The 57,671-nt window shown below is 73.2% G+C and carries 46 protein-coding genes, 1 tRNA gene and 1 pseudogene (2 of these 48 running past the window's edge); 28 read left to right on the forward strand and 20 right to left on the reverse strand.

What is annotated here, in order from left to right; translation table 11 throughout:
- Both AMK27_RS28045 and AMK27_RS28050 read left to right on the forward strand, forming a co-directional pair.
- Positions 1-1,338, forward strand: the 3' portion of a protein-coding gene (locus AMK27_RS28045; RefSeq protein WP_073913754.1) for an alpha/beta fold hydrolase. The gene continues 1,425 nt to the left of window position 1, outside the view; 1,338 of the gene's 2,763 nt are visible here — the last part of the coding sequence; its start codon lies beyond the left edge, outside the window; it ends in the stop codon at positions 1,336-1,338.
- On the forward strand, positions 1,335-2,231 hold the full coding sequence (locus tag AMK27_RS28050) for an ABC transporter permease (protein WP_073913756.1): 897 nt from the start codon (positions 1,335-1,337) through the stop codon (positions 2,229-2,231). The genes AMK27_RS28045 and AMK27_RS28050 overlap by 4 nt, the downstream gene beginning before the upstream one ends.
- Positions 2,232-2,285: 54 nt before the next feature.
- On the opposite strand, the gene AMK27_RS28055 is transcribed toward AMK27_RS28050, so the two are convergent.
- Positions 2,286-3,008: a hypothetical protein gene (locus tag AMK27_RS28055; RefSeq protein WP_073913758.1), complete on the reverse strand. Its 723-nt coding sequence runs from the start codon at positions 3,006-3,008 to the stop codon at positions 2,286-2,288.
- A 216-nt stretch (positions 3,009-3,224) separates the two neighbouring features.
- On the opposite strand from AMK27_RS28055, the gene AMK27_RS28060 reads away from it, so the two are divergent.
- The 4 genes from AMK27_RS28060 (at position 3,225) to AMK27_RS28075 (ending at position 8,862) form a co-directional block, all read left to right on the forward strand.
- A complete protein-coding gene (locus AMK27_RS28060; RefSeq protein WP_073913760.1) occupies positions 3,225-4,835 on the forward strand; it encodes a vWA domain-containing protein in 1,611 nt (536 codons plus the stop codon).
- Positions 4,836-4,868: 33 nt separating this feature from the next.
- Positions 4,869-5,336, forward strand: coding sequence for an anthrone oxygenase family protein (locus tag AMK27_RS28065; protein WP_073913761.1), 468 nt, complete (start codon positions 4,869-4,871; stop codon positions 5,334-5,336).
- A gap of 400 nt (positions 5,337-5,736) precedes the next feature.
- Positions 5,737-6,618: an AfsR/SARP family transcriptional regulator gene (locus AMK27_RS28070; protein ID WP_073913763.1), complete on the forward strand. Its 882-nt coding sequence runs from the start codon at positions 5,737-5,739 to the stop codon at positions 6,616-6,618.
- A 213-nt stretch (positions 6,619-6,831) separates the two neighbouring features.
- Complete coding sequence (locus tag AMK27_RS28075; RefSeq protein WP_073913766.1) at positions 6,832-8,862, forward strand: helix-turn-helix domain-containing protein; 2,031 nt, start codon at positions 6,832-6,834, stop codon at positions 8,860-8,862.
- A 35-nt stretch (positions 8,863-8,897) separates the two neighbouring features.
- On the opposite strand, the gene AMK27_RS28080 is transcribed toward AMK27_RS28075, so the two are convergent.
- Complete coding sequence (locus tag AMK27_RS28080) at positions 8,898-10,169, reverse strand: IS701 family transposase (protein ID WP_073913769.1); 1,272 nt, start codon at positions 10,167-10,169, stop codon at positions 8,898-8,900.
- A 385-nt stretch (positions 10,170-10,554) separates the two neighbouring features.
- On the opposite strand from AMK27_RS28080, the gene crcB (AMK27_RS28085) reads away from it, so the two are divergent.
- Together crcB (AMK27_RS28085) and crcB (AMK27_RS28090) are read left to right on the forward strand one after the other, a co-directional pair.
- Entirely contained in the window at positions 10,555-10,998 is a 444-nt protein-coding gene (gene crcB, locus AMK27_RS28085; RefSeq protein WP_073913772.1) for a fluoride efflux transporter CrcB, read from the forward strand.
- Positions 10,995-11,348 (forward strand): fluoride efflux transporter CrcB, encoded by a 354-nt coding sequence (crcB, locus tag AMK27_RS28090; protein ID WP_073913775.1) that lies wholly within the window; start codon positions 10,995-10,997, stop codon positions 11,346-11,348. Before crcB (AMK27_RS28085) ends, crcB (AMK27_RS28090) begins: the two co-directional genes overlap by 4 nt.
- 9 nt (positions 11,349-11,357) lie before the next feature.
- Here the strand turns inward: crcB (AMK27_RS28090) and pucL are convergent, their stop codons facing one another.
- On the reverse strand, positions 11,358-12,275 hold the full coding sequence (gene pucL / locus AMK27_RS28095) for a factor-independent urate hydroxylase (protein WP_073913778.1): 918 nt from the start codon (positions 12,273-12,275) through the stop codon (positions 11,358-11,360).
- 455 nt (positions 12,276-12,730) lie between these two features.
- Here pucL and kdpF point away from each other — a divergent pair, with 455 nt between their 5' ends.
- The 4 genes from kdpF to AMK27_RS28115 are packed head-to-tail and all read left to right on the forward strand — an operon-like array spanning position 12,731 to position 17,287.
- Positions 12,731-12,820 (forward strand): K(+)-transporting ATPase subunit F, encoded by a 90-nt coding sequence (kdpF, locus tag AMK27_RS28100; RefSeq protein WP_033204243.1) that lies wholly within the window; start codon positions 12,731-12,733, stop codon positions 12,818-12,820.
- Positions 12,821-12,828: 8 nt separating this feature from the next.
- A complete protein-coding gene (gene kdpA, locus AMK27_RS28105) occupies positions 12,829-14,493 on the forward strand; it encodes a potassium-transporting ATPase subunit KdpA (protein ID WP_073913781.1) in 1,665 nt (554 codons plus the stop codon).
- Positions 14,490-16,607: a potassium-transporting ATPase subunit KdpB gene (gene kdpB, locus AMK27_RS28110; protein WP_073913784.1), complete on the forward strand. Its 2,118-nt coding sequence runs from the start codon at positions 14,490-14,492 to the stop codon at positions 16,605-16,607. The genes kdpA and kdpB overlap by 4 nt, the downstream gene beginning before the upstream one ends.
- A 5-nt stretch (positions 16,608-16,612) precedes the next feature.
- A complete protein-coding gene (locus AMK27_RS28115) occupies positions 16,613-17,287 on the forward strand; it encodes a potassium-transporting ATPase subunit C (RefSeq protein ID WP_073913787.1) in 675 nt (224 codons plus the stop codon).
- Here AMK27_RS28115 and AMK27_RS28120 read toward each other — a convergent pair.
- Positions 17,259-18,434, reverse strand: a complete 1,176-nt coding sequence (locus AMK27_RS28120) for a winged helix DNA-binding domain-containing protein (RefSeq protein ID WP_073913790.1) — start codon at positions 18,432-18,434, stop codon at positions 17,259-17,261. The genes AMK27_RS28115 and AMK27_RS28120 overlap by 29 nt on opposite strands.
- A 208-nt stretch (positions 18,435-18,642) precedes the next feature.
- On the opposite strand from AMK27_RS28120, the gene AMK27_RS28125 reads away from it, so the two are divergent.
- Positions 18,643-19,980 carry an esterase-like activity of phytase family protein gene (locus AMK27_RS28125; RefSeq protein WP_073913794.1) on the forward strand — a complete coding sequence of 446 codons (1,338 nt, stop codon included), beginning with the start codon at positions 18,643-18,645 and terminating at the stop codon, positions 19,978-19,980.
- Positions 19,981-20,117: 137 nt separating this feature from the next.
- Here the strand turns inward: AMK27_RS28125 and AMK27_RS28130 are convergent, their stop codons facing one another.
- The 3 genes from AMK27_RS28130 to AMK27_RS28140 all read right to left on the reverse strand — a co-directional run bounded on the left by AMK27_RS28130 (position 20,118) and on the right by AMK27_RS28140 (position 23,021).
- Positions 20,118-20,885 (reverse strand): class E sortase, encoded by a 768-nt coding sequence (locus tag AMK27_RS28130; RefSeq protein ID WP_241847623.1) that lies wholly within the window; start codon positions 20,883-20,885, stop codon positions 20,118-20,120.
- A 230-nt stretch (positions 20,886-21,115) separates the two neighbouring features.
- Positions 21,116-22,375, reverse strand: coding sequence for an MFS transporter (locus AMK27_RS28135; protein WP_073913798.1), 1,260 nt, complete (start codon positions 22,373-22,375; stop codon positions 21,116-21,118).
- Between the two features lie 10 nt (positions 22,376-22,385).
- Positions 22,386-23,021 carry a hypothetical protein gene (locus tag AMK27_RS28140; protein WP_241847624.1) on the reverse strand — a complete coding sequence of 212 codons (636 nt, stop codon included), beginning with the start codon at positions 23,019-23,021 and terminating at the stop codon, positions 22,386-22,388.
- Positions 23,022-23,234: 213 nt separating this feature from the next.
- Between AMK27_RS28140 and AMK27_RS28145 the strand changes: the two genes are divergently transcribed.
- The 6 genes and pseudogenes from AMK27_RS28145 to AMK27_RS28170 all read left to right on the forward strand — a co-directional run bounded on the left by AMK27_RS28145 (position 23,235) and on the right by AMK27_RS28170 (position 28,337).
- Entirely contained in the window at positions 23,235-24,221 is a 987-nt protein-coding gene (locus tag AMK27_RS28145; RefSeq protein ID WP_073913801.1) for a GNAT family N-acetyltransferase, read from the forward strand.
- Positions 24,222-24,513: 292 nt separating this feature from the next.
- Positions 24,514-24,750 carry a hypothetical protein gene (locus AMK27_RS28150; protein ID WP_073913804.1) on the forward strand — a complete coding sequence of 79 codons (237 nt, stop codon included), beginning with the start codon at positions 24,514-24,516 and terminating at the stop codon, positions 24,748-24,750.
- Positions 24,751-25,614: 864 nt separating this feature from the next.
- Positions 25,615-25,851 carry a GntR family transcriptional regulator gene (locus AMK27_RS28155; RefSeq protein ID WP_073913807.1) on the forward strand — a complete coding sequence of 79 codons (237 nt, stop codon included), beginning with the start codon at positions 25,615-25,617 and terminating at the stop codon, positions 25,849-25,851.
- A 99-nt stretch (positions 25,852-25,950) separates the two neighbouring features.
- Positions 25,951-26,607 carry a hypothetical protein gene (locus AMK27_RS28160; protein ID WP_073913810.1) on the forward strand — a complete coding sequence of 219 codons (657 nt, stop codon included), beginning with the start codon at positions 25,951-25,953 and terminating at the stop codon, positions 26,605-26,607.
- 41 nt (positions 26,608-26,648) lie between these two features.
- Positions 26,649-26,837 (forward strand): annotated as a pseudogene (locus tag AMK27_RS41995) (transposase); the annotation flags it as partial.
- A gap of 171 nt (positions 26,838-27,008) precedes the next feature.
- The gene (locus AMK27_RS28170; protein WP_241847625.1) at positions 27,009-28,337 is read left to right on the forward strand and encodes a tyrosine-type recombinase/integrase; all 1,329 of its coding nucleotides are present in this window, start codon (positions 27,009-27,011) and stop codon (positions 28,335-28,337) included.
- 167 nt (positions 28,338-28,504) lie between these two features.
- Here AMK27_RS28170 and AMK27_RS28175 read toward each other — a convergent pair.
- A tRNA-Arg gene (locus tag AMK27_RS28175) sits at positions 28,505-28,577 on the reverse strand.
- 302 nt (positions 28,578-28,879) lie between these two features.
- Between AMK27_RS28175 and AMK27_RS28180 the strand changes: the two genes are divergently transcribed.
- The 8 genes from AMK27_RS28180 to AMK27_RS28215 all read left to right on the forward strand — a co-directional run bounded on the left by AMK27_RS28180 (position 28,880) and on the right by AMK27_RS28215 (position 38,491).
- Entirely contained in the window at positions 28,880-30,490 is a 1,611-nt protein-coding gene (locus tag AMK27_RS28180) for a dynamin family protein (RefSeq protein WP_073913813.1), read from the forward strand.
- Position 30,491: 1 nt separating this feature from the next.
- Complete coding sequence (locus AMK27_RS28185) at positions 30,492-32,522, forward strand: GTPase (RefSeq protein ID WP_445194880.1); 2,031 nt, start codon at positions 30,492-30,494, stop codon at positions 32,520-32,522.
- 263 nt (positions 32,523-32,785) lie between these two features.
- On the forward strand, positions 32,786-33,334 hold the full coding sequence (locus AMK27_RS28190; protein ID WP_073913816.1) for a single-stranded DNA-binding protein: 549 nt from the start codon (positions 32,786-32,788) through the stop codon (positions 33,332-33,334).
- 227 nt (positions 33,335-33,561) lie between these two features.
- On the forward strand, positions 33,562-35,013 hold the full coding sequence (locus AMK27_RS28195; RefSeq protein ID WP_073913819.1) for a Cys-Gln thioester bond-forming surface protein: 1,452 nt from the start codon (positions 33,562-33,564) through the stop codon (positions 35,011-35,013).
- Positions 35,014-35,311: 298 nt separating this feature from the next.
- On the forward strand, positions 35,312-36,976 hold the full coding sequence (gene ettA, locus AMK27_RS28200) for an energy-dependent translational throttle protein EttA (RefSeq protein ID WP_073913822.1): 1,665 nt from the start codon (positions 35,312-35,314) through the stop codon (positions 36,974-36,976).
- A 2-nt stretch (positions 36,977-36,978) separates the two neighbouring features.
- Entirely contained in the window at positions 36,979-37,401 is a 423-nt protein-coding gene (locus AMK27_RS28205; protein WP_073913825.1) for an acyl-CoA thioesterase, read from the forward strand.
- The gene (locus AMK27_RS28210; protein ID WP_073913828.1) at positions 37,398-38,072 is read left to right on the forward strand and encodes a hypothetical protein; all 675 of its coding nucleotides are present in this window, start codon (positions 37,398-37,400) and stop codon (positions 38,070-38,072) included. Before AMK27_RS28205 ends, AMK27_RS28210 begins: the two co-directional genes overlap by 4 nt.
- Positions 38,069-38,491 carry a GNAT family N-acetyltransferase gene (locus tag AMK27_RS28215; protein WP_073913831.1) on the forward strand — a complete coding sequence of 141 codons (423 nt, stop codon included), beginning with the start codon at positions 38,069-38,071 and terminating at the stop codon, positions 38,489-38,491. The genes AMK27_RS28210 and AMK27_RS28215 overlap by 4 nt, the downstream gene beginning before the upstream one ends.
- On the opposite strand, the gene AMK27_RS28220 is transcribed toward AMK27_RS28215, so the two are convergent.
- The 5 genes from AMK27_RS28220 to AMK27_RS28240 all read right to left on the reverse strand — a co-directional run bounded on the left by AMK27_RS28220 (position 38,397) and on the right by AMK27_RS28240 (position 47,204).
- Complete coding sequence (locus tag AMK27_RS28220) at positions 38,397-39,020, reverse strand: hypothetical protein (RefSeq protein ID WP_073913835.1); 624 nt, start codon at positions 39,018-39,020, stop codon at positions 38,397-38,399. The genes AMK27_RS28215 and AMK27_RS28220 overlap by 95 nt on opposite strands.
- A gap of 255 nt (positions 39,021-39,275) precedes the next feature.
- Positions 39,276-40,262: an ABC transporter ATP-binding protein gene (locus tag AMK27_RS28225; RefSeq protein WP_073913839.1), complete on the reverse strand. Its 987-nt coding sequence runs from the start codon at positions 40,260-40,262 to the stop codon at positions 39,276-39,278.
- A complete protein-coding gene (locus AMK27_RS28230) occupies positions 40,259-43,078 on the reverse strand; it encodes an FtsX-like permease family protein (protein WP_073914498.1) in 2,820 nt (939 codons plus the stop codon). The genes AMK27_RS28225 and AMK27_RS28230 overlap by 4 nt, the downstream gene beginning before the upstream one ends.
- 125 nt (positions 43,079-43,203) lie before the next feature.
- A complete protein-coding gene (locus AMK27_RS28235) occupies positions 43,204-46,557 on the reverse strand; it encodes an FtsX-like permease family protein (RefSeq protein WP_073913842.1) in 3,354 nt (1,117 codons plus the stop codon).
- A 242-nt stretch (positions 46,558-46,799) separates the two neighbouring features.
- On the reverse strand, positions 46,800-47,204 hold the full coding sequence (locus tag AMK27_RS28240; RefSeq protein ID WP_073914503.1) for a globin: 405 nt from the start codon (positions 47,202-47,204) through the stop codon (positions 46,800-46,802).
- Between the two features lie 85 nt (positions 47,205-47,289).
- On the opposite strand from AMK27_RS28240, the gene AMK27_RS28245 reads away from it, so the two are divergent.
- Positions 47,290-48,264: a methyltransferase domain-containing protein gene (locus tag AMK27_RS28245; protein WP_073913846.1), complete on the forward strand. Its 975-nt coding sequence runs from the start codon at positions 47,290-47,292 to the stop codon at positions 48,262-48,264.
- Here the strand turns inward: AMK27_RS28245 and AMK27_RS28250 are convergent.
- The 7 genes from AMK27_RS28250 to AMK27_RS28280 form a co-directional block, all read right to left on the reverse strand.
- Complete coding sequence (locus AMK27_RS28250; RefSeq protein WP_073913850.1) at positions 48,245-49,678, reverse strand: FHA domain-containing protein; 1,434 nt, start codon at positions 49,676-49,678, stop codon at positions 48,245-48,247. The genes AMK27_RS28245 and AMK27_RS28250 overlap by 20 nt on opposite strands.
- Positions 49,679-49,718: 40 nt before the next feature.
- Positions 49,719-51,053: a vWA domain-containing protein gene (locus AMK27_RS28255; RefSeq protein ID WP_073913853.1), complete on the reverse strand. Its 1,335-nt coding sequence runs from the start codon at positions 51,051-51,053 to the stop codon at positions 49,719-49,721.
- A gap of 62 nt (positions 51,054-51,115) precedes the next feature.
- Complete coding sequence (locus tag AMK27_RS28260) at positions 51,116-52,561, reverse strand: PP2C family serine/threonine-protein phosphatase (RefSeq protein WP_198955946.1); 1,446 nt, start codon at positions 52,559-52,561, stop codon at positions 51,116-51,118.
- Positions 52,562-52,563: 2 nt separating this feature from the next.
- Entirely contained in the window at positions 52,564-55,191 is a 2,628-nt protein-coding gene (locus AMK27_RS28265) for a serine/threonine-protein kinase (protein WP_073913861.1), read from the reverse strand.
- A gap of 79 nt (positions 55,192-55,270) precedes the next feature.
- Positions 55,271-56,548 (reverse strand): hypothetical protein, encoded by a 1,278-nt coding sequence (locus AMK27_RS28270; protein ID WP_198955947.1) that lies wholly within the window; start codon positions 56,546-56,548, stop codon positions 55,271-55,273.
- A gap of 53 nt (positions 56,549-56,601) precedes the next feature.
- Positions 56,602-57,633 carry a glutamate ABC transporter substrate-binding protein gene (locus AMK27_RS28275; RefSeq protein WP_073913864.1) on the reverse strand — a complete coding sequence of 344 codons (1,032 nt, stop codon included), beginning with the start codon at positions 57,631-57,633 and terminating at the stop codon, positions 56,602-56,604.
- Between the two features lie 11 nt (positions 57,634-57,644).
- Positions 57,645-57,671, reverse strand: the end of a protein-coding gene (locus AMK27_RS28280; protein ID WP_073913868.1) for a hypothetical protein. It continues 1,401 nt past the right edge of the window; 27 of the gene's 1,428 nt are visible here — the last part of the coding sequence; its start codon lies off the right edge, out of view; its stop codon occupies positions 57,645-57,647.

A 57,671-nucleotide genomic window follows, 5' to 3' on the forward strand; every position in this document is an offset into this window, starting at 1 on the left:
TCCACCGCCACCGACGGTTCCGCCGTCCTCTTCGCCAAGGTGTACGACGTCGGGCCCGACGGCCGGCAGCAGGTGCTGCCCGCCCAGCTCGTCGCCCCCGTCCGCGTCGACGGCGCCCGGGCCGGCAGGAGCGTCACGCTGACCCTGCCCGCGATCGACCACGAGGTGGAGGCCGGACACCGGCTCCGGCTCGTCGTCGCCGCCACCGACCTCGGCTACGCCTCCCCGGCCGTCCCCGCCGACTACACCGTCGCCGTCGAGGGCCCGCTCACCGTCCCCACCGGCCCCGGCCTCGACACCCAGGCCGCCGCCCTGCCCTGGTGGGTCTGGGGCCTGCCGCTCCTCGGCCTCGCCGGCGCCGCCGCGCTGCTGCTCACCGCCCGCCGCCGCACCGCCGCCCCCGCGCCCGACCCCGCACTGGCCGCCGTACCGCTCCAGATCACCGGGCTCTCCAAGAAGTACAAGGGAGGCGACCGGTACAGCGTCAAGGACCTCGGCTTCCGCGTCGAGCAGGGCCAGGTCCTCGGCCTCCTCGGGCCCAACGGCGCCGGAAAGACGACCACCCTGCGGATGCTGATGGGCCTGATCACCCCCGACGAGGGCGAGATCCGGGTCTTCGGCCAGGCCATCCGGCCCGGCGCGCCGGTCCTCTCCCGCGTCGGCTCCTTCGTCGAGGGCGCCGGCTTCCTGCCGCACCTCAACGGCCGGGAGAACCTGGACCTGTACTGGAAGGCCACCGGCCGTCCCGCCGAGGACGCCCATGTCGACGAGGCCCTGCGCATCGCCAACCTGGGCAACGCCCTCGACCGGGCCGTCCGCACCTACTCGCAGGGCATGCGGCAGCGCCTCGCCCTCGCCCAGGCCATGCTCGGCCTGCCGGACCTGCTGATCCTCGACGAGCCCACCAACGGACTCGACCCGCCGCAGATCCGCGAGATGCGCGAGGTGATGATCCGGTACGCGGCCGGCGGCCGTACCGTCATCGTCTCCAGCCACCTCCTCGCCGAGGTCGAGCAGTCCTGCACCCATCTCGTCGTGATGGACCGCGGGCAGCTCGTGCAGGCCGGACCGGTCGCCGAGATCACCGGCTCCGGCGACACCCTGCTCGTCACCCTCGCGGAGGCCGTCCCCGACGCGCTCGTCGAGAAGGTCGGCGCCCTCCCGGGCGTCGCCGCGGCGACCCGGACCGACGGCGGCATCCTCGTCCGCCTCGACACCCTCGACCCGACCGCCCTCATCGGCGCACTCGTCGACCTGGACGTGCCGCTGACCGGCGTCGGACCGCACCGGCGCCTCGAGGACGCGTTCCTGACCCTGATCGGAGGAGGAGCCGCATGAGCCCGCTGCCCGCCACCCCCACGGCTCCCGCCGCCCCCGCCGCACCGGTGGACGCCGCCCCCGGCTACCGCCCCGGACGCACCCTGCCGCTGCGCGTCGAGGCCCTGCGCCAGTGGAAGCGCCGCCGCACCATGATCATGGGCGGCATCCTGGTCGCCCTGCCGTTCGTCCTGCTGATCGCCTTCGCGATCGGCGGCGACCAGGACCGCGGCGGCAGCGGCCGCATCACCCTGATGGACACGGCGACCGCCTCCGGCGCCAACTTCGCGGCGACCAGCCTCTTCGTCTCGGCCGGATTCCTCCTCGTCATCCCCGTGGCGCTGTTCTGCGGGGACACCGTCGCCTCCGAGGCGAGCTGGTCCTCCCTGCGCTACCTCCTGGCCGCGCCCGTGCCCCGGTCCCGGCTCCTGGCCTCCAAGCTGACGGTCGCCCTCGCCTACAGCGCGGCCGCGATGGTCCTGCTGCCGCTCGTCGCCCTGGCCGTGGGCACCGTCGCCTACGGCTGGGGGCCGCTCCAGCTGCCCACCGGCGGCGCGGTGCCCGCCGGGGACGCGGTGCTCCGCATCGGTATCGCCGTCGCCTTCGTCTTCGCCTCCCAACTGGTCACCGCAGGCCTCGCCTTCTGGCTCTCCACCCGCACCGACGCACCGCTCGGCGCGGTCGGCGGAGCCGTCGGTCTGACGATCGTCGGCAACGTCCTGGACGCCGTCACGGCGCTCGGCGACTGGCGCGACTACCTGCCCGCCCACTGGCAGTTCGCCTGGATCGACGCGCTCCAGCCGCAGCTGGAGTGGGGCGGCATGGTGAAGGGCACGGCGATCTCGCTGACGTACGCCCTCGTCCTCTTCGCGCTGGCCTTCCGCGGCTTCGCCCGCAAGGACATCGTGTCGTAGGCGCTGTCTCGGGCCCCGAACGGCGATTCCGGCCGGGGCCCCGGGGTCTTCTGCTCACAGCCACCCCCTTCGAGCCGCTTCCGCGCCCGCGCGGAAGCGGCTCGTCGTGCCGAGGGCGGCCATCAGCTCGCCCACCCGCCGGCTGTACGTCCGCGCGGACATGCCGAGCCGGGCCGCCGCCGTCTCGTCCGTGACCCCCGACAGCAGGGCGTCGAGCACCGGGCGCAGCTGCGGCGGCAGATCATCGGACGGCGGCCGCGGGGCCGGCGGGGCGTACGTCAGCTCCTCGGCCGTCGCCCAGCAGGCGTGATGCGCCCGGGCGAGGGCCTGCACCACCACCGGGTCGCGGATCAGCAGCAGCCCGTTGTAGAGCAGTTCCAGGTCGAGCGGGACCGCGGCCACCGTGCGGTCGACGACGATCATCTTGAACGGGATGGCCTCCGCGAGCCGGGCCCGGCCGGGAATCCGGAGGCCGCCCTCCAGGAGCGGCAGCGCGTGCCGCGGCACGATCCGCCGGACCTCGACGGCCCGCTCCGCCGCCGCCCGCATGCAGGCCTCCGCCAGCTCCAGGAACGGCTCGGGGATCGCGCAGCCCGCCGACGCCACCGGGTCGTCGAAGGTCAGCAACTCGTACCGCGTGGAAGCGGCCAGCCCGGCGAGCGCCGCGCTGATGCGCCGCGCACCCCGGACCGGGCGCCCCGCGGGCCGCTGTCCCTCGGTCGCGGCCCGGTTCATCGCCGAACGGGCGAGCATCACGGAGCCCGCGCTCTCTGCCACCGCTGACCACCCCCGCCCGATCGATGTCCACTCCATGTACGCATGTGACTGCACACGGTGACAACCCCTGTTGAGAAGGATGGCGAATCCATGCCACACGTCGTCCGATCCGATCGCCGTTGCCGCATCGAGATCCATCCGCAACCCCTTCGACTGCTCCCGGCGGGCCCTTCGTTCGTCACATTCACAAGTGGCTTACCAAGAGGGGGAGATGACATGGCACGACAGGACAAGGCGGCGGCCGGACGCCGCCGGGCCCGGTTCTCGGCCACCGTCGCGGCTCTGCTGGCGGCCGGACTGGCCGTCGGGGGCTGCGGCGCCGGCGGCGAGCGGAGCAGCGCCGACCGGGCGAAGGGCGGGGACGGCCGGACCGCCCCGGCCGTCCCTGACGGGGGAGCGGGCACCGTGGCGCCCGAGGACGCCGACGGCGCGGCGCGGGACCGGCAGCCGTCCGCCCGGCCCGCCCCCGACTACCTCTCCACGTTCGCCCTGGACGTGGACACCGCCTCGTACGGCTACGCACGCCGGACCCTCTCCGAGGGGCGGCTGCCCGACCCGGCGACCGTGCGCCCCGAGGAGTTCGTCAACAGCTTCCGCCCCGACTACCCGCGTCCGGAGGACAACGGCTTCAGCGTGACCCTCGACGGGGCCCGCGCCGGGCAGGACGGCTGGTCCCTGGTCCGGGTCGGCCTCGCCACGCGCGCGGCGGACCGGAGCGGCGAACGCCCGCCCGCCGCCCTCACGTTCGTCGTCGACGTCTCCGGATCGATGGCCGAGCCCGGCCGGCTCGACCTGGTCAAGGAGTCCCTCGGGCTCCTCGCCGACGAGCTGCGCGACGACGACTCGATCGGCCTCGTCACCTTCAGCGACCAGGCCGAGACCCGGCTGCCGCTGACCCGGGTGGGCGACGCCCGCGGCCGTATCCGCGAGGTCGTGGACTCCCTCGCGACGAGCTCCTCGACCAATGTCGAGGCCGGTGTCCGCACCGGCTACGACGTGGCCGTCGAGGGCCACCGCGAGGGCGCCACCAACCGGGTCGTGCTGCTCTCCGACGCGCTCGCCAACACCGGTGCCACCGGGGCCGGGACGATCCTGGAGCGCATCGACGCGGAGCGGAAGCGGTACGGGATCACCCTCTTCGGCGTCGGCGTGGGCAGCGACTACGGCGACGCGTTCATGGAGCAGCTCGCCGACCGGGGCGACGGCCAGACCACGTACGTCTCCACCTCCGCGCAGGCCCGCAAGGTCTTCGTGGACCAGCTGCCCGCCCATGTCGAACTGCGGGCGCGGGACGCCAAGGCGCAGGTCTCCTTCGACCGTCGGACCGTCGAGAGGTTCCGGTTGATCGGCTACGAGAACCGCGAGGTCGCCGACGAGGACTTCCGGAACGACCGGGTCGACGGCGGCGAGGTCGGAGCCGGTCACACGGTCACCGCGCTGTACGCGGTCAGGACCAGGTCCGGGGCGACCGGCCCGGTGGCCACCGCCACCGTCCGCTGGCTCGACCCGGCCACGCGCGCGCCCCACGAGCGTTCCGGCTCGGTCGGCACGGCCGCCCTCTCCGGTGACGTCTGGGGCGGCGGTCACGACAGCCTGCAACTGACGGCGATCACCGCCTACTTCGCGGACGCCCTGCGGGGCGGGGACCTGCCGGGCGCGCCGGGTCTCCCGGTGCTCGCGGAGCGCGCCGAGTCGATCGCCGGCCGCTCGGGCTCGGCGGTGGTGCGGGAGCTGGCCGAGGCCGTACGGCAGGCCGACCGGCTCCGTGGGCCGGTCGAAGAGCCCACGGGCGAGGGCGAGTTGAAATCCGGTGATCCGTACAGCTGACGTGGTGGGCGGGCAGCGGGTGAGAATGGCCGCATGGCTTCCCTGCTGCTCGCCCTCGCCATCGGATCGACCGGCCTGTACGCCGGTTTCATGCTGATCTTCCAGACCGGGATCATGCCCGCGCTCGCCCGTCTGGCGGACGCCGAGTTCGTCACCGCGATGCGCCGGATCAACGAAGCCGTCCCGAGGGCCGCGTTCCTGATCGTCTTCCTCGGAGTGCTCGCCTTCCCCGTCGCCGCGTTCCTCGTCCCCGTCGACGGCCGCACGGACACCCAGAGGTGGCTGGTGCTCGCGGGGCTGGTGTGCGCGGTCCTCAACCACGTGGTCACCGTCGCCGGCAACGTCCCGCTCAACAACGCGCTGGCCGCGTCGGAGGCGACGGGTGACGAGCCGTCGGCCGTCCGGGCCGCCTTCGAGAAGCGCTGGAACGGCTTCCACCGCGTCCGTACCCTGCTGATCGTCGTCGCGTTCGGCCTGCTGACCGCCGCCGCCGTCGTCTAGGGCGGGTCCGTTCCGCGCCTTTCCGTCCCTTCCACCTCCGGCCCGTCGGGCATGCCCCGGCGGGCCGTTCGGCCGCCCGCCCCCGGATGCCGCCGGCCGCGGAACCGTACCCCCTGGACGGTTTCTGGCGTGATCTCGTGCGTGTCGGCCTCTTCGCACTCCACGAAGATCCCGCGAAAGCGTACCTACGAGTCCGGAAACAGTCTTCGGGCATGTGTTGGTCTGCGCCAGTGACGAAAATCTTACGTCCTTATAGCCCCCCAAAGGGGGTGAATCACCCCGATATCCCGGGTTGGGTTTCCATACCCTCCGGTTTCTTATTGACATGCCTACGGGGGTCTTTTCTAATCATCGAGAGTCATCCCGCGCGCTGACACCGCACAGGCATGGAGGGGGCAAGGTGGACGTCCGGATTCTGGGGGGACTGTCGGTACGTGAGCACGGGGTGTCGATCACGCCGACAGCCGCCGCGCCCCGGCAGCTCCTCGCCCTGCTCACGGCCAGCGCCGACCAGGTCGTCCCGGTGACGGTGCTCACCGAGGAACTGTGGCCGTCCGGCGCACCCCGCGGCGCACGCGCCGAACTCCAGGCCCACATAGCCGAGTTGCGCACCCTCATCACGGGTGCGCTGCGCGACGCCCCCTCGGCGGAGCCCGGGCCCGGCTGGTCCGACCGGCGCACCGCCGACGCGATCCTCGTCTCCCAGCCCGGCGGCTACCGGCTCGACACCGGCGGCGGCACCAACGACGTCCGGCAGTTCGAGCGCGCGGCCGGCGCCGGATACCGCGCCATGGAGGCCGGCGACCTCGACCGCGCCGCGCTCCGCCTCGGCGAGGCCCTCGCCCTGTGGCGCGGCGAACCCTACGCGGGCGTCGCCGCGGGGCCCCGCCTCCGCCGCGAGGTCGAGCGCCTCGAAACCTCCCGGCTGAGCGTCCTCGACCAGTGGGTGGAAGCCCAGTTGGGCCTCGGCCGGCACGCCGAACTCGTCCCCGAACTCTCCGGACTCGTCGCCCGCTACCGCACCAACGAGCCCCTCCACGCCCACTACATGGTGGCCCTGCTGCGCTGCGGCCAGCACGACGAGGCCCTCACCGTGTACGAGCGGCTCCGCGCGGCCCTCAAGGGGGAGAGCGGCATGGAGCCCTCGGCACGGCTGCGCCGACTCCAGCGCTCGGTCCTCGCCGTACGGACCACCGAGGTCCGCCCGCTCTACGCGCCGCGCGTCCCGGCCCAGTTCAGCTCCCCGCGGGCCCGCCTCGTCCCTGCGGGGTCCGTGGGCTGACCTCCGACGCGGCCCGCGGCACGGCCGCCCGCTCGACATCACAGCCCCCCGAAGGCGGCCGGTCCGACCAGCCGGACGCCTCCCGGGGGCCTTCACCGGGAATGAAGTGCGGGAACTCACCGTTGACCGACTCCCGAAGCCGAATTAGTTTCGGCGAGCAGTACGGGTTTCCTCCCAGGTGCCCGATTTCGCTCGACTACGGGGGACGGGGCCATGACCTTGCACGGCGCGGACGGAGCCGGTGGTGCCGACGCGCTGCTCACGGTCCTCGAACTACTGGCCCGGCAGGCCCCGCCCGCCCGCTTCGACAGCCTCCTCGACGAGGCCAGGCTCGCCGGAACCGGCGGCGCGGAACTCGACCGCGTCGAACGGGCCGTCGCCCTCGCCGGAGAGGTGACCGCCCGCCGCGAGGCGGAAGAGCGCCGCGAGGCGGGACTCGCCACGCTCACCGACACCGCCCGCGACCTCACCCGGTCGTACGACCTCGACAGCCTGCTGCGCGTGATCACCCGCAGGGCCCGCCGACTCCTCGGCCTCGACCTGGTGTACGTGACCCTCCGCGGCCCGCAGGGAACCTGCTACGTCCACACCGCCGAGGGCTCCCGCACCGGACAGGCCGGCGGCCCGAGGATCGCCCCCGGCCTGCGGATCGCCGAGGGGTACGGGCTCGGCGGCGCCGTCCAGGCGCACGGCGAGGCCGTGTGGACCGCCGACCGCCTCGCCGACGAACGCTTCGCCTCCTTCGACTCCCTCGACGCCGGCGTCCACGTCCCCGCCTTCGACGAGGTCGCCGAAACGGCCCTCCGCGCCGAGGAGGTGCACGCGGTGATGGCCGCGCCGCTGCGCAGCGGCGACACCGTCATCGGCGTCCTGCACGGCGCCGACCGGCGGGTCCGCCACCACACCGGCGAGGAGATCGGGCTGCTCACCGCGCTCGCCGACCTCGCCGCACTGGCCGTCGAGAAGGCCGGACTCCTCGACAGGACCCGGGCCGAGGTCTCCGAACTCGAACGGGACAGCTCCCGGGTCCGCACCAGCCTCACCCGGATGCGGCACGTCAGCGAGGCCCACGGCCGGATCATGAGCCTCGTGCTCGCCGGCGGGGACCTGGGCAGCGTCGCCAAGGCCGCGGCCGACGCCCTCGACGCCACGGTGATGATCCGCGACCAGGGCGGCCGCTGCCTCGCCACCGCGGGAGACATACCCGGGCTCGTCGAGGAGGCCGTCGCCAAGGCCTCGCTCGACGCGCACGCCCGCCGCCGCCCGGTCCTCGCCGACGACGACACCTGGGTCGCCCCCGTCATCGCCGGCTCCGAAGACCTCGGCGGCCTCGTCATCCGCGCCGCCGGCGGCCTCACCGGCGAGGACGAGCGGCTCCTCGAACTCGCCGCCCAGTCCGTCGCCTTCCTCCTCCTCATGCGGCGCTCCACCGCCGTCGCCGAGGGACCCGTCCGCGACGAACTCCTCGACGACCTCATAGCCGACCCGCCGCACGCACCCCAGCAGATCGCCCAGCGCGCCCGCCGCCTCGGCGTCGACCTGCGCAGACCGCACGTCCTCGTGCTCGCCCGGCCGGAGGGCGGCGAACAGGGCAGGGCCGTGGTGTGGGCGTCCTCGTACGCGTACCGCCTCAGCGGTCTGAAGACCGTGCAGGGCGGCTGCATCGTGCTGCTGCTCCCCGGCATCGACGCCTCCGCCGCCGCCAGGGCCGTCGCCGACGAGCTGTCCCCGCTGCTCGGCCACCCCGTCTCCGTCGCCGCCGCCGGACCCGGCCAGAGCCCGGACGGCGTCGCCCGGATGCACCAGGAGGCCGGGCGCTGCCTGGACGCGATGAGCGCCCTCGGCGGCACCGGTTCGGCGGCGTCCGTGCAGGACCTGGGCTTCCTCGGGCTGCTGCTCTCCGACGACAACGACGTCGACGGCTTCGTCGAGGCGGCGATCGGACCCGTACTCGACTACGACGCCGAGCGGTTCACCGACCTCACCCACACCCTGGAGGCGTACTTCGCGTCCGGCGGCAGCCCGACCAACGCGGCCGAGGCGCTCCACGTCCACCCCAACACCGTCTCGCGCCGGCTGGAGCGGATCGGCGAACTCCTCGGCCCCGAGTGGCAGAAGCCCGGCCAGGTCCTGGAGGTCCAGCTGGCGCTGCGCCTGCAGCGCACCCGGGAGGTCCTGGCCAGGGGCCGCGCCACCGCGGACCCGGGCCGGCCGGCGGCGGGCCCGCCGGAGCGGAGCGCCTGACCGCCGCGGCCGCGCGGGGCGACCGCCGGCGCGGGTCAGCTCGCCGTCCGGGCCGTCCGCCCCGATCCGTAGCCGGAGCCGTAGGACGCCTCCCAGTCGGTGGCCGCCATGACCGTCGCCGCGTGGGCCGCCGACGCCAGCGTGATGTGCCGGTGCCAGCCGCGGAACGAGCGGCCCACGAAGTCCCGCAGCCCCGCCCCCTCGCCGACCTCCACGAAGTCCCGCTCCACCCTGCGGGCCAGCTTCGTCAGCCGCAGCAGCGAGCCGACCGGCGAGGCGGTCAGATCGCTGATCCACACCCGGGCCGGGGGCCGCCGCGGGTCGTCCCACTCGCCGAGCAGCACCAGCGGACGCATCCGCTCGCCGCCCGGCGTGGGCAGCGCCACCCGCACCGCCGTGGCCAGCGAGGTGCGCGAGGTCCGCGCGCCGGCCACCGTGTCTACCCAGCTCACCGGCCTGCGCAGGCCCTTGAGCGACTCCAGGATCTGCATCGCCGACAGCGGACCGGCCCCGAAACCGGGCAGCGAGCGGTCGGCGATCGCCAGCCGGGACCCCGGACCGATCCGGGCCACGACCGGCACTCCCGCACCGGCGAGCCGGGTCAGGGCCGCCCGCCCCGCGCCGCCCCGGATGTCAAGGAGCACCGGCTTGCGGGTCACGTCCGGCCAGCGGGCCGTGTCGAGCGCCGCCGCGACGGCGCACTCCTCCAGGGTCTCCTCGCCGGCCTCCTGGGGAACCTCCGCGCGGTCGCGCCGCGTACGGTCGTTCACCCACGGGTCCGGCAGGAACAGACGCCAGTTGACGGGCACGCTCAGCTCGTCGCTGGCGAACCACACCCCGAACGCCTGCTGGCCGTGGAAGACCTGCCCGCGCTCCGGGTCGAACCGCCGGTCCACACCCACCGAGTGCTCACCGGCCTTCGGTATCGGCATCGGCCGCACCACCCAGGCCTGCGGGCAGCTGTTGCGCTCCAGGTACCGGGCGAGCGAGGCCCGCATCGGCTGCCAGTCCCAGGTGGAACTGGACACGAAGTGGTGCAGGCTCTGCTCGGCGGCGGGACCGCCTATCTGCGCGGCGATGTTGCGGATCGACTTGCGGCCCTGCGCGGTGAGCAGGCCGTGCAGATACTGCTCGGCCTTCAGGCGCTGGTCCCGGCGCGGGAAGCCGGAGAACAGCGCGGCACACAGCTCGGCGTAGGCGTCCTCGCGCGAGCCGGGCGCGCCGGCGGACCTCACGACGTCCAGGGGAACGGCCGGCGGCACGGACCCGGTCACGGTCCTGCGCTTGGTTGCGACGGATGTACTCACGACACTCCTGCCCGAAGGTTGCGCAGCTCCCTCCCGCTGCTCCACCACCGTCGCCCGACACGGCCTCCGGCGGCGAGGTGTACCCGGCACCCGAATCGGCCGCCGGATGGTGACCGGACCACCCCCCGCCGTGTCGTCGCAGGTCGGAGGCGTGTCCCGGGGCCCCTCACGGCCCACTTCCGGAGGGTCGTCCACCCCTCGGAACGGCCCTCCGGAATACCCCGTGGGGGATCTGACAGACTCGCCGGCCCCGCTTTGACCCGTCGCAGGGCGTGGCCGGACCATCGCAGAGCGAGGCTGCACGGGCCGGACCCCGGTTAATGCCCCAGGCCGGGGGCCGTGCCTGTGCGCCTCGCCTTGACCCGTTCCTCGTAGGCTTCCGGCCATGGGACTGCGCGCGGAACTGCCGGTCGTCGGGGTGGTGGCCGCCGGCGGCGCCCTCGGCGCATCCGCCCGCTACGGCGCGGGACTCGTCTGGCCGACCCCCGAAGGCGCCTTCCCGTGGACCACGTTCACGGTGAACGTGATCGGGTGCGCGCTGCTCGGCGCCCTGATGGTCCTGCTGACGGAGCGCCCGACCGAGTGGTCGACGGCGCCCCCGCACCCGCTCCTCCGACCCTTCCTCGGCACCGGGTTCTGCGGCGGGTTCACCACCTTCTCGACGTACAGCCTCGAGACCGAGCGGCTGCTGAGCGCCGGGGACCCGACGCGCGGCCTGCTCTACCTGGGCGGCACCCTCGTCAGCGCGCTCGCCGCCGTCGGGGCCGGCGTCGCCGGCGCCAGGGCCGTGCACGCCAGGACCGGCCGGGGCCGGGTGGGGGGCGCGTGAACTGGCTGCTGGTCGTCGCGGGCTCCGCCGTCGGCGCGCCCCTGCGCTACCTCACGGACCGGGCGGCGCGCGCCCGCTTCGGCCCCGGCCTCCCGTGGGGCACGTTCACGGTGAACGTCGTCGGCTCGTTCGTCCTCGGACTGCTCACCGGCGTGACGTCGGCCCAGCTCCATCTGCTGCTCGGCACGGGCCTGTGCGGGGCGCTCACCACGTACTCGACCTTCTCGTACGAGACGCTGAAGCTCTCCGAGGACGGGGCGAAGGGGTACGCGGCGCTCAACGTCGCCGCGAGCCTGGCCGCCGGACTCGGAGCCGTATGGCTGGGAGTGGAGACGGCCAGGCTGTGGTGATCCGGTGCCTCAGGCGGTGATCCAGTCGCTGGTCGCGATCACCGGCTGCACGCCCTCACGGTGGATGGTGCCCTCGATGAGGCCGTACATCCGGTCCGCCGCGAAGTAGACCTCGTTGTCGTTCTTGAGGCCGAAGGGCTCCAGGTCCACCAGGAAGTGGTGCTTGTTCGGCAGGTTGAGCCGGACCTCGTTGACCGTGGAGACGTTGTCCAGGACCCGGTCGGCCATCGCGTGCAGCGTCTGCTGGAGCGAGTAGCTGTACGTCTCCGCGAACGCCTCAAGCAGGTGGCGGCGCACCTTCTGGTACGAGCGGTCCCAGTCGTGCCCCTCGTCCGCGGCGGCCGGGGCCGAGTTCGCCCAGCGGGCGGTGACCTTGGTGGCCAGGATCCGGTCGTACGCCTCCTTGAGGGTCGTGTACTTGTCCTTGATGAAGCCGTGGAACTCCGAGTTCGTCGAGTTCATGACGGTGAGGTCCTTGAGGCCCGAGAGGACCTGGAGCCCGGTGTTCGCCGAGTAGGTGATCTGGGCGGTGCGGACCTCCTGCCCCTTGCGGGCGAAGGAGTGCTGCTCCTTGCGGGTGGGCACGGAGATCCGCTCCCAGGCGTACTCCTCCACCCGGATCTGCGCCTCGTGGATCACCGCCTGCGAGGTCACGAAGTGCTTGGCCAGGAGGATGCCGAAGGCCTCGGGGGAGGCCACGCCGTGCTCCTTGGCGAAGGCGTAGACCGTGTTCTTGGTGGTGTCGGTCGGCAGGCAGTTGCCGTTGTCGCCGGTCAGATGGACCTCGCGGTACTCACCGCGCAGCGCCACCGACACGTTCAGGTCGCGGATCTCGTGCCACGCGCCGTCGTCGCCCTTGCGGGTCACGGCGACGATGCGGTTCTCGGCCTTGCCGTACTGGTTCTGCGCCAGGACGTGCTTGCTCATGCTGCTCAGCTCCTGCGGGTACGTGGATACGGATATCCCGTACGCCCGGCGTCCAGCGTCCCCCCGTCGTCCCCGAGAGTGCCGCTCCCCGCCGTCCGACCCGTGAACGGCGGGTCGCCCCGGGACTGACGAGCATCCCGGTCCGTAGGTTTCGCTCGAAGATATGTCCCCTTCCGGCCACTGGCAATGGGTGAGCGCCGAACCGGCCGGAGCCCGCGGCCCGTGGGCCGGGTCACCCGTACGTACGGGACGCGTCAAGACGGGCACGGACGGCGTTAGGGGCACGTCAACGGAGGCGGCGGGGCGGCCGGGGAGAGGTTTCCTCGATTCGTCCGAGAATCCGTTCTTCCTTCTTCCTGCATCCGGGAGCTCACGATGGCCGACGTGGCCTTCGTCGTCACCACGATCGCGGTCTTCGCGCTGGTGGCCTTCATCGCCAAGGGGGTGGCCAAGCTGTGAGTGCCGAGAACATCGTCGGTCTGCTCGTGGCCGCCGCCCTGCTGGGCTATCTCGTCCTCGCCCTCGTCAAGCCGGAGAGGTTCTGAGTACGGCTATGAGTCCCGTTCTTGCTGGAGTCCTCCAGCTTCTGGCGTTGATCGTCGCGCTGGGTCTGTCGTACCGGCCGCTGGGCGACCACATGGCCCGGGTCTACTCCTCGGAGAAGCACCTCCGGGTGGAGAAGTGGATCTACAAGGGCATCGGCGCCAACCCGTCGGCGGAGATGCGCTGGCCCGCGTACCTGCGGGGTGTCCTGGCCTTCTCCGCGGTGAGCGTCCTCTTCCTGTACCTGCTCCAGCGGGTGCAGGGTGCGCTGCCGGGCTCGCTCGGCTTCGTGTCGATCGACCCGGACCAGGCGTTCAACACGGCCGCCTCGTTCGTCGCCAACACCAACTGGCAGTCGTACTACGGCGAGCAGGCCATGGGCCACGTCGTGCAGACCGGCGGCCTCGCGGTGCAGAACTTCGTGTCGGCGGCCGTCGGCATGGCGGTGGCGGTCGCGCTGGTGCGCGGTTTCGCCCGCTCCCGTACCGGTGAGCTGGGCAACTTCTGGTCCGACCTGGTCCGCGGCACGGTCCGGATCCTGCTGCCGATCTCCGTGGTCGGCGCCCTGGTCCTCGTCGCCTGCGGCGCGATCCAGAACTTCGCCGGCATCCACGAGGTCGGCCAGTTCACGGGCGGTCCGCAGCAGTGGAACGGCGGGGCGGTGGCCTCGCAGGAGGTCATCAAGGAGCTGGGCACGAACGGCGGCGGCTACTTCAACGCCAACTCGTCCCACCCCTTCGAGAACCCCGACGGCCTCTCCAACCTCTTCGAGATCTACCTGATCCTGGTGATCCCCTTCGCGCTGACGCGGACGTTCGGCCGGATGGTCGGCTCGCTGAGGCAGGGGTACGCGATCCTCGGCACGATGGCCGCGATCTGGCTCGGGTTCACGGCGCTGATGATGTGGACCGAGTTCGCCCACAACGGACCCGCCTTCGACCTCGCGGGCGGGGCGATGGAGGGCAAGGAGACCCGGTTCGGGATCGCCGGCTCGTCGATCTTCGCTGTCGCCACCACGCTCACGTCCACCGGCGCGGTGAACTCCTTCCACTCCTCGTACACCGGCTTCGGCGGCGGGATCACCATGCTCGGCATGCAGCTGGGCGAGATCGCGCCCGGCGGCGTCGGCTCCGGCCTCTACGGCATGCTGATCATGGCGATCATCGCGGTGTTCATCGCCGGCCTGATGGTCGGCCGCACCCCCGAGTACCTGGGCAAGAAGATCGGCACCCGCGAGATCAAGTTCGCGGCCTGCTACATCCTGATCACCCCGGCCCTGGTGCTCTGCTTCACGGCGGCCTCGTTCGTCCTGGACACGCCGTCGCACTCGATGACCAACTCCGGCGCGCACGGGTTCTCCGAGATCCTCTACGCCTACACGTCGGGTGCGAACAACAACGGCTCGGCCTTCGCGGGTCTGAACGCGGACACCCAGTGGTTCAACACGACCATCGGCATCGCGATGCTGCTCGGCCGGTTCCTGCCGATGGTGTTCGTGCTCGCGCTGGCGGGTTCGCTGGCGGAGCAGAAGCCCGTGCCGGAGACGGCGGGCACGCTGCGGACCGAGAAGCCGCTGTTCACGGGCCTGCTGGTCGGCACGATCCTCATCATCACCGGTCTCACCTACTTCCCGGCCCTCGCGCTGGGACCGCTCGCCGAAGGGCTCGCAGCATGAGCACCATCACTCCCACCCGGCCCCCGCAGTCCGGGGAGCCCGTCGGCCGGCCGGCCGAGGCCGGACGCGTCGGCGGCGGACTGTTCGACCCGAAGCAGCTGGTCACGTCCTTCCCGGACGCGATCAGGAAGCTCGACCCGCGGGTCATGGTCAAGTCGCCCGTGATGTTCGTGGTGTTGATCGGATCGGTCGTCACCACGGTGCTCGCGGTGAAGAACCCGGGGGACTGGTTCGGCTGGGCGATCACCGCCTGGCTGTGGCTGACCACGGTCTTCGCCAACCTGGCGGAGGCGGTCGCCGAGGGCCGCGGCAAGGCGCAGGCCGACACCCTGCGCAAGGCCAAGACCGACACCGTCGCCCGCCGGATCACCCCCACCGGCGAGGAGCAGGTGCCCGGCACCGAGCTGCGCGTCGGCGACCTGGTGGTCTGCGAGGCCGGAGACGTCATCCCCGGCGACGGTGACGTCGTCGAGGGCGTCGCGTCGGTCGACGAGTCCGCCATCACCGGCGAGTCCGCTCCCGTGATCCGCGAGTCCGGTGGCGACCGCTGCGCCGTCACCGGCGGCACGAAGGTCCTGTCGGACCGTGTCGTCGTCAAGATCACGACGAAGCCGGGCGAGACGTTCATCGACCGGATGATCAACCTGGTCGAGGGCGCGGCCCGGCAGAAGACCCCGAACGAGATCGCCCTCAACATCCTCCTGGCCTCGCTGACGATCGTCTTCCTGCTCGCGGTGGTGACGCTGAAGCCGTTCGCGATCTACGCCGGGGCCGACACGCAGACCTCGCTCATCGTCCTCACCGCCCTGCTCGTCTGCCTGATCCCCACCACGATCGGCGCGCTGCTCTCCGCGATCGGCATCGCCGGCATGGACCGGCTCGTGCAGCGCAACGTCCTCGCGATGTCGGGCCGCGCGGTCGAGGCCGCCGGCGACGTCTCCACGCTGCTCCTCGACAAGACCGGCACCATCACCCTCGGCAACCGCCAGGCCTCCGAGTTCGTGCCGGTGGCCGGGACGACGGAGGCCGAGCTGGCCGACGCCGCCCAGCTCTCCTCCCTCGCGGACGAGACGCCCGAGGGCCGCTCGATCGTGGTCCTCGCCAAGGAGAAGTACGGCCTGCGCGAGCGCCACCAGGGCGAGCTGGCCGGCGCGGAGTGGATCGAGTTCACCGCCCAGACCCGGATGTCGGGCGTCGACCTCGTCGAGCACGGGGCCGGACGCAAGGTGCGCAAGGGCGCGACCGGTTCGGTCGTGGCATGGGTGAAGGAGCGGGGCGGCAGTGTCTCCGAGGACGCGCAGGCGCTCACGGACCGGATTTCCCAGGCTGGTGGCACGCCGCTGCTGGTGGCTCTGGAGGACGACAAGGGCGCGCGCGTCCTCGGGGTCATCCACCTGAAGGACGTGGTGAAGGAGGGCATGCGGGAGCGGTTCGACGAACTGCGCCGCATGGGCATCCGTACGGTCATGATCACGGGTGACAACCCGCTGACCGCGAAGGCGATCGCCGAGGAGGCGGGGGTCGACGACTTCCTCGCCGAGGCCACGCCCGAGGACAAGATGGCCCTCATCAAGCGGGAGCAGGCGGGCGGCAAGCTCGTCGCGATGACCGGTGACGGCACCAACGACGCCCCCGCGCTCGCGCAGGCCGACGTCGGCGTCGCGATGAACACGGGCACGTCGGCCGCGAAGGAGGCCGGCAACATGGTCGACCTCGACTCCAACCCGACCAAGCTCATCGAGATCGTCGAGATCGGCAAGCAACTCCTCATCACGCGGGGCGCCTTGACGACCTTCTCGATCGCCAACGACGTGGCCAAGTACTTCGCGATCATCCCCGCGATGTTCGCCGTCGCCTATCCGTCGCTGGACAAGCTCAACATCATGGGGCTGACCTCGCCCGAGTCCGCGATCCTCTCGGCCGTCGTCTTCAACGCGCTGATCATCGTCGCGCTCGTCCCGCTCGCCCTCAAGGGCGTCCGCTACCGGCCCTCCAGCGCCGACTCGATGCTCCGGCGCAACCTCGGGATCTACGGACTCGGCGGCCTGATCGCCCCGTTCATCGGCATCAAGATCATCGACGTCCTCATCTCCCTCATCCCCGGAATCGGCTGACCACGATGAACAACTCCGCAGCGAACACCGGCCGCGTGCTCTGGGCGGGCCTGCGCGCCCTCCTCGTCCTCACCGTCGTGTGCGGCGTCCTCTACCCGCTGGCCGTCACCGGGATCGCCCAGGTGGCCTTCCCCGGCAAGGCGAACGGCTCCGAGGTCACCGACGCGAGCGGCAGGGTCGTCGGCTCCGCACTCATCGGCCAGACCTACAACCTCCCGCTCAAGGAGGGCGAGGAGACGCCGACCCCGGACCTGAAGTGGTTCCAGCCGCGCCCCTCCAACGGCCTGGGCACCAACAGCGTCAACACCCGGTACTCGATCATCCTCTCCGGCGCCACCAACCGCTCCGGCGACAACGAGGACCTGATCACCTGGGTCAAGGACGCCAAGGCCGCCGTCGTCAAGGACAACTCGACGGCCGACCACAAGGTCAAGCCGTCGGACGTCCCCGCCGACGCCGTCACCTCCTCCGGCTCCGGCCTCGACCCGCACATCTCCCCGGAGTACGCGAAGCTCCAGGTCCACCGGATCGCCGAGAGGAACCACCTCACCGTCGCCCAGGTCGACAAGCTCGTCGCCGACCACACCGACGGCCGCATCCTCGGCTTCGTCGGCGAACCCCGCGTCAACGTCCTCCAGCTGAACATCGCCCTCAAGCAGCTGGTGGCGACGCGGGGCTGAGCCCCGGCAGCACCCGGGTCTCCACCGCGGGCAGCCCCTTGACCCACCAGTGGTCGTACCGGCTGTACACACGACGGTCGCGCGCCCCGAGGAAACCGTCGAGCGCCTCGGCCTCCTCCGCCAGCTCCGCCCAGACCCGGGCGGGCAGCGGGTGGAAGGCCGAGGCCTCGATGCCCCCCTCGACGGGACGCCAGACCCCCGCCACGTACCCGTCGACGAGCAGCGTCGGCAGCGTGTCGCCGTTCACGCGGATCACGTGCCTGCGGTACTCGGCCGGGATGACACGGCTGCGGTCCGCATAGGCCAGCAGGATGCTGTCCCACATCGCGAGGAGCCGGGGCGGCGCCGGGACGTCCTCGCCGGGCAGGGGCGCCCCGGGCACGTCGTACAGCAGCACCCCGCCCGGCCCCTCCGTCTGCTCCAGCTCGCCCTCGACCAGCCGCACGGCCTCGCGCACCTTCCCCCGCGGCGCCAGCGTGAACTGCGCCATGTCCGCGACGGACGCCGGCCCGAAGCCCTCCAGATAGCGCCGGATCAGGACGGCGAGCCCCGCCGTCGCCGCGTCCGGATCGCCGAGCACCGGCAGCGGCGCCGTCGCCGTCACGAACGACTGCGCCGCCCCGAACGACCACGGCGGCCCCGTCGGCGCGTGCCACAGCGGCGCGTACTGCCGCATCATCCGCCACACCACGGCCTCCACCGGCCCGCCCCGCGCCGCTTCGAGGCGCTCCCGCATCTGCGCCCCGCTCCTGGCCTCCCCGGCGTAGTCGAGGAGCGCGGGCAGCAGGGCGTCGGCGTCGTCGGCGGTGAACCCCGCCGCCTTGTACCGGGGGTCGTGGAGCCGCGAACCGCGCAGGGTCGGCTCCATGGCCTCGCGGAAGGGCCGGTAGTCCTCGGCGTGCACCAGGTGCAGCGTGAGCCGCATCAGCGTCGACCTGACCAACTCGAAGTCCGCCACGGCCTCGTCGAGCCGCGCGGGATCGAAGCCGGCGACGCGGTTCCACAACGCCACGTAGGGCGAGCCCGGTTGCTGCGCCTGCAGCGCCACCACCCGGCGCACGGCGTCCCCGACACCGATCGGCTCCCGGTCGAGGAGGAGCTGCCGGGCGAGAGTGGAGCGGTTGAGGGCGCGCGCGGTGATCACCATGGCGCGATTGTCCTCCCCGGTACCGACACACGGGGGCCGGAGTCATTCGTTCACCGGGGGCCGGAGTCGTGCGTTCACCGACGGCCGGAGTCGTGCGTTCACCGACGGCTCGCCCCGATGTCGCCCACCCGACGCCCACCGTTGTGGCCGGAATTGGACCATGAGGCGCCTTCACGGGCGCCATTCCATGTGTGCAAAGGGAGTTCAGATGAATCCGCGCCTCATGCGCCGGCCCGCCGTCGTGGTCCTTCCGCTGTCCGCCGCGCTCGCCCTGACGGTGGTCATGGGGACGGCCGAGGCGGAGCCGGCGCGGCACGGTTCCGCCGCCCGGGTCGTCTCCACCTCGACCCTGCCGGACATCCCGCTGGCCGCCTTCAGCAACCGCCTGCTGCCCGGCAGCGTCGACGACGACCGGGACGTCGACCTGGGCGGCATCGGCAGCGACCTGTACCCGGCCGAGCGGCGCGGCGAGTACTGGACGGTCACCGACCGGGGCCCCAACGGCCAGATAGCCGTCGGCAAGGACAAGCGCCGCACCTTCCCGGTGCCCGGCTTCGACCCGGCGATCGTCAAGGTCCGCGCGACCGGTGGCCGGATCCAGGTGTTGAAGTCCCTCCCGATCACCACCGCCTCCGGCGCCCCCGTCACCGGCCTGCCCAACCAGCCGGGCCGCGACGAGGCCCCGTACAACCACGACGCCACGACCCCGCTCGCGTACAACGCGAACGGCCTCGACACCGAGGGCCTCGTCAGGGACCGGGACGGCAGCTTCTGGCTGGTGGACGAGTACGGCCCCTCGCTGGTGCACGTCTCCGCCACGGGCCGGGTCCTCGCCCGCCACGTCCCCCGGGGGCTCGCCCTGACCGGCGCCGACTACCCGGTGATCGAGTCGCTCCCGTCGATCTTCCTCAAGCGCAAGATCAACCGCGGCTTCGAGGGCCTGGCGCTGCTCCCCGACGGCGACCTGGTGATGGCGCTGCAGAGCCCGCTGCTCAACCCGGACAAGGCCGCCGGAGAGGACTCCCGCACCACCCGCCTGCTGCGCTTCTCGACCCGCACGAACCGGGTCACCGCGGAGTACGCGTACCGCTTCGACCCGGTGGGCGTCGTGGAGCCGGGCCAGACGAAGACGTCGGAGCTGAAGATCTCCTCGGTCGTGGCCCTGGGCGGCGACCGCCTGCTGGTCCAGGAGCGCACGGACAAGGCCTCCCGCGTCTACGAGGTACGGCTCCGCCGCGGCGCCGACATCCTCGGCTCCCCGTGGGACACGACCGCGAGCCCGACCCTGGAGCAGCTCGACGACGAGGCGTCCGCAGCCGCCCCGGTCCTGGCGAAGCGCCTGGTGGTCGACCTCAACACGGTCGCAGGCGTCCCCGGCAAGATCGAGGGCATCGCGGTGGAGGGCTCCTCGACCCTGGTCCTCCTCAACGACAACGACTTCGGCATGACGGACGGCCCGGAGGCCTTCGACGCGAACGGACGCCTGGTCGACAGCGACGTGGAGACCACGCTGGTCCGCGTCCGGCTGCCGCAGCGACTGCGCTGAGGCGGCGGGGCGGCGGGGGCGTCAGGGCTTCGGGGCGCGGGGCGCTGGTCGGCCGGGGCGTCGGGGGCGCGCGGGCGCTGGTCGGCTGGTCGGCCGGGGCGCTGGGGCGTCGACGTGCACAGCACGTCGGGGCGGCGCTACGCGGGCCGCGTGGACGTGAGGACGCCGACCTTGTCGATGCGGTGCTCGGGGTTGTGCTGGGCGTCGCGCCAGAAGTTGCCCGCGGCGTTGTCCTCGGGGGTCGCGCAGGTGGAGAGCGTGATCATGGCCCGGGTGGGCTTCTCGCCCGGCTCGCCCGGCACGGCCGCCCGCTGCTCGGCGAGCGAGCGGGCCGAGCGGAAGGACGTGGTCCGGGTCTCGACGATCTCGTACGTGTAGACGGTGCCGTCGGCGGTGACGCGGACCTCGTCCCCCACCTCGACGGAGGGCAGGTCACGCAGGGGTCCGCCGGCGGAGAGCCGGTGGGCGGTCACCAGGTAGTTGCCGACCTCGCCCGGGCCCACCCCGCCGCGCTTGCCGTGAGGGCTCGCGGCGACCCCGCGGTCCTGGATCCGGGTGCCCGCGCGGTCGTCGGTCGTCCCCTCGTACGGCAGGACGTCGAGGTCCTCGACACCGATCGAGGGGATGGAGATCTCGGCGGCGACCGGCCCGCGGGGCGAGGGGGCCGCCGAGGTGGACGGCGCGGGGGTGGGTGTCGGGGGAGGGGCGGCGACCGGGGGAGCGAGCGACACGGGGCCGGGCGCGCCGGTGGCGGTGCCGGTCGTGCTGGCGGTGGTGCTGGTCGTGCTGGCGGTGGTGGCGGTGCTGGCACTCGTACGGGCACCGGCCCCAGCACCGGCCCCGGCGCTGTCGGTGCCCGCGCAACCGGCCGACGCGGTGAAGCCCACGACGAGGGCGGCGGCCACGCCGACCAGAGCCGAGCGCGACCCTCGGCCGCGACTCCGCGCCTTCCCCGGGGACCCAGACACACCACGCACGGCACCCATACCCCAAGAATGACCCACCTTCCGGGCCGGGGCACCCACGGAGGAGTCATCCACCCGCGGAAGGCCTCCGGCGTCAGGGCCCGGCTGCAGCCCGGTCGGCCCGGTCGGGTCACTGGGCTCACGGGGCTCGGTCGGCCTGTCCGGCCCGGTCAGCCCACCGCTTCCGCGGCGACGGCCGGCTGCGGCCGGGTCCGGACGCCCCACCGGGCCAGCGCGGGCCCGGCCGCGCCCAGGGCCGCGAAGAAGGCCGCGAGGACCAGCCAGCCCGCCGTGCCGAGGCCGAGCACCACCGTGGTCAGGATCGCGGGGGCCAGGGCCTGGCCCGCCCTGAAGCCGAGGCCGAGGAGGCCCTGGTACTGGCCCTGGGCGTGGTCGGGCGCGAGGCCGAAGCCCAGGGCGAAGCCCGCCGAGGACTCCCAGATCTCCCCGAGGCTGTGGACGAAGATTGCCGCGACGAGCAGCCCCGCCGCCGCCCAGACCGGGGTGTACGCCGCCAGCGCCATCATCGGGCAGCTGACGAGGAAGAGCAGACCGGCGTTGCGGAACGCCCGGCCGCCGTCGTGCGGCGTCTCGATGCGGGAGCCGATCCTGGTCTGCAGGAGGACGCAGAAGGCCGCGTTGACGGCGAACACCGCCGCCACCGTCCAGCGCGGCGCCTCGGTGTGCTGGGCGATCCAGATCGGCAGGAGCAGGGACACCACCGAGTACTGCAGCCCCATGGCCCCGTACAGGGCGGTGAACGTCAGGTACGGGCGGTCCGAGAAGGCCGCGCGGCGGCGCTCCCGCGGCGGTGCCGGCAGCGGTGGGTAGTTCGGCAGCAGGAACAGGAGCAGCGCGCACAGGGCGAAGCTCGACGCGTTGCCGAGGATCAGGGCGAGGTAGGCGCCGCGGGTGTCCGCCGCCACCGCAAGACCGGAACCGACCGTTCCGAAGATGACGCCCAGGTTGACGAAGGTGCGCAGCTTCGCCCGGAACAGGGCCGGGCGTTCGGTCCCGACCCGGGCCACCAGCGCGCCCCAGGCCGCTCCGCCGGCCGCCGCGGCGATCTGGTCGAGCGTCGCGAGGACGGTCAGCGCGGTCCAGCTCTCGACGAGCACGAGGGCCGACATCGCCACTGCCTGGACCGCGAGGGACAGCATCATGATCGTGCGGGCGCCGCGCCGGTCGGCGAGGTGGCCTCCGGGGATCCCCGCGAACAGGCCGATCAGTCCGGCGACGGTGAGCGCGGCCCCGACCTGCGCCGCCGGCAGTCCGACGACCAGGGTGAAGTAGAGCGCGGACGCCGCGTTGAAGAGCCCGTTCCCGACCCGGTTGACGAAGCTGGCGGCGATCAGCACGCGCTCCGGCCCGTTGTCTCCCGCCACGCGGGCCAGGCGGGCTATTCGGCCGTCCGGGCTGCTCTTGATCATGAGCCGCAGGCTAGCAGCGGCCGCGGAGGGGGGACGGCGGCTCCTGTGCGACGGCTTCGCCCCGCCGCACGACGCGGTCGGCCAGGTCCTCCCACGGACGCGGAGCGACCACCGGCACGCCGGCCTCGCGCGCCCGCGCGGCGAGCCATCGGCCGTACAGCACGCTGACGCGGGCGCGATGGTGCTGCGGCCCGGCCTCCGGCTCCCGGCGCAGGTAGTTGGCCGTCACCCGCGCCTCGTCGTCCTCGTGGAGGAGGACGCCGCGGACCGGGCCTCCGGGGGTCACGACGCGGGGCAGGAGGTAGTCCCCCTCCAGGATCACCGGGGTGTCGGTGCCCAGGTGGTTGGCCACCACCGCCCCGACCGCCGGGGCCAGTGCCTCGGCGATCGCGATCTGCCGCTCGACGACCGACTCGGGCGCCCGGCGAGCGGCTTCCGGGTGCGTGCGCCAGTAGTGAACCTCCGGCAGGTGCTCGGGCCGCGTCACCGCGAGCAGCGCCTCCACGATGTCGTCGACCTCCACGACGGGGACGCCGTAGCGCCGGGCCAGTGCGCGCGCGACACCGGTCTTGCCCATTCCCGAGGCACCCCCGACGACGAACACCCGCCAGTCGGGACGCTCCCGCGCCTCCCTCGTACCGTTCACGAGCCCTCCTCCTCGGCCGCGGACACCCACGAGCGCACCGGTGACGACGTGGAAAAACACGATGGCCCGAACGCACGGGATGCCCCAGGCTGGGCCCGATCACCCGTGCGACTCTCCCGAGCCGCTCCGCCCTGCCCAGTCCCACCCCACGCCGCCCGCCCCGCCCGCACACAGGCAACAACCGACAGAGCCATCCTCACCGAGGAGTCACCCATGATCAACATCGTTCCGCTCACCCAGGTCTCGACCGAGGACGCCACCGCCTGGCACGCGGTCGTGTCGGCCTCGCTCGCCGCCGATCTGCCCGAGGAGCCCCGGCCCACGGTCGAGCAGATCCGTGCCCAACTCTCCGTCGTCGGGCGGGACAACCGCCGGCTGCTGTGGCTGGCGGCCGACGCCGACGGCGCGGTGGTCGGTGTGGCCGGACTGCGGCTGTTCACCTCGCCGGGTCAGCAGCACCTGGCGGAGCTGGAGCTGCACGTCACCCCGGAGCGACGGCGCTCGGGAGTGGGCTCGCACCTGCTGGCCACGGCGGTGGGAGCGGCACGGGACGACGAGCGCCGCAGCCTGGTGGCCGCCGCGCCCGGCGAGGGACCGACGGGCGCCTTCTGCGCCGCCCGCGGCTTCCGGCGCGTCCTGGCCCTCGACCACCTGCTGCTCGACGTCGCGGACGCCGACGTCGCCGAGGCCGAGGCGGAACACCCCGGTTACGAACTGGTCGGCTGGACGGGCACGGTTCCCGACGAACTGGCCGAGGCCTTCGCCTCGGCCAAGAACGCGATGAACGACATGCCCATGGGCGACATGGACTTCGGCAGCCGGACGTGGACCGCCGACCGGGTCCGCGCGATGGCCGAAGTCCTGGCCGACCGCGGTGACCTGCTGCTGACGACGGCGGCGCTGGAGAAGGGCGGGAAGGGCGAGATGGCCGGATACACCGAGATCGTCATCCGCTCCGGGGAGACGCGGCGGGCCCTGCAGTACGACACCGCGGTGGCGCCCGCCCACCGCGGCCACGGGCTGGGGCTGTGGGTCAAGGCGGAGATGGTGCGCAGGCTCCGGGCCGAGCACCCCGGGATCGAGGAGGTGGAGACGGACAACGCGCAGGACAACACCCACATGATCGCGGTCAACCACCGCCTGGGCTTCCGCTTCCACCGCAGCACGCACGAGTACCAGCTGGACCTACTGACCGACTGACGAAAGCCCCCGCTCCTGTCCCACCCGGTCCCGTCCCAGTCCCGCCCGGTCCTGCCCAGTGCCGCCCAGTCTCGTCCCGTCCGGTCCCGCCCGGTCCCGCCCGGTCCCCTCCCGCCCCGACGCCCGCTCGCCGCAGGGCCCGAGGCGATCCGACCGAGGCGATCCGCCCGCGGCGATCCGCCCGGACGGACGGGACGTCAGACCACCCGGACGGAGGCGCCGGCGGGCGCCGTGCGGGGGACACCTTCCCGAACCCCCGTGACCAGGCGTTCCGGCAGCCGGTTGGCGAACCGTGAAGAAGATCATCGCCACCACGGCCCTGGCCTGCGCCGCTCTCGCCCTCGCCACTCCGGCCCACGCGGACAACGACAGCAACTTCGGACCCGGCGTGAACGCCGCCAACAACTGGAACTTCAGCGCCGCAGCCGTCTGCTTCCAGGAGCTGGCGGTCGTCCCCGTGGGCGGCGCGTGGACGGGCGACACCACGAACCACTGCACCAACGGCAACGTGCTCAACCACGCCGGCTGACCACCCCGACCAGCAAAAAGACCCTCCCGAAGGAGGGTCTTACGCGGAGCGCCCCCGGCAGGACTCGAACCTGCGGCCAAGTGCTGGAAGGGAATTGGTGTGATTCGCGGATTAGGTGCTTGACCTGCGTCTTTGTCGGCACTCGCAGGTCCCGCGCTCCAGGCAGCAGGCGGATGGCGAGTACGGACCCGTCGGGCATGGACGGAGACGGGCCCCACTTCTTGTCTGAGGCGAGCCGGGGACGGGTGTGCCGGGCAGCGTGTACGCGGATGCGGTACTCCTCGGCCTTACTTCCTGCTGCGAGGAGGTCGAAGGGTTCCCCGTCCAGGCCGGAGAAGGCTTCGGCGCGGAGGCCGTTCAGCTGGAGCACATGGCCGGTGTCGGCGTAGTGCGTCCGAGGAGTCGGCGGCCGTCGGCGGCGGCTTGCTCGAGGTCGTCGGAGCGGTCATTGCCCGGCCGTTCGGTGGGGTAGCAAGCGGTGCCCTGGCCGGAGTAAGTAGAGGCGAGCAAGCAAAGGCCAGCAGGCTCGGTGCCTCGTTCTACGCGCGGATGTGTACGCCCTCGAGGCGCGCCGATACGGACGCCAATTGCTGCGCAGAAATGGCCGCGTTGCTGTGGATTCCCTGGCAGCGATGGGGATCGCAAAGGACGGCTCCCCGCTCGCCAGACCTCCGCGAAGTACTGCGGCCGGTAAGGCAAGTACGCTGCGCATATCGAATCACTCTTTGGGTGATCGGCCACGCTCCGGGAGGTCTAGCCACCTCGGCGGGGTCTTCTTGTGTCACGCGATCGGAGCACATGCGTGTATGCGTACTCGCTTATCTGCGGTCGCGTGAACAGGCAAATGCGCACAGCCTTTGCCGTATGGATCTCGATCGCAGTACGACCGTATGGCCTCAGGCGGTCGATGAACTACGCCGGCTCCTGGATGCGGTCAAATGGCGGGCAGGGGAGCGGTTCCCTGCCGTGTACCAGGTGGCCGCCGAGCTGGACGTGGTGCCGTCGACGGTTCAGAAGGCGGTTGTCGCCCTACGTGAAGAGGGGCGGCTGTACACCGAGCTGGGTCGAGGCTCGTTCGTTTCGGACGCGCCGGAGCTGTGATTGATCTGACCGTGCGCCCGATGGCGTGAACGTGACGGACTTGCAGGCGTCGATCGAAAGTGTGTTCCCTTGCGGGGGTAAGTCCCATACTGTGAAGCCATGTTGAGAACCAAGGTATGCGCCGCGCTGGCCGCAGTCGCTCTGTCCCTGCTCGCCGTCCCCGCCGCCTCCGCTGAGACCGCCGATGCGCGGACAGGCGTGAGTGCGCCTCTCGTCGAGTACAAGGGCGGTGCCACCACCCTGCCCACCCTGGAGAAGGAAATCGGCGAGGCTCACTGTCACGACGCGAAGGGCATGGGTGAACTGACCTGCTTTGCGACCGAGCGTGAGCTTGAGCTCGACCTGCTCGCAGTGGGAGGACTGCCCGCTGACGCTGCTAAGAACGCTGCGCGTAAGTGGGGCGTCGCCGTCCCGAAGCAGCCCCGCACTGCTGCCGCCGCTGCCGCCCCGACGTGTCACCCCTGGGCGACCATGCGCTTCTACGATGGGTACAACGCCACGGGGTCGTCGGTCAGTGTCTTTTGCGACTACCCGGATCTTCGCAACGTCAGCTTTGACAACCGAGCCAACTCCGCGATCTGTATGGTTTGCAAGAACCCCTTCACCAGTGCGAACCCGTACAACGTGAAGCGGATGACAGCCTTCCAGAACTACAACTTCTCAGTTAACGCGATGGCCCAGGAGACCAGCGTCGTAATTAACGCCAGCGCCCTAGCTGCCAACACCGCGTCGTCGAACCGCATCTACTTCAACTAGGGCCTGACTGATGATTGATCTTGTGGCGGCGTCGTAATCAGCTGACGGATGCGGCATGGGAGCAGATAGTGCCCTTGCTGTCAGATGTTGATGGGTGAGGTCGCTCATGGCGGGATCACCGGCAGGTGATCAACGGGGTGTTGTGGCGGTTGCTGACCGGTGCTCCCCGGCGTGACCTGCCGGAGCGCTATGGCTCGTGGCAGACGGACCATGGGCGGTTCGCCCGCTGGGAGGCGGACCCCGCTGCATCAAGCTCCCGAACGGCGCGCCCTCCGAGTGCGCCGGGTCGACCTGGACCTCTGGCTGAACGAGCACGAGGACGCCGCGTGATGGACGTGACGTACAACGTGAAGTTCTGGAAGACCGGCGTCAACGTGGGCAAGCGGAAGACCACCTAAACCGTGCGCTGGGAGTTGAACGGCCGGGAGCACCGCCAGACGTTCGTCACGGCGGCCCTCGCCGAGTTCTTCCGTGCCGGGCTGGTGTCAGCGGCGCGGAAGGGGGAGGCGTTCAGCATCTCCACTGGGCTCCCGGTCTCGCGCATCTCCCAGCCGGCTGGCGTGACGTGGTTCGACTTCTCGATCCAGTTCGTGGACCAGCTCTGGGCGCGGACGTCCGCGAACAACCGGCGGAACGTGGCGAAGGCACTCACGCCCGTCACGATCGCCCTGCTCCGATCCCAGCCCACCGCGTTCAAGGGCGTCGACGTGCGCCGGGCCCTCCGCGAGTACGCCTTCAACACCCTGAGGCGTGGCCAGGCACCGCCGGAGGTCGCCGTGATCCTTCGGTGGGTGGAGCGGAACTCGCTCACCATGGCGGCCTGGGAGGACGAAAGCACCGTGGAGACAGTGCTGCGCGCGGCCGGGACGAAGCTGGACGGGACGGCTGTGGCCGCCAGCACGGCGCGGCGCACCAAGCGGGTCCTGAACGTCCTCCTCGAGCACGCCATCAAGAAGAAGGTGCTCAAGGAGAACCTGCTCCCGAAGGGGAAGGGCGCCGGCGCTGCCGCGTCCAAGACCTCCTCGGCCGTCGACAAGCGCTCCCTGCTGAACAAGGAGCAGGCCGCCAAGCTCCTCGGCTGGGTCTACGCCCGACCGAGGGGCGGCCCGCGGCTGCACACCTTCTTCGCCGCGATGTACTACGCCGGCGCCCGACCCGAGGAGGTCGTGGCGATCGACGTCGGCGACGTCCGCCTGCCCGACGTGGAAGCTGACGACCAGTGGGGCGAGCTGCTGCTCCACACCGCCCACCCCGAGGTCGGCAAACAGTGGACGGACACGGGGGAGGTGCGCGAGCAGCGCGGCCTCAAGGGGCGAGCCGCCGACGACACCCGGACGGTGCCCTGTCGCCCCGCCCTGACGCGGATCCTCCGGGCCCACATCGAGAAGGAGGGCCTGAAGCCCGGAGACCTTCTGATGCAGGGGGAGAAGGGCGGAGATCTCGCCGGATCCGTGATCCGGCGAGCGTGGCGGCGGGCCCGGAAGGAGGTGCTCACCTCGTACGAATTCGGGACCCCGCTTGGCCGCCGCGTGTACGACCTCCGGCACACCTGCTTGACGAACTGGCTCAACGCCGGCGTACCGCCCGCGACCGTGGCCGAGTGGGCGGGCAACAGCGTCCCCGTGCTGCTCTCCACCTACGCCCGGTGCGTGGACGGGCAGCTGCCCGACCTCAAGCGCCGCATCGAGCAAGCGGGGGAGCTGCCGGACCCGGCCGCGGCGACCGGCTGAAAATTTCTCCGCGTATTCTCCGTGGCCACCCGCAGAAACCCGGTTTCAGCCGGACACGGCCGGACGTGCCTCACCCCGTCGTGGGGCGTGTCCGGCCCCTCCGCGACCCACCCGAAACCACCCCTGACCAGCAAAAAGACCCTCCCGAAGGAGGGTCTTACGCGGAGCGCCCCCGGCAGGACTCGAACCTGCGGCCAAGTGCTTAGAAGGCACCTGCTCTATCCACTGAGCTACGGGGGCCGGGTGGTGGCCGTGTGGCCAGGAGCCCCTTGTGGGTGGGGTGTGGCCTGCCGGGACAAGGATAGGGCTCCGATCGCCTTGGCCCGGTTGCTTCACCTGCGTGGCACGATGTGGAGGTTCGGTGAAGCGGAACGATAATCGCAGGCAGGTGCGATTCGCGCAGCGCTTTTGGCGCCGCTCGGGGCGGGTGTTGTGCACTCGTTATGCCTGAGGTTCCGGTCACCACCCCTCTCTTCGGCGCGCAGGGCCGCAATAGGCTTCAAAAACACTCATAAATTGGGCATTCTTCGCATGTGGTGACCTTGGACGAACGGCCTCAGCTGATCGACGCACTCTCCGCCCTGCGCGACCGTGTCGCCGCCGTGCGCCTTCCTCTCCCCCTCCCCGACACACCACGCGCCCGGCAGACCCGGGCCGAGCTGCTCGCTCAGCTCGACGACTACCTGGTGCCCCGGCTCAAAGATCCCGACGCCCCGCTGCTCGCCGTCGTCGGCGGGTCCACCGGGGCCGGCAAGTCCACGCTCGTCAACTCCCTTGTCGGGCGGCGCGTCAGCGAGTCCGGTGTGCTCCGGCCCACCACCCGCACCCCCGTGCTCGTCTGCCACCCCGAGGACCACCACTGGTTCGCCGGGATGCGGGTCCTCCCGCAGCTCACCCGCGTCTGGCTGCCGCAGGCCGACGACGACCACGCCGACGACGCCCCGCCCCCCGAGGAGAACGCGCTCCGCGTCGAGACCGCCGCCTCCATGCCCCGCGGCCTCGCCCTCCTCGACGCGCCCGACATCGACTCCCTCGTCGTCGAGAACCGGCTCCTCGCCTCCGAGTTGATCTGCGCCGCCGACATCTGGGTGATGGTCACCACCGCCTCGCGGTACGCCGACGCCGTGCCCTGGCACCTCCTCCGTACCGCCAAGGAGTACGACGCCACCCTCGTCACCGTCCTCGACCGCGTCCCCCACCAGGTCATCGGCGAGGTCTCCCGCCAGTACGAGGCCCTCCTCGACAAGGCCGGCCTCGGCGACGTGCCCCGCTTCACCATCCCCGAGCTCCCCGAGTCCGCCGACGGCGGCAGCGGCCTCCTCCCCGACTCCGCCGTCGCCGCCCTGCGCGGCTGGCTCGCCCACCGCGCCGAGGACCCCGCCGCCCGCCAGCAGGCCGCCGACCGGACCGCCACCGGCGTCATCGACTCCCTCGACGCCCGCCTCCCCGAACTGGCCGGCGCCGTCGCCGCGCAGTACGCCGCCTCCGTCCGCCTCGGCGGCGCCGTCGAAACCGCCTACGGCGAACAGGCCAAGCGGGTACGCGAACAGCTCGGCCGCGGCGCCGTCCTCGCCGGCGACGCCCGCACCCGCTGGCGCGCCTACCCCCGCGACAGCACCGCCGACGAACTCCTCGACGCCCTCGCCGAGTCCCTCGCCGCCCTCCTCCACTGCGCCGTCTCCGCCGCCGAGGAACGCGTCCGCGACGCCTGGCGGCGCGAACCCGCCGCCGACGCCCTCGGCCCCGCCAGGACCGGCGGCGACCGCGACACGGCCGAGCGGATCGGCGTGGAGGTACGGCGCTGGCGGCGCGTCCTCGAGGAGGTCGCGGAGGACGAGGTGCGCACCGTCGAACGCCCGGCCGCTTCCCGTACGGCCGTCCCGGAGGCCGACACCGTCGCCGCCCTCCTCGCCGCCTCCCTCCTCGGCGGCCGCCGCACCCGGGCCGCGGGCGAGCGCCTCGCCGAACTCCTCGGCGCCCAGGCCGCCCTCCGCCTGCGCGACAAGGGCGGCGAACTCGTCCTCTCGTACGTCGACCGCGTCCTGCACGCCGAACGCGACCAGCGCCTCGCGCCCCTCGCGGCACTCGACGTGAACCCCGAGCCGCAGGCGGAGCTGATCGCCGCGCTCTCCGTACTGCAGAAGGAGAAGTGACGTGGTGGACGACGACGAGTCGCGCACCGGAACCCGTGCTGACGGGGGAGGGGGCGGCGCCGACGCCCGTCCCGGTGACAGGGGCGGTGCCCGTGCCCGGGACGGTGACGGCGCCGACGCCCGCGCCTGGGACAGTGACGGGGCCGGTGCCCGTGCCCGGGACGGTGACAGGGCTGGCGACAGGGCCGGTGCCCGTACCGGGGCAGGCGCCGACGGCAGTACGCCCGACCGCGAGCAGCCCGACCGCGAGCGGCCCGGTCGTTGGGACGACGGGCTGATCGCGCGGCGCGCCGCCGAGCGGAGTGCCGCCGTCGCCGACGCGCTTCCCGGCGCGGACGGCATCCAGGAGCCCGACACCCTGCCGCCCCTCGGCGGGAGTTACGGCGGGCCCCTCCGTGCCCGCCTCGACGCGCTCCACGAACTCGTCGGGCTCTCCCGTACCCGGGTCGAGAGCGAAGCCCTCGCCGAGGCCGGGCGGGTGCTCGACGAGGCCGCCGCCCGGCAGCGGCTCTCCTCGCGGCACACCGTGATCGCGATCGCCGGCGCCACCGGCAGCGGCAAGTCCACGCTCTTCAACGCCCTCGCCGGCGTCCCCGTGTCCGAGACCGGACTCCGCCGCCCCACCACCTCCGCGCCCATCGCGCTCTCGTGGTCCGAGGGCGCCGCCGGGCTGCTCGACCGGCTCGCCGTCCCCAGCCGACTGCGCCGCCGGCCGCTCGCGGGCGGAGCCGCCGACGCCGGCCTCCAGGGACTCGTCCTCATCGACCTCCCCGACCACGACTCGGCGGTCACCGCCCACCGCGACCAGGTCGACCGGGTCCTCGGCCTCGTCGACGGCGTCATCTGGGTCGTCGACCCCGAGAAGTACGCCGACGCCGCCCTCCACGAGCGCTACCTCCGGCCGCTCGCCGGGCACGCCGAGGTCACCTTCGTCGTCCTCAACCAGATCGACCGGCTCGGCACCGAGGCCGCCGACCTGGTCCTCGACGACCTCCGCCGCCTCCTCGACGAGGACGGCGTCGCGCTCGGCGAGCACGGCGAACCCGGCGCCACGGTCCTGGCCGTCTCCGCCCTGACCGGTGACGGCGTACCCGAACTGCGGGAGATGGTGGCCGGATTCGTCCAGGAACGTACCGCTCCCGAGCGCCGGCTCGCCGCCGACGTCGACGCCGCCGCGGCCCGGCTCCGGCCCGCCTACCTCGCCGAGGGCCGCTCGGGGCTCGACGAGCGCGCCCGCGAGGCCTTCAGCGACCGGCTCGCCGCCGCCGTCGGTGCCCAGGCCGCCGGAGAGGCCGCCGAACGGGTCTGGCGCCGCGGCGCCATCCGCGCCTGCGGCACCCCCTGGCTGCGCCTCTACCGCTGGTACGAGCGGATCCGCGAGCACGGCTCCACCGATCCGCACCTCGCCACCCCGGTCGAGGACGAACTGACGGCACGCCAGCGCGTGGAGCAGGCGGTACGGGTCGTCGCCGACGAAGCCTCCCGCGGGCTCCCGACCCCGTGGGCGCAGGCCGTGCGAGAGGCGGCGGCGCGCGGGGCGGAAGGGCTGCCGGAGGCGCTGGACGAGCTCACGGTCACCATCGGCGACGCGGCGGCCCGGCCGCCCCGCCCGGCGTGGTGGCCTGCGGCCGTCCTCGCCCAGGCCGTGATGACGCTCCTGCAGATCTTCGGCGCGCTGTGGCTGGTGGGGCAGATCGTCGGCGTCGTCGAGCCGGGGCTGCTCCCGCCGGTCCTCGTCATGCTCGGCGGCATCATCGGCGGACCGCTGGTCGAATGGGCCTGCGAGGGAGCCGTCAAGGGCCCCGCGCGACGGTACGGGCAGGAGGCCGAACGCCGCCTGCGCGAGGCGGCGGCGGCCTGCGGCCGGGCCCGGGTGCTCGACCCGGTCGCGGCGGAGCTGATGCGCTACCGCGAGGTGCGCGAGCAGTACGCGACGGTGGTGGGCACGCGTCCGGCGGCCCGGATCGTCGGCGGAAGCCGCAGCGGCGCGGGTCGGCTCGGCGCGACCCGCACGGGGGTCCGGGGGCGGTAGCGGGGTACGGGGGATGCGGATGCGGATGCGGAGGCGGAAAGAGCGTACGAAGGAGGCCTCGGCGTACGAAGGAGGCCTCGGCGGCCTCCTCGTGCGGTGGTTTCTCCCGGTGTGCCCCGCCCTCGGTACACCCTTCCGAGTGGGGGAGTTGTCCACATTCCCGCACCCGTCCACAGCCCCCGGCGGCGTCTTCGCCGCAGCCCCACGATGGTGTCCGACCGGTGAAGAGACAGCAGCGTGAACGCAGGGTGGGGGAACGGACCATGAACGACACGACCGTGACGCTCGTCGGCAACGTGGCGACGGCGGTGGAGTACCGGGACACGGCGACGGGCGGGGTCGCCAGGTTCCGCTTCGCGGTGACGGCGCGCCGCTGGGACCGTGAGAAGGGGATCTGGTCCGATGGGCCCACCAGCTTCTACACGGTGTCCGCCTGGCGTTCCCTCGGAGCCAATCTGGCGGCCTCGGTGTCCGTCGGGGAACCGCTCGTGGTGCACGGCAGGCTGAGGGTGCGTGAGGACGAGCGGGACGGGCAGCGCAAGACCTTCGTGGACGTGGCGGCGCTGGCCGTGGGGCACGATCTGAGCCGGGGGACGGCGGCCTTCCGGCGGGTGGCGCGGCCGCTCAGGGCCGAGGCGGAGCCGGGGTCTTGGCCAGGGGCCGGGTCGGGAGCCGAGCCGCGGACGGAACCGCAGGTGGGGGCCGTGGAGAGGGCGCCGGTGCTCGGTCTGGCGCCGGACCGGGACCCATGGGCGGTGGCGGCGGAGGAGGCCGCGGCGGAGTCGGCGACGCAGTTGGTGACCGTGCCCTGACCATGCGTCGTGGCGATTTGTCGACCAACTCGCCCTGCGTGATAACGATTCCGATTCGGAATGGTTATCTGACCGTATGGCCGGGCACCGGGGGGTTCCGCATCCCTAGGATTCCCGGGTACTCATGTGGCACGTGAGCCCATCGGGTCTGTGATCTGCTGGCGTGCGCTCCCCCCACGCGAAACCAGTCCATGGTTCGTGGAGCGACTCGCCCGGAGGGGAAAGCAATGTATTCAGTACGTGGCCGAGGCGCTGCTCGCCTCGCTGCCGCCGCCCTCGTCTCCGGCCTTGTCATGGCCGGTGCGATAGCGACCGCCGGACCGGCGCTGGCCGACGACGGTGCCCCGGGCACCGGAGGCGTGACGGCGAAGCTCGGCGGGATGACGGACCGCGACGCCGTCGAGATCGTCGAGAAGAACGGCTCGAAGTGGGGCGTCCAGGGCGGCCTCTTCAAGATGCAGGTCGAGGGTGGGGGCACTCTCCAGACCTACTGCATCGACCTCCGGACGCCGGCCAAGCACGACTTCGACTACAAGGAAGTCGGCTGGGACGAGTCCTCCCTGCACAACAACGACAACGCCGGAAAGATCCTCTGGATCCTCGAGAACGGCTACCCGAAGCACTCCGCGGAGGAGCTCGGCAAGAAGCTCGACGTCGACCTGTCCAAGGACGAGGCCGCCGCGGCCACCCAGGCCGCCATCTGGACCCTGTCCGACGACGTGACGGCGACGCCGAAGAGCGCCGACGCCCGCAAGCTCACCGAGCAGCTCCTGAAGGACGCGGTCAAGCTCGAGGAGCCGAAGGCCTCCCTCTCGCTCTCCCCGTCCTCGGTCGCGGGCAAGGCCGGTGAGCGGCTCGGCCCGATCACCGTCTCCACCAACGCCCAGATCGCCAAGCTGACGACCGCCCCGGGCACCCCGGACGGCGTCAAGATCGTGGACAAGGACGGCAAGCCCGTCACCGAGGCGAAGAACGGCGACGAGGTCTTCTTCGACGTTCCCGCCGGCACCGCCGACGGCACCGCCGGTCTGTCCGCCGAGGCCTCCACCAAGGTCTCGCTGGGCCGCGCGTTCGTCTCCATCGACGGCCCGTCCCAGACCCTGATCCTGGCCGGCTCCAGCGAGTCGACCGTCACCGCCCAGGCCTCGGCCACGTGGGCGAAGAAGGGTGCCGTCCCGGCCGTCACGGTCGCCAAGGACTGCGCCAAGGGCGGCCTCGAGGTCATCGCGTCCAACGAGGGTGACGAGCCCTGGACCTTCGACCTGAAGGGCACCTCGTACACCGTCGCCCCCGGCGAGAAGAAGACCATCCCGGTCCCGCTCGCCGAGGACGAGGCGTACAAGTTCACCATCACCGGCCCGAACGGCTTCGAGGAGACCTTCGAGGGCGTCCTGGACTGCAAGACGGCCACCCCCGGCCCGACGCCGTCCGAGACCCCCAGCACGGAGCCCTCGACCGAGCCGTCGAGCCCCGCCCCGTCGACCACCGCTCCCACGACCGGTGACACCACGGGCGGCACCACCGGCACCACCGGCACCACCACGACCGGTGGCGGCGACCTCGCCGAGACCGGCAGCTCCAACGCCACCCCGATGATCGCGGGCATCGCCGCCGCGCTCGTCGTGATCGGCGGCGGCGCGGTGTTCTTCCTCCGCAAGAAGAAGACCGCCGGCGCCTGATCCCCGGCCCCCGGTGCCGGCCCCGCCGGCACCGGGAAGCCACCCGATCCCGTGGAGTGATCCGCGTCACATCATGATCGCCCCGTGATCACCGCACGACCCCGGAACGCGTCAGCGTCCGGGGTCGTCGCACGTCCGGGCTCCGTTTCCACCCGCTACCGCCCGGTACGACTCCGCGCCGCCCCCGGCACACCCCGCCGCCGGGCCCCCGCTCCCGCCTTACCGGTTTCCGCCCCGGGGTTCCGGTCAGGCAAGATGGGGTGTATCTGCCCACTCACTCCTTGCCGGACGGTTTCTCTTGGCTGAGTACATCTACACGATGCGCAAGACGCGCAAGGCGCACGGCGACAAGGTCATCCTCGATGACGTGACGCTGAGCTTCCTGCCGGGTGCGAAGATCGGTGTGGTCGGCCCGAACGGTGCCGGTAAGTCCACCGTTCTCAAGATCATGGCTGGCCTCGAGCAGCCGTCCAACGGTGACGCGTTCCTGACGCCCGGCTTCACCGTCGGCATCCTCATGCAGGAGCCGAAGCTCGACGAGTCGAAGACCGTCCTGGAGAACGTGCAGGACGGCGCCGCCGAGCAGATGGGCAAGCTCAAGCGCTTCAACGAGGTGGCCGAGCTCATGGCCACCGACTACAGCGACGCCCTGATGGAAGAGATGGGCAAGCTCCAGGAGGACCTGGACCACTCCAACGCCTGGGACCTCGACGCCCAGCTGGAGCAGGCCATGGACGCCCTGGGCTGCCCGCCCGGCGACTGGCCGGTCGTCAACCTCTCCGGTGGCGAGAAGCGCCGTGTCGCGCTCTGCAAGCTGCTCATCGAGGCCCCGGACCTGCTCCTCCTCGACGAGCCCACCAACCACCTCGACGCCGAGTCGGTGAACTGGCTGGAGCAGCACCTCTCGAAGTACTCCGGCGCCGTCGTCGCGGTCACCCACGACCGCTACTTCCTGAACAACGTCGCCGAGTGGATCCTGGAGCTCGACCGCGGTCGCGCGATCCCCTACGAGGGCAACTACTCCACCTACCTCGACAAGAAGGCCACCCGCCTCAAGGTCGAGGGCAAGAAGGACGAGAAGCGCGCCAAGCGCCTCAAGGAAGAGCTGGAGTGGGTGCGGTCCAACGCCAAGGGGCGTCAGACCAAGTCCAAGGCCCGTCTCGCCCGCTACGAGGAGATGGCGGCCGAGGCCGACAAGATGCGGAAGCTGGACTTCGACGAGATCCAGATCCCGCCGGGCCCGCGTCTGGGCTCCATCGTCGTCGAGGTCGAGAACCTCTCCAAGGCCTTCGGCGACAAGGTCCTCATCGACGACCTGTCCTTCACGCTCCCGCGCAACGGCATCGTCGGCGTCATCGGCCCGAACGGCGCCGGCAAGACCACGCTCTTCAAGATGCTCCAGGGTCTGGAGACCCCGGACTCCGGCTCGGTCAAGATCGGCGAGACCGTCAAGATCTCGTACGTCGACCAGACCCGCGCCAACATCGACCCGAAGAAGACGCTGTGGGCCGTCGTCTCCGACGAGCTCGACTACATCAACGTCGGCAACGTCGAGATGCCCTCCCGCGCCTACGTCTCCGCGTTCGGCTTCAAGGGCCCGGACCAGCAGAAGCCGGCCGGTGTGCTCTCCGGTGGTGAGCGCAACCGCCTGAACCTCGCGCTGACCCTCAAGCAGGGCGGCAACCTGCTGCTCCTCGACGAGCCCACCAACGACCTCGACGTCGAGACCCTGTCGTCGCTGGAGAACGCCCTCCTGGAGTTCCCCGGCGCCGCGGTCGTGATCTCCCACGACCGGTGGTTCCTGGACCGGGTGGCCACCCACATCCTCGCCTACGAGGGCGAGTCCAAGTGGTACTGGTTCGAGGGCAACTTCGAGTCGTACGAGAAGAACAAGATCGAGCGTCTCGGCCCGGACGCGGCCCGCCCGCACCGTGCCACGTACAAGAAGCTGACCCGAGGCTGAGCGTGCGCCACATCTACAGCTGTCCCCTGCGCTGGTCGGACATGGACGCCTTCGGGCACGTCAACAACGTCGTCTTCCTGCGGTACCTGGAAGAGGCGCGGATCGACTTCATGTTCCGGCTCGCGCCGGGGGGCGGTTCCCCCTCGTTCTCCGGCGGGTCCGTCGTGGCCCGGCACGAGATCGACTACGTGCGGCCGCTGGTCCACCGGCACCAGCCGGTGACCATCGAGTCCTGGGTGACGAAGATAGGCGCGGCGTCGCTGACGATCGCGTACGAGATCAAGGACCCCGAGGTCACGTACGTGCGGGCGTCCACGGTCGTCGTGCCCTTCGACCTCGAGGCGCAGCGGCCGCGCAGGATCTCCGCCGAGGAGCGCGAGTTCCTCCAGGAGTACGTCGACGACGGGATGACGTCCGCAGCATGACCGTGCTCGCGCCGCTGCACTTCGCCGACGCCAGGGAGGCGGCGGCACTCGCCGCCTTCCTGACCCGGCTCGTCCACTACGACCGGGCCGCCGCCGTCCGCCTCCAGGCCGGCGGCGGGGCGCTGGCCGTCTTCGGCCGGCCGGCGTCCTTCGAGGTCCTCGCGATCCGTACGGCCCGGCTGGTCGACGCCGTCGACCTCGACGTCACCGTCTCCGCCGGTGAACTCCTCGAAGGCATCGAGGAGTCGGCGGGCAAGGCGGTCGTCCCGGACTCCGTCACCGGGCCCCCGTGGACCGGTGTCCTCCCGCCCCGCGCCGGCTGGCGGCCGGTCGCCGGGCTGCCCGCCGCCGCCGAGATGCGCGCCGCGGTCGCCGCGGCCGTCGCGGAGTTCCGGGGGCGGGACGAGGACCTGCCCGAGGAGCGGCGCACCACGGCCGAGCGCGACCGGATCGGCCGCGAGATCTGGTCGCGGACCCTCGGGACCACCGGACTCCCGCTGCGGGCCGTGCACGCCGCGCAGTCACTGGGCTTCCTGCCGCCCGCGGACACCGAGGCCGCGGTGGCGCTCTTCGCCTCCGGTCCCTGGCTGCGGCTCCGCACCCCGTACGGCTCGATCGCGCTCCGTACCGTGTCGATGTCGCTGACCGTCACTCCCGGCGGCCCCGTGTGACCGACCTCGTCGTCGAGGTCGGCGCGGCGCTCACGGGCGACGAGCTCAACGCTCTCTTCCGGGCCTCCTGGCCGGGGCACCGGGACACCGACTTCGGCCCCGTCCTGACCCGCAGTCTCCTCCGCGTGACCGCCCGGCGCGCCGGGAGGCTCGTCGGGTACGTGAACGTCGTCGGCGACGGCGGCGTGCACGCCTTCCTCCTCGACACCACCGTCCACCCCGACGAGCGTCGGCAGGGGCTCGGCGTCACCCTCGTCCGTGCCGCCGCCGAGGCCGCCCGGCGGCACGGCGCGCACTGGCTGCACGTGGACTTCGAGCCCCGCCTCACCGACTTCCACGAGCGCTGCGGCTTCCGGCCGACGGCGGCCGGCCTGATGGACCTGACCGGGCCTCCCGCTCCCGCCGGCCCGCCCGGCTGAACCTCCGCGCCCCCGCCGTCGCGGCCGCCAGCAGCAGGACGGCGAAGACCGCCTGGCCCCAGGGCGGGGACGAGCCCTCCACCGCCGGTGCCACCCGGCGGCGCGGATCGTAGGCCACCCGTACCTCCCCGCCGTCCTTGGCGATCCGGTGGTCCTCCGCCAGGGCCGACGGATAGCCGCCGGGACAGCGCAGGGTGTGGCGGTACACGGTCCGCTCGCCGCCGCCCTCGCCGACCGACACGTGCGTCTCCTCGTGGACCTTCACCACGACGCAGTCCGCGACCGCCCCGCGCGAGGCCCACTGGTCGGCCGTGGCCACCGTGAGCAGCAGCGCGCCGACCAGGGCCAGCGCGCCCCAGAAGCCCGCCACGCCGTCGACGAGCAGGTAGTAGGCCACGGCCGCGGCGAGGACGGCCGCTCCGCCGACCGAGACCGCGACCGTGGTGGACGGCGCCGACGCGCCTCCGAAGGACCAGGCCGACCAGGCGAGGAGGGCGACCGCGCAGAACGCGGGCAGGAGCGTGGCCACCCAGGTTCCCGCGCCGGCCCGATCTCCCGGGCCGCCCGGTGTCCCTACGCCGGCCCGACCTCCCGCGCCGGCCGGTGTCCCCGCGCCGGCTCGATCCCCCGCGCCGGCTCGATCCCCTGCGCCTGCCGGGCCGCCCGCGCCTGCCCGGCCGCCCGCGCCCGAAGAACCGCCCGCGCCCGCCGGACCCCCCGCGCCCGTAGATGACATGGACATCACCCCCGCAGGGAGGGACGTCCGGTGGCGGCTCCCGGTTGCTCAGGCCTCCGCGTCGTCCGGCCACACCCCGATGTGGTCCTGCTCCAGTTCCAGGGCCACCCGGTGCTCCATGCCGAGGGCCTGGGTGTAGTCCGCCGGGAGCTGGAGCCGGCCCGCCCGGTCGAGCATCGCGTACTCCCGTGCCACCAGGGACTCCTTGCCCTGCTCGTCGACCTCGGTGCGGCGCAGGACCTCCGAGGAGGTGCGGCCGTCGCGGATGGCGACCGTGCGGCGGACCTCGGAGGCGACCGCCTGGTCGTGGGTGACGATCACGATCGTCGTGCCCAGCTCCTCGTTGGCGCGGCGGAAGGCCGCGAAGACCTGCTCGCCGGTGGCCGAGTCCAGCTCGCCGGTGGGCTCGTCGGCGAGGAGCACGGCCGGGTTGTTGGCCAACGCGACCGCGATCGCCACCCGCTGCTGCTGGCCGCCGGAGAGCTGGTGCGGCCGCCGGTCGCGGGCGTCCGCGATGCCCAGCATGGCGAGGAGCTCCTCGGCGCGCTCCGCCTTGTGCTTCGCGCGGCCCTTCAACTGCATCGGCAGCGCCACGTTCTGGGCTGCCGTCAGGTAGGGGAGCAGGTTGCGGGCGGTCTGCTGCCAGACGAAGCCGACGACCTCGCGGCGGTAGCGCAGCCGCGCCTTGCCGTCCATCGCGAGCAGATCGGCCCCGGCGACCCGGGCCGCGCCGGCGGTCGGCACGTCCAGGCCGGCGAGGATGTTCATGAGCGTCGACTTGCCGGAACCCGAGGCCCCGACCAGGGCCATCAACTCGCCCTCCTTCACGAGGAGGTCGAGCCCCTGGAGGGCCTGCACCTCCACCCCGTCGGTGGTGAAGATCCGGACGAGACGGTCGCAGGCGATGAGCGCGTCATGGCCGTACGAGGGCCGGTCGCGCCGGGCGGTCGCCTTCCGCTCCAGTTCCTCCAGGGTGGTGGGGTCGGAGGCGGACCCGGCCGCACCGGCCCGGATCGACGTGTCGGTCTTCGTCATCGTGCGTCTCCTGCCCTGAGTTCCTTGATCGAGCCCTTGCGTCCCGCCCACCAGGCCTGTCCGGCCGCCGCCACCGCCGTGATCAGGACGACCGCGACCGCCGGCACCACCAGCGACCACGGGTCCGCCCGCAGCGGCGCGCTGTCCAGCGGGGCGAATCCCGGTGTCGTCGCGAGCGCGAGCCGGAACAGGTCGATGCCGGGCGCGAGCAGCGGCACCGTCGCCCAGCCGACGAGCGTGCCGCCGACCGCCGCGAGCACCGCCTGGGGCAGCGCCTCGAGACCGAGCAGCCGCCGTCCCTGCCCGCGGGTCAGACCCATCGTCCGCAGCCGCGCGAGGAGCGTCGTGCGCTCCGGCGCGCTCTGCATCAGCGACAGCAGGACGGCCACCACGGCGAACCCGGCACCCGCGCCGATCGCGCCCAGGTAGATCCGCTCGGCACCCGACTGGAGCGGCGAGTCCACGTAGCCGGCCCGCTCCTCGGCCCGCATCGACACCAGGAGCGCGTCGGACTTCGCCTTCACCACGGCCCGCAGCGCGGCCCCGTCCGCCGGACCCGTGACGAGCAGGGCCGTGTTCGTCCGGTGGGTGAGGTCGGCGGCGTTGACCAGCAGGAAGTCGGCCCCCTGCAGGGCCGGGGTGTGCGACCGGACCGCGACGACCTTCACCCGGAACACCCCGGCCGCCGACACGATCTCCTGCGGCGCGCCGCCGAGCCGCCGGGCGACCGAGGGCGAGGCGATCGCGGGCAGCACCCGCTCCGTGTCCGCCGCGGCCTCCTTGCCGCCCTGGCCCGTCGACGCGAGCAGCGCCGCCGGGAAGTCGCCGGAATCGGTCCGCCGGGCGAGCCGGGTGTACGAGCCGGGCTCGACGCCCACGAGCGCCGAGCTCATCGGCTGGGCGGAGGAGTTCCCGGGGGACGGCAGCGACACCCCGTACTCGATCTGCAGCGGCGCGACGTCCCGTACGCCCGCCGTCCCGCGCACCGCTTCGGTGAGGTCGGCCGGCACCGGGGTCCACTCGACCGAGCCGTCGATCCGGGCGTCCGCTCCGGTGGCCAGGAGCGCGGCCCGGTCGCGGGCGTCGGCGACGCCGGCCAGGACGGAGCCGCCGAAGGCCGCCGTGGTCAGGGCGAGGACGAGCGCGAGCAGCGGCAGGGTGCCCGCCGAGGACGCGCGGCCGGCGCGGGCCAGGGCCAGCGGGCCGACGGCGCCGCGCAGCCGGCGGGCCGGTCGGGCCGCCCACCGCAGGGGCAGCGGATAGATCCGTACGAGCACCATGGCGGCGATCAGGCCGACGAGCACCGGTGCGGCGCTCACCAGATGGTCCCCGGAGTCCGCGGTGCCGCGGAGCCGCAGCGAGGCGACCGCGCCCACGGCCAGGACGAGCAGGGTGAGTTCGAGGACGGTGCGGCGCCGGGAGGGGCGGGCGGTGAGCAGGTCGTCGCGACCGCCGTGCAGCCGCGGGCGCCGGTGCACGACGACGGCCCGCAGCGGCAGGACCAGCATCGCGACGAGGGCGGTGGCGGAGGCGGCGAGGACCGAGGGCGGCAGCGGGATCCCGCCGGACCCGCCGTCGGCTCCCCGTACGGTCACCACCGCGAGGGCCAGGGCGAGGGCCGCGGCCGGTACGGCGACCGCCGAGGTCTCGCCGAGCAGGCGCAGCCCGATGCCGGTGAGCGAGGCGCCCCGGGAGCGGATCAGGGCCAGCTCGCTGTCCCGGCGGGCCACGAACAGCCCGCCCGTCATGGCGAGGACGACGGCCGCGACCGCGCCGATGCCGAAGACGGCGACGGCCACGACCGGGCTGATCGCCTCGCGCATCGAACCGTAGCCGTCCACGATCTCGTCGAGTTCGGTGAGCAGCGCACCGGTGGGCCCCACGACCTCGCGCAGCTTGACCAGATCGGGGCCGCCGGCCGCCGAGTCGAGCGCCGCGCCGAGGCGGTCGGTGTCCCGCCCGGTGAGATGCCCGCTGGTGGGCATGTACCGGAAGAAGACCTCCGGCTCACCGGTGGTGGAGAGCATCGCGGGCGCCGAGCCGGGGGAGAGCAGCAGCGCTCCCTGCCAGTAGTACTTGATCTCGTCGCCGACCAGGGGGGCGAGCGCCGGGGTGCGGAGCAGCGGCTCCACCGCCCAGTACGGGCCCTCGGGGCGGCGCGGCTCCACGATCCCCGTGACCGTCAGCGCGATCGGTTCCGCGCTGACCCGGCCCGGTACGTGCACGACGGAGCCGGGCTTCAGGCGCAGCGCCTCGGCGGTCCTCACGGTCACCGCGGCCTCGGGTGCGCGGGCCGTGCCCGCGGGGAGGCGGCCCGCGCGGAGCGTGGCGTGTTCCGCCAGGTCCGACGGGGAGGAGAGGACGAACTCGGGGGAGATGCCGTCCGGCCGGGGCAGCCACGGGTCGAGCCCGTCGACCCGCTTGACCGTGCGCAGGCCGTGGACGGTCTGCTCCGGGTCGGTCCGCAGCGGCTCGGGCAGCAGGGCGCGCGCCTCGTCGCGCTGCTTCCGGAGCACGGCGGGGGCCAGGCCCGCCTCGCGGACGGGCAGGTCGAGTTCGAGGCCGGGCGGCTCGGCGGTCAGTTCGAGGACGCTGTTGCGGGGCGCGGCGGTCCGGATGTCGTGCCGCAGCCCCTCGGTCTCGTACGCGTCCACGGCGCGCGGCAGCGCCGCCGCGAGGTAGGCGGTGACGAGGACGAGGGCGGCGAGGGAGGCGGCGGCCCAGGGCGCGGTCCGCAGCCGGGTCCGCACCCAGGGCGCCACGGCGCGGGCGGGCTGCTCGGACCGGGGCGACCGGGGCGACCGGGACCGGGACATGTCGGGTGCCTTCCTGCGTACGGCGGGTGTGTCGGGGGTCTTCTCCCGGATCGGGTCCGCGTGCGGGCCTTCTTGCGGACCCTCGTGCGTGCCCTCGTCCGGGTGCTCCCCGGCCTGGCCGGGCATCAGTTCTCCCCCTGGTGGCGCAGCGTCACGGCCGGGTCGGTGCGCCGCAGGGCGATCGCGGCGACCATGGCGAGCGGCAGCGCGGCGACGCCGACGAGCAGCAGGGCCACCTGGCCGAGGGGCAGTTCGACCAGGACCGGAGGTACGGGCCGGGCGGCCTGGCCGGTCAGGACGACGAGCGGGACCACGGCCCGGGCCAGGACGGTGCCGAGTCCGATGCCGATGAGCAGGCCGATGCCGATGAGGAGTCCCTGTTCGGCGGCGATCAGCCGGGCGAGGCGGCGGCGTGGTGCGCCGAGCGCCCGGAGGACGCCGAACTCGGCGGACCGTTCCCGCATGGCGCCGGCCGAGCCGACCGCGAAGCCCACGGCGGCGAGCGCGGCGGCAGCGGCGGCGACCGCCATGAGCGCGGCGTTGGGGCCGGCGCCGAGCGGGTCGCCGAGCAGTTCGGCGGCGACCTCGTCGCGTACGAGCACCTGGGCGGGGTCGGCGTTGGGCCGGGCGCGCAGGGCGGCGGCGACCTCGTCGGCCCGGCCGGGGTCGACGGTCAGCCACCACTCGGTCGCCGCCACGGTCGAGGCCTCACCGGTGGACAGGTACTGGTTGACGGAGGACAGGTCGAGGAGGATCGTGCCGCCGTCCTCGGGGGTGGCGACCGGGCTGCTCGCGGACGCGGCCTGGGCGCCCGGGCCGGTGGTGGGCAGTTCCTCGACGACGCGGGAGACGGTGACGTCGATCCGGCGGCCGCCGAGGGCGACCTCGATCACGTCGCCCGGCTTCGCCCCGGCCGCGGTCATGAAGGATCCGGTGGCGACGGCCGGGAGACGTCGGGGCGCCTTGGGCCCGGGGGCCTTCATGCGGACGGTGTACTCCTCCGCCGACCAGAACATCTCGCTCAGCGGCGTGCCGGAGACGGCGAAGGTGAGGACGTACGGGGCGGGGCGGCCGCCCGGGCCGGCGGCGCCGGGGACGCCGGAGGTGGGGACGGGGTTCTGGAGGTCGCCCTGCCTGGTCTGCTCGAAGGAGTGCGCCCAGGGGGCGAGGACCGTCGCGGGGGCGTGGACCTTCTCGGCGCCGTCCGCGCCGACGACACCGAACCGCTCCGCGCGGAGGGTCTGGGTGCCCTTCGCGTCGGCGGTGATCTCTCCGGCGAACTCCAGACCGACGAGGGTGAGCAGCCCGGCGGAGCCGCGGTCGCCCCCGGTGCTGCCGGGGCCCGCGGTCATGGCGCTGACGTCGAGGGTCAGCCGGTGCGTGCGGCCGTCGTCGGGCAGCGTCCCCAGGGACCGTCGGTACGGGACGCCGGTCGGGTCCTCCAGGACCGCCGTGACCCGGGCGTCGCCCTTCGGCTCGGCGAGCCGCAGGTCGGCGGTGAGCGACCGGGTGCCGGCGGGCAGCGGGAGGCCGGGCCGGGTGGTGGCCTTGGGAGCCAGGGGGGAGAGGAGGGAGCGGACGGGGACGTCGGCGAGGTCGGGGCGGAGCAGCATGCCGTCGGCGGCGTTGCGGGTGTCCACGGCCAGGATGGTCGCGTTCCTGCCGGTCAGGTCCATGCTGGTGCGGTGCACCGGGGCGACGGCGCGGACGCCGGGCACCGCGCCCAGCTGCTCGGTCTCGGTGGGCTCGCCGGGGCCCGCGCTGAGGACGCGGACGGCCGCGCCGGCCCGGAAGTCGGCCTGGTCGCGCTGCGAACGCTCCCAGGAACCGCTCTGCCCGATGGCCAGCATGCCCATCGCGACGGCGAGGACGAGCAGCAGCACCGGTCCGGCGCCGCGCAGCGGCCGGCGGCTGAACTGCCAGCCGGCCAGGGCGGCGGAGAGGCCGCGCCCGCCCGCCGCGCGCCGCTCGGCCAGCTTGGCGGCGGGCGGCAGCAGACGCAGCGTCAGAACGGTGCCGGCGAGCAGCGCGAGGGCGGGCGCGGCGACGAGCACCGGGTCGATGGAGCCGCCGTCCCCGTCCGCGCCGAGGGTGCCGCCCGCGGCGGCGGGCCGCTGCAACTGCCAGTAGGCGACGGCGGCGACGGCGAGCAGACCGAGGTCGGCCCCGGCCCGCACGGGACCGGGCAGGGAGGCCGAGCGGGCCTGGCGCAGCGAGACGACGGAGCCGTCCCCGGCGGCGAGCGCGGGCGCGACGACGGCCGCGGCGCAGCACAGGGCGACGGCGGCGGCCACCAGCCACACCTGGAGGGACGGGGACGTGTCGAGCCGTACGCCGAGGGAGGAGAGCGCGGACTGCTCGGCGAAGAGCCTGGTCAGCGGTCCGGAAAGAAGGGGGGCGGCGAGTGCGGCCGGCAGGGCGAGCAGCAGTGCCTCGGTGGCGGCGAGCCCGGCGATCCGGCGGCGCGAGCCACCGCGGGCCCGCAGCAGCGCGGTCTCCCCGGACCGCTCGGTGCTGAGCAGCCGGGCGACGAGCAGCAGCGCGTACGCGGCGAGGAGGATCAGCTGGACGGCGACGATCAGCAGGGTGGAGCGGGAGACGAGCAGGGACCGCTGGGTCTGCTCCAGGACGGTCGGCAGCGCGGTGGCCGCGGTGATCGTCGTGCCGAACCGGTCGGTGGCCCCGGCCAGCGCCTTCGGGCCCTCGGTCGCGGTGCCGCGCAGGGCGTCGATGCGGTCGGTGGTGAAGCCGGTGAAGTCGGCGGAGCCCAGCCAGGCCGTCTCGCCGGTGGTCAGTGCCCCGGAGGTCATGACGGCCGGGTCGACGAGCAGCGGCCCGTACGTCGTGAACGCGACCGTCCGCACACCGCGGCCGCCGGCCGGATCCAGCTGCCAGTACAGGTCGCCGGTGTCGGTGGGCCGGTAGACGCCGGTGACCCGGGCCTTCACCTTCCGGGCGTCGAGCCGGTCGGTGAGGTCGAGCACCGCCCCGGGCGCTACCTTCAGCCGCCGCGCGGCCTCCTCGGGCAGCGCCGTCTCGACGACACCGGCCGTGCGGGCGGCCGCGGGCCAGGCGCCCTTGACGAGGGAGAGCCGCGAGCGGTCGAGCGCGGCGAAGTGCGTCAGGTCGGGGTCGCCCTTACGGGCGGCGGGCGGCTGAAGGCTCCGGGGCAGCGCGTACGGCCCCGAGCGTTCGAGCCGTCGTACGGTCACGGGCAGCCCGTCGAAGGTCTGCCGCATCCCCTCCTGGACGGCCTGTTCGGCGTCCGCCCGCTTGGCGGCGGACACCTGCCCGCTCACGAGCAGGGAGGCGGCGGCCGCGGAACGCCCCCGCAGCCCCGCCTGGAGCGCGGCGTCCCCGATCGTCCCGGAGAACGAGGCGAGGGCGGCGAGCACCGAGGTCGTCAGGAGCACGGCGAGCAGTGCCGCGGAGAGCAGCAGCCGGTGCGCCCTGACGCGCAGAAATACGAACCCCGTCACCCATCCCCCTGGCCACCCTGATCACGGTGCGCACGTCGAACATGTGCCGAACGCTCCCGAAACTTCTCTCGGATGCTTTCAGAGTGCATGTGCCGCTGGAAACCGCTTGCGGGCGCACCTTGATCCGATCGTGACCGTTATTCGGGGTTCCGACTCCGGAATGTGTCCGTCCGTGAGGGGGCTCGGTGAGGTGCTCGGTGGCGGGGCGGTGAGGGGCTCGGTGACGTGGCCGTGAGGGGCCGTCAGCCTTCGGTGTTCACCATCGACGCCGCCGCGTACGTCAGGTAGCGCCACAGTTCGGCCTCGTGCTCCGGGGCCAGGGCGAGGTCGTCCAGCGCCGCCCGCATGTGGCGGAGCCACGCGTCGTGGGCCGCGCGGTCCACGGCGAACGGAGCGTGGCGCATCCGCAGGCGCGGGTGGCCGCGGTGGTCGCTGTAGGTGCGGGGGCCGCCCCAGTACTGCATCAGGAAGAGTGCGAACCGCTCCTCCGCCGGGCCCAGGTCCTCCTCCGGGTACATCGGGCGGAGCAGGGGGTCCCCCGCGACCCCCTCGTAGAAACGGCGGACCAGACGGCGGAAGGTCTCCTCGCCCCCGACCTGCTCGTAGAAGGTCTGCTCCTGCACTGCTTCCCCGGGAATCTCGTTCACCATTCCATCGTCTCAGATGCCCCGCCCTAGGACCGGAGGACGAGGACCGCTCGCCGGGGCCCCCGGGCGGCGGGACAGTGGAGGCATGGGTGAGCGGCGGGACGAGTTCGCCGAGGCCGGCGCGCGGGCGCGACGGGCGCTCGTGCGGGAGATCGAGGCCGAGGGCGGGCCGGCCGACGCCCGCTGGCGACGGGCCTTCGCCGAGGTCCCCCGCCATCTCTTCGTGCCCTACTACTACGTCCCCGGCACCGGCGGCTACGAGCGGATCTGGTCCGGCGACCCCGACCCCGAGCGGCGGGACCGCTGGCTGAGCGGGGCCTACGCGGACACCGCCCTCGCCACCCGGGTACGGGACGGGGAACTGGTCTCCTCCGCCAGCCAGCCCTCCCTGATGGCCCTGATGCTCCAGGCCCTCGACGTCCGCGAGGGGGACGACGTCCTGGAGATCGGCGCGGGGACCGGTTACAACGCCGCCCTGCTCTGCCACGGCCTCGGCGCGGAGCATGTCACCACCGTCGACCTGGACGAGGAGATCGCCGAGTCCGCCCGGACCCATCTGGCCGCCGCCGGGTACCGGCCGACGGTGCTCGCCGCCGACGGAGCCCGCGGCTGCCCGGAGCGCGCCCCGTTCGACCGGATCGTGGCGACCTGCGCGATGCCCTCGGTCCCGAACGCCTTGCTCGCCCAGTGCAGACCAGGAGCCCGCGTCCTCGCCCCGCTCTCCACCGGGCTCCTCCTGCTGCGGGTGCACGACGCCACCCGGGCGGAGGGACGGTTCCTCGCGACGTCGGCGTACTTCGTGGCGCTGCGGGGCGTCGCGGAACGGGTCCCGCGCCACGGCCCGGCCGGGGACGAGCGCTTCCGCTTCTTCTGGGGGCTGGTCGACCGGGCCCTGGACAGGAACGAAGCGCTCTCGCTCTGGCTGCGCGAGGGGCGGCCCGAGCGGGAGCGCTTCGGTGTGACGGTCAGCGGTGAGCGTCAGTGGGCCTGGCTGGACGACCCCGGAGGGCCGTACGCCTGGCCCCTGCTCCGGGAGGGGCTCAGCCCACCCGGATCGTGATCGTCGTCCAGGCGCCGACGTGCACCCGGTCGCCGTCCTGGAGCTGGACGGGGACGTAGGGCTGGATCGGCTCCTCGCCGCCGTTGATCGTGGTGCCGTTGGTGGAGTTCTGGTCCACCACCGCCCACGAGCCGTCCGGCTGCTGCACGAGCACGGCGTGCTGGTGCGAGACGCCCGGGTCCTCCGGCGGCACCGCCAGGTCGATGTCCGGGGACTCGCCGGTGGAGTGCCGGCGACGGCCGATGGAGATCTGGTTGCCCTGGAGCGGCAGGTGCTTGTCCGGCGAGTACGCGGGCAGGTTCAGCCCGCCGGCCTCCGGACCGCTGCGCTGCATCATCGCCATGAAGTACTCGCGGTCCGGGCCGATGACCGCGGTCCAGCCGAGCGGCTGCCGCGGCGGCTGGAACTGCTGCTGCGGGGGTGCCTGGAACTGCTGCTGCTGAGGCGGGGGCGCCATGTGCGGCGGGGGTCCCTGGTGCTGCGGCGGCTGCGGAGGCGCCTGGTGCTGCTGAGGCGGCGGCGGTGCCTGGTGCTGCGAGGGCGGCGAGAGCACCCAGTCGTCGTCCGCGCGCGGCTGCGGCGGCGCGGGCGGCGCCGGAGCGCTCGGGGGCGCGGCCGGCGGAGCGGACGGGGTCTGGAGGTACGCCGGAGGCGCGGGCGGCTGCTGACCGGGCGGACCGAAAGGACCGCCCTGACCGGGCGGACCGAAGGGGTCGCTCTGACCGGGCGCGCCGAAGGGGACGCCCTGACCGGCCGGGCCGGGCGGCTGCTGCGCCGGCGGGCGCTGCGGCGGGGCCTGGTGGTGCGTGGGGTCGCCGCCCAGCGGCTCGGCGGGGCGGTTCACCTGCGAGGGCCGCGAGCCCTGGTAGCCGAACGGGTCCTGCCCCGGCGGCGGTCCCTGCTGCCCGTGCGGACCGGGCTGGCCCTGCGGACCGGGCTGGCCCTGCTGCTGGCCGGGGTGGCCCTGCTGCGGTCCCGGCGGTCCCGGCGGCGTGGACTGGAAGCCCGGCGGCAGGTTCAGACCGGGCGGGGGGCCCGCCGGGCGCTGCGCGGACGGCACGTTCTGCGGGGCCACCGGCGTGTACGAGGTCGCCGTGTTGGTGAGGAAGTTCCAGCGGCACTCCTCGCAGAACGGCGCCATGGGCTCGCGCGGCGTCCGGCACTGCGGGCAGAGCTCGGCCTGGGCCGTCGCGTTCGGGTCGCCACCGGGGCCGAAGCCGCCGGGAGCGCCGGGAGCGTCGTAGCCACCGGGGCCGGCCGGGCCGCTTGGGCCGGGATATCCGTACGCGGGGGGCGGCGGCGGGGGAGGCGGCGGTACGGCACCCGTCGGCGCACCCGCCCCGGCCATGCGATGGCCGCAGACCTCGCACCAGTCGTCGGAGACCGACTGGTGTCCGTTCGGGCAGGTCGGCATGTCGGTGCTCCCCCCTCTCGTCGTCCGGCCCGTGGCCGGGCTACCTCTTGACGCGAACGGTCTTGGTGGAGCGGGTCTCGAGTGTCATCTCGTCCGCTTCCGCGACCTTCGCCTTCAAACGCACAGTACCGGTCGCCGCATCGACGACGTCGACCACCTTCGAAAGGAGTTTCGCCGTATCCGCGTTGCCGGAGGCCGCCGCGAGCTGCACGGCGCGACCCAGTTTCGCCGTCGCGCCGTCGTGATCGCCCGATTTGCGGGCATCCAACCCCTGCTGGATGACGTCCGCGAGCTCGGCCTGGCCCGTGTAGTGGGCGACCTGCGGGTTGATCGACGTCGACATCGCCAGGTCGTCGGTCCACACCGCCCGTACCAGTCCTTGGGACAGCGGCTTCGGATCGCCGCCCAGCGGGTCCGGCGCGATCAGGGAGACCCGGGCCGCCAGCATCTCCTGGCCGATCGCGGCCTGCGGGACCCGCACGCTCACGTGGTAGTCACGGGACTCGTCGCCCCAGGAGCCCGTCGGGTAGTCCCCGGCGCGAGGCCCGGCCTCCGTACGGCGCCCGGTCAGGTCCTCGACCGTCGGCGCCACCTGCTTCACATAGGCGATCTCCACCCCCACCGGGGTCCACAGCCGCAGCACGACGTCCGCCACGCCCTTGCCCATCGCCTGCTCCATCATCGTCGTGAAGTCGGCGGCGAGGCCGGCCGGGTCGGCGACGATGTCGGCGGAGCCGAGGAGCGCCGAGGCGATCCCGGTGACCTCCTTGACCTCCCAGTCGGTGCCCACCCCGCGCGCGTCGCAGGTGAAGCGGCCGGCGCAGGCGTCGAGCGCGGCCCGCAGCTCCTCCGGCGACTCGTGCTCGTTGCGGCCGTCGGTGAGCAGGATGCCGTGCCGGATCGTGAGGTGGTCGGACGAGGAGAGCAGCCGGTCCGCGAGCCGCAGCCAGGTGCCGATGGCCGTGCCGCCGCCCGCGCTCAGCCGGCGCAGCGACTCCTTGGCCTCGGCCCGGGTCCTGGCGTCGGCGACGGCGAGCCCGCCGTTGCCCGGGTAGACCTCCTTCGCCACGTGCGTACCGGCGACGACGGCGAAGGCCGTGCCGTCGCGCAGGGTGTCGACGGCGGCGGCGGTCGCCTCACGGGCACCGCGCATCTTGGTGGCGGGGTAGTCCATCGAGCCGGAGCAGTCGACCATGATCACGACACCGGCCGTGCCGCCGCCCACCCGGGCGAGCGGCTGCCGGCCCGTGGTCCCGCCGCCGGTCGAGGTGACCGTGACGATCGCGCTGACGTCCCGGCCGCCCTCGGGCAGGAACTCGTTCTGGTAGACGTCCACCGAGAACTGCGGCACGGTCGACTTGGAGAAGTTCGCCATCTGTTACGGCTCCTCGGGCAACAACGGTCAATCGGTGGAGGGACGGGGGGATCGGGCACCGCTCAGGCGGATCCTGCCCCTGGGGGAGCGACGGTGAACGGCACGAGCGCGACCGTGATGTTGTCGTGGCCTCCGCCGTCCAGGGCGTGGCCGACGAGGACCTGGGCGCTGTGCAGCAGCCGGTCGGACGCGTCGGCCGGGACGACCCTGGCCATGTCGGCGGCGCCCTCCGCGTAGTTCCACAGGCCGTCCGTGCAGACGACGACCACACCGGACCGGTCGGGCTTGAACGCGGCCGTGTGCGGCTCCAGTTCGTACGCGTCGGCGCCGAGCCAGCCGGTGATCGCGTGCGCCCGCTCGTCCGCGTACGCCTCCGCCTCGTTCATCAGACCGGCCGCGACCATCTGCGCGGCCCACGAGTCGTCCTCGGTGAGCCGGGCGGCCGGGGTGGCCCGGTCGTCCGGCACCCAGTAGACGCGGCTGTCGCCGACCCAGCCCACGACGAGCAGGCCGTCGGCGACGACGGAGCCCACGATGGTGCAGGCCGGGGCGTTGCGGTGGCGGTGCGGGTCGTGCTCGGCGCCGTCCTGACCGGGCTCCTCCGCGAGGGAGTTGACGGCCTCGGCGGCGGCCACGATCGCCTCGTGCATCGCCTGCTGGGGGTGCGTCCCCCGGGGCAGCGCGGCGAGCAGCGAGGCGCCGGCCGCCTCGGCCGCGGCGGCGGACGCCTCGTCGGGCCGGGTCGCCGACGACACCCCGTCGCAGACGATCGCGAGGACGGCGGGGGAGCCGTCCGGGAGGGTGGTCGCCGACACGGCGAACGCGTCCTCGTTGCGGTGGTGGCGCAGCCCCCGGTCGGAGACGGCGGCGACACCGCCGAGCTCCCGCTCCATGTGGTCGCGCTCGCGGGGCTGCGCGTGCCCGCAGTTCTCGCAGTAGCCGTCGGTGTCCACCCGGCCGGCCCGGCAGGCGACGCACAGGGCGGAGCCGGGGGTGGCGGGGGCGACGGCCGGATCGGCGGCCTGAGCCGGATCCAGAGCCGGATCCTGAGCCGCCGGTACGGGAGAGGGCGCGGGCGCCGGTGCGGGGGACGGCGCGGGTGCGGCCTGCGTCGGGTCCACCCGTACCGCCGCGCGCGGGTCCGGCGCGGCCAGCTCGAAGTCACCGCTGCCCGCCGTGGTCCGCCCGGCCGGATCGGTGCCCGGCGGCACCGGCCCGTCCGTGCGGACCGCCAGCGTGGGCAGGTCCCGGCCACCGGAGTCGGTGCCCGGCAGGTCGCCCGGGTGCTGGGTGGCGGTCGACAGCGAACCCGGGTCACGGGGCGGGGCGTCCGGCCAGGCCACGGGGGTGCCGATGGCCACGGTCGGGCGGTCCGGCTCGACCTCGGCGGCCGGCACGGCCGCCAGGTCGTAGCCGCACGCCCCGCAGAACCGGTCACCCGACTCCAGCGGTTCCGCGCAGTCCGGGCAGACGGTGAGGCCGTGCGACGGCTTCGGCTTCTGGGACATCCTCACACCCACGTCCGGGGGCGGAAGCGGTTGGCCCGCTCCACCAGTTCGATCCTCTCCTCGCCCCGCTGGGCGAGCCGGGCCAGCACCCGGTACGAGCGTTCGAGGCCGAAGCGCAGTCCGCGCTCGTCCAGTTCACTCCCGAGCAGCAGCGCGCCGCCGCCCGGTTCCGCACCGGGACTCCCGGAGAGTACCCAGTCGAGGGCCGTCCCGAGGACCTCCGTCGACAACTGCTCCCGGCGCACGGCGTCCAGACCGAAGCCCTGGAGCGCCGACACCTGCGCGGCGGCCGCCGTCAGATCGGCGGCGAGCGGCTCCGTCGCCGGGCGCCGCCGCAGCCGCGCCCGCACGGTCGCGACCCGCGCCGCCGTGTAGTGGATCGAGGCCTCCGGCACGGACTCCAGCGTCCGTACCGCGCCGATCCGGTCCCCGGCGGCGAGCTGCACCCGGGCGAGCCCGAAGGCCGCGCTGACGAAGCTCGGATCGGTGGCCCACACCAGGCGGTAGTACTCGGCGGCGTTGTCCAGCTGGCCCAGCACCTCGGCACAGATCCCGAGGGCCAGCTTCGGCGAGGGCTCGCCGGGGAAGGCGTCGTAGACCGCGTCGAAGGCGAGCGCCGCGTGCTCGTGGTCGCCGGTCACCAGGGAGGCGACGCCCCGGTACCAGACCACCCGCCAGTCGTCCGGGTCGCGCTCCTCCAGACCGGCCAGGGTCCGGGCGGCGGACGGCAGGTCGCCCAGCTCCAGCTCGGCCCGCAGGGTCCGCAGCCGCAGCTCGGCGGAGGGCGCGGGCGCGGCCTGCAGCGCGGCGAGCAGCTCGCCGGGCGCGGCGGCGGCGAGACCGGCGAGGAAGCCGGCGTTGGGGTCGCCCGTGTCGACGCGGGGGACGGGCAGCGCGAGCGCGGTCGCGGGCGTGTCGAGCGGCGCGAGCAGCGCCCCGAGCGGGACGGGCGCCGCGCCACCGGAACCGGCCGGAAGAGCGGTCCCGGGCCCGGCGGCGGCCCCCGGCGCATGCGAGGCACCCGGCAGAGCACCGGCGGCACCCGACGTACCCGCGGCCCCCGGCACCGCACCGGCAGCCCCCGGCGCGCCCGCGGCCCCCGGCACCCCCGCGGGCAGCGCGGGCAGCGCGGGTCGCTTGCGTCCCCGGCGGGCCCCGAGCAGCGACACGTCCTCCGTCAGTTCGGCGAACAGGGCCGTGTCCGTGACCCGTACCTCCGTGCCGAACAACGTCGACAGCGCGGGCCGCGGCCGCCCCGACTGCAGCGCCACGACCTCCCGCAGCACACCCGTCAGCTGCTCCGCCATCTCCTGCGCGGAGGCGAACCGCCGTGCCGGGTCCGGGTCGGTGGCGCGGACCAGGAAGCGGTAGAACGACTCGTACGTCCGGAAGACCGCGATGTTGTCCGGGTCGGGCAGCGAGTCCACGAAGACGTTCGTGTAGCCCTGGAAGTCGAAGGTCATCACCGCGAGCGTGCGCGCCACCGTGTACAGGTCGCTCGCGACCGACGGCCCGACCTCGGCCACCTCCGGCGCCTGGTAGCCGACGGTGCCGTAGATCGCGGACTCGTCGTCGTCCATCCGCCGGACCGCGCCCATGTCGATGAGCTTCAGCTGGTCCTCGGACTGGATGGCGTTGTCGACCTTGAAGTCGCAGTACAGCAGGTTGCGGCTGTGCAGGTGGCCGAGCGCCTCCAGGGCCTCGATGCCGTACGCGCAGGCCTGCTCGACCGGCAGCGGATCGCGGCGGCCGTCCGGGGTGCGCCGGTCGTTGGCGATCTCCTTGAGGGACTTGCCGCCGACGTACTCCATGACGATGTAGCCGTCCATGGAGCCGGTGCGCTGGTCGAGGTGCTCGACGAAGTTGTAGATGCGGACGATGTTGGAGTGCTCGATCTCGGCGAGGAAGCGGCGCTCGGAGATCGCGGCGGCCATGGCGTCCTGGTCGCCCGTGTCGAGCAGGCCCTTGAGCACGACCCAGCGGTCGGAGACGGCCCGGTCGACGGCGAGGTAGATCCAGCCGAGGCCGCCGTGCGCGAGACAGCCCGCGACCTCGTACTGGCCGTGGACGATGTCCCCACCGCGCAGCTTGGGCACGAAGGAGTACGGGTGCCCGCACTTGGTGCAGAAGCCCTCCGTACGGCCCGGCCGCTCACCGCGCGAACGGCCCACGGGCGCACCGCAGTCGGAACGGGAGCAGAAACGCTTCCGCTCGGGAACCTCCGGGTTGTCCATGACCGCCACCCGCGGGTCGGGACGCGGCACCTCGGGGATCGACACCAGGCCGGCGCCCAGCCGGTTGCGCGCGGACTGACCGGTCGACGTGCCGGAACTGCGCACCGACACCGAGCGGGACGTGGACGAGGCCCCGGAGAGCGAGCGCGAGAGCCGCCCGGAGACCGAACGGCGTGAGGTCGAGGAGCGCGACGAGGCCCGCGACGACGCCCGCGAACTGCTCCGCGAGGAGCCGGAGTCCGGCCCCCCGACGCCGGAGCCGCCCCCGCCGACACTGCCCGTGCCCGTGCCTCTGCCCGGCACGGCCACCCCCGTGGGCGTCGAGCCGATGAGCCCTCCGGCCGCGACCACCGGGGCCAGGCCGCAGGTGTCGCAGTACAGCTCGCCGCCTCCCATGTCCTCGTACGAACCCTCGCACGAAGGACGCTGACAGCTCCCCACGCCCGTCTCCCCGCCGCTCACCACTGTTCCCCGCTCACCACTGTCGTCCTCCCGCGTCTCCCGGGCCGGACAGTACGTCCGCCGCCGCCTGCTGGTAGCGCAGTACGGCCTGTTCCGCGACCCGCAGGTCGCAGGGCGCGCTCCACAGCATGCGCCGGGCCGCGTCGTACCGCTCCACGAGCAGCGGGTCCTCCGCCGCGCCGAGCCGCGCCACCTTCGCCTTGTACGCGTCGAGCCTGCCGCGCAGTTCGGCCCGGACCGCGAGCGGGGCCGTCACCGCGGTCAGCGACTCCCGGGCGCGCAGCAGTTCGTCCTCCGCGTCCCGCTCCAGGGACTCCAGGAGCGGGGAGAGCCGGTGCCACTGGGCGTGCCTGCGGTACTCGGCCGCGGCCACGAGCCGCTCCTGGAGCACGATCGGCGGCCCGCTGACGGCCGGCACCTCGGAGGCGGCGATCTTCGCGAGGACCTCGCCGCGCGCGGCCCGCGCCTCGGCGAGCGTCCGGTCCGCCCGCGACAGCACGTCCCGCAGCCGGAGCAGCCGGTCCTCGGAGTCCTGCCGGACCGCGAGCACCGCCTCGATCTCCCGCCGGATGTCCTCCAGGGCCAGGGCCGCCCGGTCGTACCGCTCGGTGTCGGGGCGCCCCCCGCCGGGCGCCGAACTCCCGCTCGCCGGGCGCCAGAAGGCCAGCGGGTCGGTGACGACCTGGGACCGCAGCGCCGCCAGCTCGGCGGTGATGTCCTCCAGCTCGTCGCCGGCCGGGTGCTCCCCGGGCCGTACGCCCACCGAGTGCGCGAGCGAGCGCGTCCGGCCCAGCTCGGCGGCGAGGAGGTCTATCCGGGCGGGCAGCGCCGACCAGACCGCGTCGGCGGTCACCACCACGTCCAGCGAGGACGCGTACAGCTCGTTCATCCGCCGGACCAGGCCCTCCAGGGTGAACCGCTCGGTGAGCAGCCCCTGTTCACCCGCCCCGCCCGCCACGTGGACGCTCTCGCCGCGCAGCCGGTCGGTCAGCTCCGCGAGCTCCTCACGGCCGGGCCAGCGGCGCCGGGCGCGCACCTCGCGGGCGTCCCGGAGGGCGCCGGTGTACACGTCGAAGCAGGTCCAGAGCAGGGTGATGGTCCGCTCGGTCGCCGTCCAGCGGTCCCGGGTCGTGCCGGTCAGCTCCGCCCCTTCGAGCAGCCTGCGGCCCGCGTGGTCCTGGAGCGCGAGGAGCGAGTCCTCGACCGCCTTGTGCTCGGCTCCGAGGCGCGCCAGCGCACGGTCCGCCTCGTCCCGGTCCATCACCGGCCCAGGGGGTCCCGTGACGCCCATCGATCACCTCTTCCTCTCCGTGTACAGGGCTGTTCGTACGGGGCTGCCCGGCGCTACTTGTACAGGGGAGCGGGCGGCCCGGTTATCCCGGGCAGGTCCTTCTCCAGCCAGTTCTTGTACGCCTGCTGCCAGGGGCCCTGGCGGTAGCCCACGAGGACCTGGTTGACCCGGCGGACCAGGTCGTCGTTGCCGAGCTTGGCGGCCACGCCGTAGAACTCGGTGGTGAACGGGGTGCCCTTCAGCTCGACCGCCGGGTCCTGGGCGGCCTGGCCGGCCGCCAGGGCGTTGTCGGTGACGACGGCGTCGACCTCGCCCATCTGGAGCCTGGCCAGGCAGTCCAGCTGGTTGGGGACGGTCAGCAGGTCCTTGTCGTCCTTGGTGCCGTCGCCCTCGTCCTTGAAGAGCGCGCCGAAGGACTTCTCCTCCAGGGCCTCGTAGGCCGTGGAGCCCTCGGCGGTGCAGACCCGCTTGCCCTTCAGCGAGGTGTCGTAGCCGGTGATGCCCGTGGCCAGCTTCGGCGCCAGGACCTGCTGGCCGGCCTGGAAGTAGGCGGTGGAGAAGGCGACCTGCTGGATCCGCTTGCAGTTGATCGTCATGGTGCGCACGACGAGGTCGACCTTGCCGCTGTCGAGGGCGGCGATCCGCTGGTTCGTGGGGATCGCCCGGAAGATGACGGCGTCGGGGCTGCCCAGGATGTCCTTGGCGATGGCACGTGCCAGGTCGATGTCGAAGCCTTCGAGCGCGCGGGTCTCCGGGTTGCGGTAGCCCCAGCGGTAGCTGGACTGGTCGACGCCGACGACGAGCTTCCCGCGCTGCTTGATCGCCTCGATCGAGGGTCCGTCCGCCGTCGAGGGGGTGAGGGAGGCCCAGGGCTTGTCGCAGGTGTCCGCCTTGACCTGGACCCCGGTGCCGACGCCGGGTCCCGGGCCGCCGGGCGCGGCCGCCGCGTCGCCGCCCTCGTGGGTCAGTGGGAGCAGGGTGAGCGAGGCGGTGAGCCCGCAGGCCACGGCCATCGCGGCCACCCCGCCCCAGCCCCGGAAGCGCTGCGCCGTCCGCCGCACCAGCGGGTACGTGCCCTTCGGCATCCCGCCCCCTCTCACCGGTACTCCGACAGTCTGCGGTT

This window comes from Streptomyces sp. CB02009, assembly GCF_001905825.1.
Lineage (GTDB): Bacteria > Actinomycetota > Actinomycetes > Streptomycetales > Streptomycetaceae > Streptomyces.

Coding starts and splice junctions, on each gene's coding strand:
- AMK27_RS28050 (WP_073913756.1), top strand. CDS start 1,335: ATGAGCCCGCTGCCCGCCACCCCCACGGCTCCCGCCGCCCCCGCCGCA.
- AMK27_RS28060 (WP_073913760.1), top strand. CDS start 3,225: ATGGCACGACAGGACAAGGCGGCGGCCGGACGCCGCCGGGCCCGGTTC.
- AMK27_RS28065 (WP_073913761.1), top strand. CDS start 4,869: ATGGCTTCCCTGCTGCTCGCCCTCGCCATCGGATCGACCGGCCTGTAC.
- AMK27_RS28075 (WP_073913766.1), top strand. CDS start 6,832: ATGACCTTGCACGGCGCGGACGGAGCCGGTGGTGCCGACGCGCTGCTC.
- crcB (WP_073913772.1), top strand. CDS start 10,555: ATGGGACTGCGCGCGGAACTGCCGGTCGTCGGGGTGGTGGCCGCCGGC.
- pucL (WP_073913778.1), bottom strand. CDS start 12,275: ATGAGCAAGCACGTCCTGGCGCAGAACCAGTACGGCAAGGCCGAGAAC.
- kdpA (WP_073913781.1), top strand. CDS start 12,829: ATGAGTCCCGTTCTTGCTGGAGTCCTCCAGCTTCTGGCGTTGATCGTC.
- kdpB (WP_073913784.1), top strand. CDS start 14,490: ATGAGCACCATCACTCCCACCCGGCCCCCGCAGTCCGGGGAGCCCGTC.
- AMK27_RS28115 (WP_073913787.1), top strand. CDS start 16,613: ATGAACAACTCCGCAGCGAACACCGGCCGCGTGCTCTGGGCGGGCCTG.
- AMK27_RS28120 (WP_073913790.1), bottom strand. CDS start 18,434: ATGGTGATCACCGCGCGCGCCCTCAACCGCTCCACTCTCGCCCGGCAG.
- AMK27_RS28125 (WP_073913794.1), top strand. CDS start 18,643: ATGAATCCGCGCCTCATGCGCCGGCCCGCCGTCGTGGTCCTTCCGCTG.
- AMK27_RS28135 (WP_073913798.1), bottom strand. CDS start 22,375: ATGATCAAGAGCAGCCCGGACGGCCGAATAGCCCGCCTGGCCCGCGTG.
- AMK27_RS28145 (WP_073913801.1), top strand. CDS start 23,235: ATGATCAACATCGTTCCGCTCACCCAGGTCTCGACCGAGGACGCCACC.
- AMK27_RS28155 (WP_073913807.1), top strand. CDS start 25,615: ATGGATCTCGATCGCAGTACGACCGTATGGCCTCAGGCGGTCGATGAA.
- AMK27_RS28160 (WP_073913810.1), top strand. CDS start 25,951: ATGTTGAGAACCAAGGTATGCGCCGCGCTGGCCGCAGTCGCTCTGTCC.
- AMK27_RS28190 (WP_073913816.1), top strand. CDS start 32,786: ATGAACGACACGACCGTGACGCTCGTCGGCAACGTGGCGACGGCGGTG.
- AMK27_RS28195 (WP_073913819.1), top strand. CDS start 33,562: ATGTATTCAGTACGTGGCCGAGGCGCTGCTCGCCTCGCTGCCGCCGCC.
- AMK27_RS28210 (WP_073913828.1), top strand. CDS start 37,398: ATGACCGTGCTCGCGCCGCTGCACTTCGCCGACGCCAGGGAGGCGGCG.
- AMK27_RS28225 (WP_073913839.1), bottom strand. CDS start 40,262: ATGACGAAGACCGACACGTCGATCCGGGCCGGTGCGGCCGGGTCCGCC.
- AMK27_RS28230 (WP_073914498.1), bottom strand. CDS start 43,078: ATGTCCCGGTCCCGGTCGCCCCGGTCGCCCCGGTCCGAGCAGCCCGCC.
- AMK27_RS28245 (WP_073913846.1), top strand. CDS start 47,290: ATGGGTGAGCGGCGGGACGAGTTCGCCGAGGCCGGCGCGCGGGCGCGA.
- AMK27_RS28250 (WP_073913850.1), bottom strand. CDS start 49,678: ATGCCGACCTGCCCGAACGGACACCAGTCGGTCTCCGACGACTGGTGC.
- AMK27_RS28255 (WP_073913853.1), bottom strand. CDS start 51,053: ATGGCGAACTTCTCCAAGTCGACCGTGCCGCAGTTCTCGGTGGACGTC.
- AMK27_RS28260 (WP_198955946.1), bottom strand. CDS start 52,561: ATGTCCCAGAAGCCGAAGCCGTCGCACGGCCTCACCGTCTGCCCGGAC.
- AMK27_RS28265 (WP_073913861.1), bottom strand. CDS start 55,191: ATGGGAGGCGGCGAGCTGTACTGCGACACCTGCGGCCTGGCCCCGGTG.
- AMK27_RS28270 (WP_198955947.1), bottom strand. CDS start 56,548: ATGGGCGTCACGGGACCCCCTGGGCCGGTGATGGACCGGGACGAGGCG.
- AMK27_RS28275 (WP_073913864.1), bottom strand. CDS start 57,633: ATGCCGAAGGGCACGTACCCGCTGGTGCGGCGGACGGCGCAGCGCTTC.